Source organism: Caulobacter sp. 17J65-9 (assembly GCF_010975005.1).
Taxonomy (GTDB): Bacteria; Pseudomonadota; Alphaproteobacteria; order Caulobacterales; family Caulobacteraceae; genus 17J80-11.
Map to the genome: position 1 here is coordinate 1 of NZ_JAAIVC010000010.1, position 52,555 is coordinate 52,555.

At 70.4% G+C, this 52,555-nt stretch carries 42 protein-coding genes and 1 tRNA gene; 31 read left to right on the forward strand and 12 right to left on the reverse strand.

Going from position 1 to position 52,555, the window contains the following annotated elements; all coding sequences use genetic code 11:
* Positions 1-1,342: glycosyltransferase (locus tag G3573_RS03260; RefSeq protein WP_163259418.1), on the forward strand; the 1,342-nt coding region annotated here is incomplete at its 5' end.
* A 67-nt stretch (positions 1,343-1,409) separates the two neighbouring features.
* Positions 1,410-3,446, forward strand: a complete 2,037-nt coding sequence (locus G3573_RS03265) for an elongation factor G (RefSeq protein WP_163259419.1) — start codon at positions 1,410-1,412, stop codon at positions 3,444-3,446.
* 56 nt (positions 3,447-3,502) lie between these two features.
* Here the strand turns inward: G3573_RS03265 and G3573_RS03270 are convergent, their stop codons facing one another.
* The 4 genes from G3573_RS03270 to G3573_RS03285 form a co-directional block, all read right to left on the reverse strand.
* Entirely contained in the window at positions 3,503-3,790 is a 288-nt protein-coding gene (locus G3573_RS03270) for a hypothetical protein (RefSeq protein ID WP_163259420.1), read from the reverse strand.
* Positions 3,791-3,859: 69 nt separating this feature from the next.
* Positions 3,860-4,141 carry a DUF5985 family protein gene (locus G3573_RS03275; RefSeq protein ID WP_163259421.1) on the reverse strand — a complete coding sequence of 94 codons (282 nt, stop codon included), beginning with the start codon at positions 4,139-4,141 and terminating at the stop codon, positions 3,860-3,862.
* On the reverse strand, positions 4,141-4,410 hold the full coding sequence (locus tag G3573_RS03280) for a DUF5985 family protein (protein WP_163259422.1): 270 nt from the start codon (positions 4,408-4,410) through the stop codon (positions 4,141-4,143). The genes G3573_RS03275 and G3573_RS03280 overlap by 1 nt, the downstream gene beginning before the upstream one ends.
* On the reverse strand, positions 4,407-4,622 hold the full coding sequence (locus G3573_RS03285) for a hypothetical protein (protein ID WP_163259423.1): 216 nt from the start codon (positions 4,620-4,622) through the stop codon (positions 4,407-4,409). Before G3573_RS03285 ends, G3573_RS03280 begins: the two co-directional genes overlap by 4 nt.
* A gap of 476 nt (positions 4,623-5,098) precedes the next feature.
* Here G3573_RS03285 and G3573_RS03290 point away from each other — a divergent pair, with 476 nt between their 5' ends.
* The 8 genes from G3573_RS03290 to G3573_RS03325 all read left to right on the forward strand — a co-directional run bounded on the left by G3573_RS03290 (position 5,099) and on the right by G3573_RS03325 (position 19,478).
* On the forward strand, positions 5,099-10,906 hold the full coding sequence (locus G3573_RS03290; protein ID WP_163259424.1) for a HAMP domain-containing protein: 5,808 nt from the start codon (positions 5,099-5,101) through the stop codon (positions 10,904-10,906).
* Position 10,907: 1 nt separating this feature from the next.
* Positions 10,908-13,028: a response regulator gene (locus tag G3573_RS03295; RefSeq protein ID WP_346427336.1), complete on the forward strand. Its 2,121-nt coding sequence runs from the start codon at positions 10,908-10,910 to the stop codon at positions 13,026-13,028.
* Positions 13,025-13,411 carry a response regulator gene (locus tag G3573_RS03300; RefSeq protein ID WP_163259425.1) on the forward strand — a complete coding sequence of 129 codons (387 nt, stop codon included), beginning with the start codon at positions 13,025-13,027 and terminating at the stop codon, positions 13,409-13,411. Before G3573_RS03295 ends, G3573_RS03300 begins: the two co-directional genes overlap by 4 nt.
* Before the next feature lie 182 nt (positions 13,412-13,593).
* On the forward strand, positions 13,594-14,823 hold the full coding sequence (locus G3573_RS03305; RefSeq protein ID WP_163259426.1) for a thiamine pyrophosphate-dependent enzyme: 1,230 nt from the start codon (positions 13,594-13,596) through the stop codon (positions 14,821-14,823).
* Positions 14,824-14,834: 11 nt separating this feature from the next.
* Complete coding sequence (locus G3573_RS03310; protein WP_205598045.1) at positions 14,835-15,839, forward strand: alpha-ketoacid dehydrogenase subunit beta; 1,005 nt, start codon at positions 14,835-14,837, stop codon at positions 15,837-15,839.
* A gap of 3 nt (positions 15,840-15,842) precedes the next feature.
* Entirely contained in the window at positions 15,843-17,516 is a 1,674-nt protein-coding gene (locus G3573_RS03315) for a 2-oxo acid dehydrogenase subunit E2 (protein ID WP_163259428.1), read from the forward strand.
* 121 nt (positions 17,517-17,637) lie between these two features.
* Complete coding sequence (gene lpdA, locus G3573_RS03320; protein ID WP_163259429.1) at positions 17,638-19,041, forward strand: dihydrolipoyl dehydrogenase; 1,404 nt, start codon at positions 17,638-17,640, stop codon at positions 19,039-19,041.
* A 278-nt stretch (positions 19,042-19,319) separates the two neighbouring features.
* Positions 19,320-19,478, forward strand: coding sequence for a DUF3309 family protein (locus G3573_RS03325; RefSeq protein WP_163259430.1), 159 nt, complete (start codon positions 19,320-19,322; stop codon positions 19,476-19,478).
* A gap of 4 nt (positions 19,479-19,482) precedes the next feature.
* Here G3573_RS03325 and G3573_RS03330 read toward each other — a convergent pair whose 3' ends face one another.
* Entirely contained in the window at positions 19,483-20,214 is a 732-nt protein-coding gene (locus G3573_RS03330) for a metallophosphoesterase (protein ID WP_163259431.1), read from the reverse strand.
* Positions 20,198-20,983 carry a nucleotidyltransferase family protein gene (locus G3573_RS03335; RefSeq protein WP_163259432.1) on the reverse strand — a complete coding sequence of 262 codons (786 nt, stop codon included), beginning with the start codon at positions 20,981-20,983 and terminating at the stop codon, positions 20,198-20,200. Before G3573_RS03335 ends, G3573_RS03330 begins: the two co-directional genes overlap by 17 nt.
* Positions 20,984-21,095: 112 nt before the next feature.
* Between G3573_RS03335 and G3573_RS03340 the strand changes: the two genes are divergently transcribed.
* A complete protein-coding gene (locus G3573_RS03340) occupies positions 21,096-22,850 on the forward strand; it encodes a DUF4153 domain-containing protein (protein WP_163259433.1) in 1,755 nt (584 codons plus the stop codon).
* A 22-nt stretch (positions 22,851-22,872) separates the two neighbouring features.
* Here the strand turns inward: G3573_RS03340 and G3573_RS03345 are convergent, their stop codons facing one another.
* Positions 22,873-23,241 (reverse strand): VOC family protein, encoded by a 369-nt coding sequence (locus G3573_RS03345; RefSeq protein ID WP_163259434.1) that lies wholly within the window; start codon positions 23,239-23,241, stop codon positions 22,873-22,875.
* 119 nt (positions 23,242-23,360) lie between these two features.
* Here G3573_RS03345 and G3573_RS03350 point away from each other — a divergent pair, with 119 nt between their 5' ends.
* Positions 23,361-23,816 carry an Lrp/AsnC family transcriptional regulator gene (locus tag G3573_RS03350; protein ID WP_163259435.1) on the forward strand — a complete coding sequence of 152 codons (456 nt, stop codon included), beginning with the start codon at positions 23,361-23,363 and terminating at the stop codon, positions 23,814-23,816.
* Between the two features lie 6 nt (positions 23,817-23,822).
* Here G3573_RS03350 and G3573_RS03355 read toward each other — a convergent pair whose 3' ends face one another.
* Positions 23,823-24,629 carry an RNA methyltransferase gene (locus tag G3573_RS03355; protein WP_163259436.1) on the reverse strand — a complete coding sequence of 269 codons (807 nt, stop codon included), beginning with the start codon at positions 24,627-24,629 and terminating at the stop codon, positions 23,823-23,825.
* Positions 24,630-24,738: 109 nt separating this feature from the next.
* Between G3573_RS03355 and G3573_RS03360 the strand changes: the two genes are divergently transcribed.
* Positions 24,739-28,329: a hydantoinase B/oxoprolinase family protein gene (locus G3573_RS03360; RefSeq protein ID WP_163259437.1), complete on the forward strand. Its 3,591-nt coding sequence runs from the start codon at positions 24,739-24,741 to the stop codon at positions 28,327-28,329.
* Between the two features lie 117 nt (positions 28,330-28,446).
* Here the strand turns inward: G3573_RS03360 and G3573_RS03365 are convergent, their stop codons facing one another.
* Complete coding sequence (locus G3573_RS03365; protein WP_163259438.1) at positions 28,447-29,199, reverse strand: SDR family oxidoreductase; 753 nt, start codon at positions 29,197-29,199, stop codon at positions 28,447-28,449.
* An 89-nt stretch (positions 29,200-29,288) separates the two neighbouring features.
* Between G3573_RS03365 and G3573_RS03370 the strand changes: the two genes are divergently transcribed.
* The 6 genes from G3573_RS03370 (at position 29,289) to G3573_RS03395 (ending at position 34,155) form a co-directional block, all read left to right on the forward strand.
* Positions 29,289-30,032 (forward strand): DUF969 domain-containing protein, encoded by a 744-nt coding sequence (locus G3573_RS03370; protein ID WP_163259439.1) that lies wholly within the window; start codon positions 29,289-29,291, stop codon positions 30,030-30,032.
* A complete protein-coding gene (locus G3573_RS03375; RefSeq protein ID WP_163259440.1) occupies positions 30,029-30,994 on the forward strand; it encodes a DUF979 domain-containing protein in 966 nt (321 codons plus the stop codon). The genes G3573_RS03370 and G3573_RS03375 overlap by 4 nt, the downstream gene beginning before the upstream one ends.
* On the forward strand, positions 30,991-31,995 hold the full coding sequence (locus G3573_RS03380; RefSeq protein ID WP_163259441.1) for a DUF2891 domain-containing protein: 1,005 nt from the start codon (positions 30,991-30,993) through the stop codon (positions 31,993-31,995). Before G3573_RS03375 ends, G3573_RS03380 begins: the two co-directional genes overlap by 4 nt.
* A gap of 73 nt (positions 31,996-32,068) precedes the next feature.
* On the forward strand, positions 32,069-32,644 hold the full coding sequence (locus tag G3573_RS03385; RefSeq protein WP_163259442.1) for a LemA family protein: 576 nt from the start codon (positions 32,069-32,071) through the stop codon (positions 32,642-32,644).
* A gap of 4 nt (positions 32,645-32,648) precedes the next feature.
* Positions 32,649-33,677, forward strand: coding sequence for a M48 family metallopeptidase (locus tag G3573_RS03390; RefSeq protein WP_163259443.1), 1,029 nt, complete (start codon positions 32,649-32,651; stop codon positions 33,675-33,677).
* A 19-nt stretch (positions 33,678-33,696) separates the two neighbouring features.
* The gene (locus G3573_RS03395) at positions 33,697-34,155 is read left to right on the forward strand and encodes a hypothetical protein (protein WP_163259444.1); all 459 of its coding nucleotides are present in this window, start codon (positions 33,697-33,699) and stop codon (positions 34,153-34,155) included.
* Positions 34,156-34,194: 39 nt separating this feature from the next.
* On the opposite strand, the gene G3573_RS03400 is transcribed toward G3573_RS03395, so the two are convergent.
* Positions 34,195-35,745: an alpha/beta fold hydrolase gene (locus G3573_RS03400; protein ID WP_163259445.1), complete on the reverse strand. Its 1,551-nt coding sequence runs from the start codon at positions 35,743-35,745 to the stop codon at positions 34,195-34,197.
* Positions 35,746-35,889: 144 nt separating this feature from the next.
* Between G3573_RS03400 and G3573_RS03405 the strand changes: the two genes are divergently transcribed.
* The 7 genes from G3573_RS03405 to G3573_RS03435 all read left to right on the forward strand — a co-directional run bounded on the left by G3573_RS03405 (position 35,890) and on the right by G3573_RS03435 (position 45,275).
* Positions 35,890-36,495, forward strand: a complete 606-nt coding sequence (locus tag G3573_RS03405) for a hypothetical protein (RefSeq protein WP_163259446.1) — start codon at positions 35,890-35,892, stop codon at positions 36,493-36,495.
* A 195-nt stretch (positions 36,496-36,690) separates the two neighbouring features.
* Positions 36,691-38,976, forward strand: a complete 2,286-nt coding sequence (locus tag G3573_RS03410; protein ID WP_163259447.1) for a TonB-dependent receptor — start codon at positions 36,691-36,693, stop codon at positions 38,974-38,976.
* Positions 38,977-38,979: 3 nt separating this feature from the next.
* Complete coding sequence (locus G3573_RS03415) at positions 38,980-40,308, forward strand: MFS transporter (protein ID WP_163259448.1); 1,329 nt, start codon at positions 38,980-38,982, stop codon at positions 40,306-40,308.
* Positions 40,305-41,954, forward strand: coding sequence for a carboxylesterase family protein (locus tag G3573_RS03420; protein WP_163259449.1), 1,650 nt, complete (start codon positions 40,305-40,307; stop codon positions 41,952-41,954). The genes G3573_RS03415 and G3573_RS03420 overlap by 4 nt, the downstream gene beginning before the upstream one ends.
* The gene (locus G3573_RS03425) at positions 41,951-43,543 is read left to right on the forward strand and encodes an AMP-binding protein (RefSeq protein WP_163259450.1); all 1,593 of its coding nucleotides are present in this window, start codon (positions 41,951-41,953) and stop codon (positions 43,541-43,543) included. The genes G3573_RS03420 and G3573_RS03425 overlap by 4 nt, the downstream gene beginning before the upstream one ends.
* Positions 43,544-43,584: 41 nt before the next feature.
* On the forward strand, positions 43,585-44,277 hold the full coding sequence (locus G3573_RS03430) for a TetR/AcrR family transcriptional regulator (protein ID WP_346427337.1): 693 nt from the start codon (positions 43,585-43,587) through the stop codon (positions 44,275-44,277).
* 116 nt (positions 44,278-44,393) lie between these two features.
* Positions 44,394-45,275, forward strand: a complete 882-nt coding sequence (locus G3573_RS03435; protein ID WP_163259452.1) for an SDR family NAD(P)-dependent oxidoreductase — start codon at positions 44,394-44,396, stop codon at positions 45,273-45,275.
* 63 nt (positions 45,276-45,338) lie between these two features.
* Here G3573_RS03435 and G3573_RS03440 read toward each other — a convergent pair whose 3' ends face one another.
* The gene (locus tag G3573_RS03440) at positions 45,339-47,390 is read right to left on the reverse strand and encodes an alkaline phosphatase D family protein (protein WP_163259453.1); all 2,052 of its coding nucleotides are present in this window, start codon (positions 47,388-47,390) and stop codon (positions 45,339-45,341) included.
* Positions 47,391-47,595: 205 nt separating this feature from the next.
* Positions 47,596-47,685, reverse strand: a tRNA-Ser gene (locus G3573_RS03445).
* A 176-nt stretch (positions 47,686-47,861) separates the two neighbouring features.
* On the opposite strand from G3573_RS03445, the gene G3573_RS03450 reads away from it, so the two are divergent.
* From G3573_RS03450 to G3573_RS03470, 5 genes are all read left to right on the forward strand, one after another.
* Positions 47,862-48,506, forward strand: coding sequence for a TetR/AcrR family transcriptional regulator (locus tag G3573_RS03450; protein WP_346427338.1), 645 nt, complete (start codon positions 47,862-47,864; stop codon positions 48,504-48,506).
* Positions 48,503-49,486: an HlyD family efflux transporter periplasmic adaptor subunit gene (locus G3573_RS03455; protein WP_163259454.1), complete on the forward strand. Its 984-nt coding sequence runs from the start codon at positions 48,503-48,505 to the stop codon at positions 49,484-49,486. Before G3573_RS03450 ends, G3573_RS03455 begins: the two co-directional genes overlap by 4 nt.
* Positions 49,483-50,397, forward strand: coding sequence for an ABC transporter ATP-binding protein (locus tag G3573_RS03460; RefSeq protein ID WP_163259455.1), 915 nt, complete (start codon positions 49,483-49,485; stop codon positions 50,395-50,397). The genes G3573_RS03455 and G3573_RS03460 overlap by 4 nt, the downstream gene beginning before the upstream one ends.
* Complete coding sequence (locus tag G3573_RS03465) at positions 50,394-51,530, forward strand: ABC transporter permease (protein WP_163259456.1); 1,137 nt, start codon at positions 50,394-50,396, stop codon at positions 51,528-51,530. Before G3573_RS03460 ends, G3573_RS03465 begins: the two co-directional genes overlap by 4 nt.
* A 201-nt stretch (positions 51,531-51,731) precedes the next feature.
* A partial coding sequence (locus G3573_RS03470; protein WP_163259457.1) for an outer membrane protein occupies positions 51,732-52,555 on the forward strand: 824 nt, incomplete at its 3' end.

Below are 52,555 nucleotides of genomic sequence, written 5' to 3' on the forward strand. Positions count from 1 at the left end.
CCCCGCCGCCGGCGACGCCGACGACGCCCCGGCGAGCCGCGAGGCGGTGATCGTCTCGCGCCAGCGGGTCGTGGGCGAGACCAACGGCTCGAGCGCCTACCTGCTGCAGCTGGCCCGCGCCCTGACCGGCGACGGCTGGCGGGTGCGCTTCGTCGGCCCCTCGCCGGCCGCCTTCGGCCGCTGGCCGGCCATGCGCCTGAAGCCCGAGACGGACGTGTTCGCCGACTATCGCCTGCGCGGCGCCTGGCGGCTGGGCCGCTGGCTGATCGCCCGCGATCTGCGAGTCGCGCCGCGCGCCCTGCTGACCGCGATCGAGGCGGTGCTGGCCCGCGCCGGTCTGAAGCGCGCCGGCTGGGTCAAGGCCGCGCCCTACGCGGTGGCCGCGCCGAACGGACGCGAGGACGCCCTGTTCGTGGCCCGCGCGGTCCGCGGCCGGGTCGACGCCGTGCTGGCCGACTACGCCTTTCTCGCCCCGCTGATCCCCTACGCCCTGGCCCCCGACGCGCCGGGCGTCGTGGTCATGCACGACCTGTTCTCCAGCCGCGGCGGCGCCTTCGCCCGCCACGGCGCGACCGATTCCGTCGCCCGCCTCACCGCGGCCGAGGAGTTCGCCCTGCTCGGCCAGGCCGACGCGGTGGTGGCCATCCAGCCCGACGAGGCCGAGGCGGTGCGCCGCCGGGTCGGCCGCACCGAGGTGATCGTGGCGCCCATGGCGGTCGATCCGGTCCCGCAGGCCCAGCCGGGCGACGGATCCGCCCTGCTGTTCGTGGGCAGCAACACCGCGCCCAACATCATCGGCCTGCGCTGGTTCTTCGCCGAAGCCTGGCCGCTGATCCGCGCGGCGCGGCCCGAGGCGACGCTGGAGGTGGCCGGCAGCGTCGCCCGCGGCCTGCGCGAGCCGCCGCCGGCGGGCGTGCGCCTGCTGGGCCTGGTCGACGACCTGGAGCCGCTCTACGCCCGCGCCGCGGTGGTGATCTCGCCGCTGACCGTGGGGTCGGGCCTGAAGATCAAGCTGATCGAGGCGCTGGGCCGCGGCAAGGCGATGGTGGCGACACCGGTCACCGTGCAGGGCGTGGAAGCCCTGGTGGCGAGCGCCGCCGTGGTGGAGTCCGAGCCGGCCGCCTTCGCCGAGGCGGTGCTGGCTCTGCTGGCCGACCCGGGGAAGCGCCTGCGCCTGGGCGAAGCGGCGCTGGCCTGTGCGCGCCGGTCGTTCTCGCCCGAGGCCTGCTGGCGCGATCTGCTGGACTTCATGGTCCGCCCCGAGCGGGAGGACCCTGTCAGCGACGCTTGCGTCCTTGTTTCCGAGGGTGGAAGCCTGAGGGCGGGAACGCGCGTGAGCTGACCCAGGAAGGAATTGTGTCGCGGCGGACCGCGGCCCGCCGCTCAAAACAGCGACGGGAGAAACGCGAATGCCGGAGACCAAAACCCACGGCGCGAGAGTCGTCGCGCTGGCCGGACCGGTGGGGTCGGGCAAGACCACGCTGCTGGAGGCGCTCCTCCACGCGGCCGGCGCGATCGAACGGCAAGGTTCCGTGGAGGCCAAGTCCAGCGTCGGCGACGCCGCCCCCGAGGCGCGCGACCGCGGCCAGTCGGTCGAGCTGAACCTGGCCGCCTTCGAGTTCATGGGCGACCGCTACGGCGTGATCGACTGCCCGGGCTCGGTGGAGTTCGCCGCCGACGCCGACCACGCCCTGGCCTGCGCCGACCTGTGCCTGGTGGTGGCCGATCCCGAGCCCGAAAAGGCCGTCCTGCTGCAACCGATCCTGAAAGAGCTGGAGCGCCGGGGCGTGCCGCGGGCCCTGTTCGTCAACAAGATCGACCAGGCGCGCGGGCGCGTGCGCGACCTGCTGGCGGCGCTGCAGCCGGTCAGCGCCACGCCGCTGGTCGCCCGCCAGATCCCGATCTGGAAGGACGAGAAGGCGGCCGGGTTCGTCGACCTGGCGCTGGAGCGGGCCTTCGTCTACGGCGCCGGCGCGACGTCGGAGCGGGTCGACATCCCCGCCGACCTGATCGAGCGCGAGACCGAGGCCCGCTTCCACATGCTGGAGCAGCTGGCCGACTACGACGACGGACTGATGGAGCAGCTGCTCTCGGACGTCACGCCCAGCCAGGACGCGGTGTTCGCCGACCTGATCCGCGAGACCCGGGAGGGCCTGATCACCCCGGTGTTCCTGGGTTCGGCCCTGAACGGCTTCGGCGTGCGCCGGCTGCTGAAGGCGCTGCGCCACGACATGCCCGAGGCGAGCGCGGCGGCAGAGCGGCTCGGCGCCGAGGGCCCGTGCGCGTACGTGTTCAAGACCGCCCACGCCGGCCAGATCGGCAAGCTGGCCCTGGCCCGCGTGTTCGGGTCGGACCTGGCCGACGGGTCGGAAGTGACCCGGCCCGACGGCGAGAAGGCGCGCGTCGGCGGCCTGTTCTCGGTGTTCGGCGCGGCCACCAAGAAGATCGCCAAGGCCGGCCCGGGCGAGCTGGTCGCGCTGGGCAAGCTGGAGAACGCCCACGCCGGCGAGATCCTGTCGGCCGACGGCAAGGCGCGCCGGCTGAAGCTGGCGGCCGAGACCCGCCTGCCGCTGTTCGCGCTGGCGGTGTCGACCAAGGACCGCAAGGACGACGTGCGCCTGTCCGGGGCCCTGGCCAAGCTGGTCGAGGAGGATCCGGGCCTGACCTATCGCCTGGATCCGGAGACGCAGGAGACCCTGCTGCTGGGCCAGGGCGAGGTGCACCTGCGCACGGCGATCGAGCGGCTGAAGCGCCGCTTCGGCGTGGCGGTGGACGCGCACCGGCCCAAGACCGCCTACCGCGAGACCATCCGCAAGGGGCTGGCCCAGCGCGGCCGGCACAAGAAGCAGACCGGCGGTCACGGCCAGTTCGGCGACGTGATGATCGAGCTGCGGCCGATGGAGCGCGGCGAGGGCTTCAGCTTCTCCGACAAGATCAGCGGCGGGGTCGTGCCCAAGCAGTGGATCCCGGCGGTCGAGGACGGCGTGCGCGACGCCATGGAGCGGGGCCCGCTGGGCTTCCCGGTGGTGGACGTGGGCGTGGTGCTGACCGACGGCTCCTACCATGCGGTCGACTCCTCGGAGATCGCCTTCCGCACCGCCGGGCGCATCGCCATGAGCGAGGGCCTGGCCGGCGGCGCGTCCTACCTGCTGGAGCCGGTGGAGAAGATCACCATCTACGCGCCGTCCACCGCCACCTCGCGGATCAACTCGATCGTGTCGGGCCGGCGCGGCCAGATCCTCGGCTTCGACAATCGCGAGGGCTGGCCCGGTTGGGACCGGATCGAGGTCTACCTCCCGGAGTCCGAGCGCCAGGACCTGATCGTCGAGCTGCGCTCGGCGACCCAGGGGGTCGGGGCCTTCGAGGCGGAGTTCGACCACATGGCCGAGCTCACCGGACGGCTGGCCGACGAGGTTGTGAAACAGGCGCGCAGCGCGGCTGCGTGAGCAGGATCAGGCGCGGTCCGGGTTCGCCCCCGGGCCGCGCCGGTCATTCAGGCCTGTCAGCGGACGGCGGTGACGGCGAACAGCGCCCCGATCGCGCCGGCCAGGCCCAGCAGGCCGAACAGCAGCAGGGTCACGGTCAGGAACGGATCGGCCGCGCGCTTGCGGCTGAGCAGGGCCATGGCGCCCAGGCAGGCCAGCGAGCCGCCGCCCAGCAGGCTGAAGAACACCATGCGCGTGGTCGGCGCGACGGTCTGGGTCTGGTCGGCCGACATGAAGATCAGCAGGGCCGGTCCGACGAGGGCGGCCAGGGCCAGCATGTTGAAACCGAACAGGCCCATCTTCATGGCGAAGCGCTCCCGAGGCGGTGCAGCTTCGCATACCAGCGTTCGGCGATGGCGGCCAAGCCGAAGTTGTTACGGGGCGCGTTTCCCGCCGAGGTTTTTCCCGAGCACGGCGCCGATGATCAGCACGAAGGCGGCCAGCCGGAGCAGGTAGATCCAGCTCTGCTCTTCCCGGGGCACGTGCAGGGTGATGATCAGCCCGCTGGTCAGCGCCATCAGCCAGAAGGCGAGGGCGAAGATCAGGAAGAAGCGGTCACGGGTGCGCGTCCAGAAGCGCAGAAAGAACACCCCCGCGGCGGTGTAGCCCATGGTCACCAGGCCGGCGAAGAAACCGATCGTTTCGGCGGGCTGCATCACTCGCTCTCCCAGATGAGGCCGTAGAGCAGCACGCAGACCGCGGCCAGCGCGCTGAACTGACGGGCGGGGGTCAGGTTGACCTCGGGCAGCAGGATCATGTCGGCGACCACGAACAGGTTGTTGAGGGCCAGCAGCACGAAACAGAGCGCGCTCCACAGCAGCAGCCGCGTTCGGGTGCGCAGGTAGGAGCGGACCAGCAGCGCCGCGCAGACCACGCTGGTGGCCAGGCAGAGCAGGTAGACGACGGCGGGGCCGACCTCGGTCACTTGGGTTCACCCTTGAGGCGGAACGCGTCCGCGAAGTTCTGCAGCTTGTCGCTGGGCGAGGAGACGATGGCGTTGACCACCCGCACCGGCCGCTCGCGGTAGAGCGCCTCCAGGCGGTCGCAGAGGGCGGCGATGGCGGGCGACGCCGGCGCGTAGGCGTGGCGTCCGTCGGCGTCCGTGCGGATCAGGCCGGCGGTGGACAGAACCGTCACGGTCTCACCCACCAGCGGCGCGCTGGCCCTCAGTTCCGAAATCAGGTCTTCGGAAGACCATGAGCGGTCGGGTCGCGCACGCAGGAGCAGCAGAAGTTCCAGCGCCCAGACGGACCGAATAGATGCTCTAATGAACGCAAGTATGTCGTGGTCCAGGGTGGTCAAAATCTGTGCTTCCCCGTGGGAAGTCCCCCGTTGTCCCTTTTGATCTCGAATTGATCCCCGATCGGGCGCAACGCTACGGTCGAGGACTGGGTGGTCAAGGCCGAAAGAAATATTTTTGACCTGAGGGAACCTGAGCCGAAACGGTGCGTTTTCGGCTGTTGGTCGGGCACATTTGGGCGTCGCATGTCAGCATGACGGCAGCAGCAGCGGACGGACGTTCCCATCGGGAGCGCGCCCGGCCGTTGTGCGTCCCGACTGCCAGCTGCACCGCCCCGAGCGCGCCCGGCCGCACGTGTTCCCGAGGGGAAATCATGTCCGCCGCCGCCGTCAAAAGCCCCGAATCCCGTCTGAGCGGCCGTCAGCTGCTCGCCGCCCTGCGCGCCTTCCGCCGGGGGGACTTCTCCGTCCGCCTGCCGCGCGACCTCGACGGCGTCGACGACGACATCGCCGAAGCCTTCAACGAGGTGGTCGAGCTCAACGACCGGATGACCAAGGAGTTCGAGCGGCTCGGCGACGTGGTCGGCAAGCAGGGCAAGATCAACCAGCGGGCCAAGCTGCCCGGCGCGGCCGGCTCGTGGGCCGCCAGCGTCGAGGCGGTCAACACCCTGATCACCGACATGGTGCACCCGACCGCCGAAATGGCCCGGGTGATCGGCGCGGTGGCCAAGGGCGACCTGTCCCAGACCATGGACCTGGAGAACGAGGAGCGCCCGCTGCGCGGCGAGTTCCTGCGCACCGGCAAGGTGGTGAACACCATGGTGGGCCAGCTGGGCTCCTTCGCCTCGGAAGTGACCCGCGTGGCCCGCGAAGTGGGCACCGAAGGCAAGCTGGGCGGCCAGGCCCAGGTGAAGGGCGTCGGCGGCACCTGGAAGGACCTCACCGACAACGTGAACCTGATGGCCGCCAACCTGACCGGCCAGGTGCGTAACATCGCCGAGGTGACCACCGCCGTGGCCAACGGCGACCTGTCGCGCAAGATCACCGTGGACGTGAAGGGCGAGGTGCTGGAGCTGAAGAACACCATCAACACGATGGTGGACCAGCTGAACGCCTTTTCTTCCGAAGTGACCCGCGTGGCGCGTGAAGTGGGCACCGAGGGCAAGCTGGGCGGCCAGGCCCAGGTGAAGGGCGTCGCCGGCACCTGGAAGGACCTGACCGACAACGTGAACTTCATGGCCGCGAACCTGACGGGCCAGGTGCGCAACATCGCCGAAGTGACCACCGCGGTGGCCAAGGGCGACCTGTCCAAGAAGATCACCGTGGACGTGAAGGGCGAGATCCTCGAGCTGAAGAACACCATCAACGTCATGGTGGACCAGCTCAACGCCTTCTCCTCGGAAGTGACCCGCGTGGCGCGCGAAGTGGGCACCGAGGGCAAGCTGGGCGGTCAGGCCCGAGTGGAGGGCGTCACCGGCGCCTGGAAGGACCTGACCGACAACGTGAACTTCATGGCGGCGAACCTGACGGGTCAGGTGCGCAACATCGCCGAGGTGACCACCGCGGTGGCCATGGGCGACTTGTCCAAGAAGATCACCGTGGACGTGAAGGGCGAGATCCTCGAGCTGAAGAACACCATCAACGTCATGGTGGACCAGCTGAACGCCTTCTCCTCGGAAGTGACCCGTGTGGCCCGTGAAGTGGGCACCGAGGGCAAGCTGGGCGGCCAGGCCCAGGTGAAGGGCGTCGGCGGCACCTGGAAGGACCTGACCGACAACGTGAACCTGATGGCCGCCAACCTGACCGGTCAGGTGCGCAACATCGCCGAGGTGACCACCGCGGTGGCCATGGGCGACTTGTCCAAGAAGATCACCGTGGACGTGCGCGGCGAGATCCTGGAGCTGAAGGACACCATCAACACCATGGTGGACCAGCTCAACTCGTTCTCCTCGGAAGTGACGCGCGTGGCCCGCGAGGTGGGCACGGAAGGCAAGCTGGGGGGCCAGGCCCAGGTGAAGGGCGTGGCCGGCACCTGGAAGGACCTGACCGACAACGTGAACTTCATGGCCGCGAACCTGACCGGCCAGGTGCGAAACATCGCCGAGGTGACCACCGCCGTGGCCAACGGCGACCTGTCCAAGAAGATCACCGTGGACGTGAAGGGCGAGATCCTGGAGCTGAAGAACACCATCAACGTCATGGTGGACCAGCTGAACGGCTTCGCCTCGGAAGTGACGCGCGTGGCCCGCGAGGTGGGCACCGAGGGCAAGCTGGGCGGTCAGGCCCAGGTGAAGGGCGTCGGCGGCACCTGGAAGGACCTGACCGACAACGTGAACTTCATGGCGGCGAACCTGACGGGTCAGGTGCGTAACATCGCCGAGGTGACCACCGCGGTGGCCATGGGCGACCTGTCCAAGAAGATCACCGTGGACGTGCGCGGCGAGATCCTGGAGCTGAAGAACACCATCAACACCATGGTGGACCAGCTGAACGGCTTCTCCTCGGAAGTGACGCGTGTGGCCCGCGAGGTGGGCACCGAGGGCAAGCTGGGCGGCCAGGCCCAGGTGAAGGGCGTGGCCGGCACCTGGAAGGACCTGACCGACAACGTGAACTTCATGGCCGCGAACCTGACGGGTCAGGTGCGAAACATCGCCGACGTCACCACCGCGGTGGCCAAGGGCGACCTGTCCAAGAAGATCACCGTGGACGTGAAGGGCGAGATCCTCGAGCTGAAGTCGACCATCAACACCATGGTGGACCAGCTGAACGCCTTCTCCTCGGAAGTGACCCGCGTGGCCCGCGAGGTGGGCACCGAGGGCAAGCTGGGCGGCCAGGCCCAGGTGCCCGGCGTGGCCGGCACCTGGAAGGACCTCACCGACAACGTGAACATGATGGCCGCCAACCTGACCGGTCAGGTGCGCGGCATCGCCGACGTCGTGACCGCGGTGGCCGTGGGCGACCTGAAGCGCAAGCTGACCCTGGACGCCAAGGGCGAGATCGCCTCGCTGGCCGACACCATCAACGGCATGATCGAGACCCTGGCCACCTTCGCCGACCAGGTGACCAACGTGGCCCGCGAGGTGGGCATCGAGGGCAAGCTGGGCGGCCAGGCCCGCGTGCCCGGCGCCGCCGGCCTGTGGCGCGACCTGACCGACAACGTGAACGCCATGGCCGCCAACCTGACCACCCAGGTGCGCGCCATCGCCGAGGTGTCCACCGCAGTGACCAAGGGCGACCTGACCCGCTCCATCACCGTGGAGGCGTCGGGCGAGGTGGACGCCCTGAAGGACAACATCAACGAGATGATCCGCAATCTGAAGGATCAGACGTTGAAGAACACCGAGCAGGACTGGCTGAAGACCAACCTGGCCCGGTTCACCCGCATGCTGCAGGGCGAGCGCGACCTGACCACGGTGTCGAACCTGGTGCTGTCCGAGCTGGCCCCGCTGATCAACGCCCAGCACGGCGTGTTCTACGTCAGCGACCGCGACGAGGACGGCCAGGTGGTGCTGAACCTGGCGGCCGCCTACGCCTTCAACAACCGCAAGCACCTGGCCGCCCAGTTCAAGCTGCGCGAGGGCCTGATCGGCCAGTGCGCCTACGAGAAGTCGCGCATCCTTCTGACCAACGTGCCCAAGGAGTACGTGCAGATCTCCTCGGGCCTCGGCGAGGCCGCGCCGCTGAACATCATCGTGCTGCCGGCCCTGTTCGAGGGCGAGGTGCAGGCGGTGATCGAGCTGGCCACCTTCGGCCAGTTCAACGAGACCCAGCAGGCCTTCCTCGACCAGCTGATGGAATCCATCGGCATCGTGCTCAACACCATCGCCGCCAACATGCGCACCGAAGGCCTGCTGAAGCAGTCGCAGCTGCTGACCGCCGAGCTGCAGGCCCAGCAGAGCGAGCTGACCAAGACCAACGACCGGCTGGAGCAGCAGGCCGCGTCGCTGCGTCAGTCGGAGGAGCTGCTGCGCGCCAAGCAGGACGAGCTGCAGCAGACCAACGCCGAGCTGGAGGACAAGGCGCAGCTCTTGTCCGCCCAGAACCAGCAGGTGGAGGCCAAGAACCGCGAGGTCGGCCAGGCCAAGCTGGCGCTGGAGGAGAAGGCCGAGCAGCTGGCCCTGACCTCGAAGTACAAGTCGGAGTTCCTGGCCAATATGAGCCACGAGCTGCGCACGCCGCTCAACTCGCTGCTGATCCTGTCCAAGCTGCTGGGCGACAACACCCAGGGCAATTTGAGCGAAAAGCAGGTCGAGTTCGCCCGCAACATCTACGCCGCCGGTTCCGACCTGCTGGGCCTGATCAACGACATCCTGGACCTGTCGAAGATCGAGTCCGGCACGGTCACGCTGGACATCGGCGAGATGTCCTTCGCCGACCTGCGCGACCAGATGGACCGCACCTTCGCCCAGCTGGCCAACGACAAGAAGCTGACCTTCGCGGTCGAGCTGGCGCCGGACCTGCCGCGCTCCATGCTGACCGACGACAAGCGCCTGCAGCAGATCATCAAGAACCTGCTGTCCAACGCCTTCAAGTTCACCGAGAGCGGCCACGTGCGGCTCAAGGTCGAACGGGCGCCGGCCGGCTGGAGCGTCGCCAACGACCACCTGAACCGCGCCGGCCAGGTGCTGGCCTTCTCGGTCGAGGACACCGGCATCGGCATTCCCGAGGAGAAGCAGCGGATCATCTTCGAGGCCTTCCAGCAGGCCGACGGCACCACCAGCCGCAAGTACGGCGGCACCGGCCTGGGCCTGTCGATCAGCCGCGAGATCACCCGCCTGCTGGGCGGCGAGCTGAAGGTGTCCTCGACCCCGGGGGCGGGGTCGACCTTCACCCTGTTCCTGCCGCTGAACTTCAGCCCCGCGGTCCAGACCACGCCGTCGCTGCGGGCGACGCAGCGGCCCATCGCCCTGCCCGCGCCCGAGCCGACCGGCGACGAGCCGGCCCAGGCGACCATGGACGACCGCGACGCGATCGCGCCGGCCGATCCGGTCATCCTGATCGTCGAGGACGACCCGCGCTTCTCCGCGATCATGCTGTCCCTGGTGCGTGACTGCGGCTTCAAGGGCGTGGTCACCGCCGAGGGCGCGGCGGTGCCGGCCCTGGCGCGGCGGTTCTCGCCCGATGCGGTGATCCTCGACGTCGGCCTGCCGGACATGGACGGCCTGGCCCTGCTGGACATGCTCAAGCGCACCCCCGAGACCCGGCACATCCCGGTGCACGTGATCTCGGCCGAGGACCAGCGCGGCCTGGGCCTGGCGCTGGGCGCCTGCGGCTTCACCAGCAAGCCGGTCGCGCCCGAGGCGGTGGTCTCCACCCTGCAGGGGGTCCGCGACCTGGCGGCCAGGACCGAGCGCCGCGTGCACCTGGTCGGGCCTGACGCCGAGGCGGCCGAGATTCTGCGCGAGGCCTTCTCCGAGGTCGTGGTCGTCGACGATCTGGAGGCGCTGCTCGCCGCCCCGGCCGAGGCGCGCCCCGATTGCGTGGTGGTCGACGCCGGCGCCGCGTCGATCGCCGAGGTGATCGACCAGCTGCGCCGCAGCGACGCCGGTCCGGTGGTCGTCTACACGCCCGACGAGCCGACGCCCGAGGACGAGCGGCGGCTGCGCCTGGCGGTGTTCGCCGGCCAGGTGCGGGTGGCGCGCACCCCCGAGCAGCTGATCGAGCAGGCCAGCCTGTCCCTGCACGCGCCGCTGGAGCGCCTGCCTGAGGCGGCGCGCGCCAGCCTCGCCCAGACCCGCCAGGACGACGACGTGCTGGCGGGCCGCAAGATCATCGTCATCGACGACGACATTCGCAACATCTTCTCCCTCGCCAGCGCGTTGGAAGAGTACGGGGTGGAGTTGTCCTACGCCGAAAGCGGCCGCGCCGGCCTCGAACTGCTGGGCGATCGGCCGCAGGTCGACGTGGTCCTGGTCGACATCATGATGCCTGACATGGACGGCTACGAAACCATTCGCGAGATCCGGGCCCGACCCGGCTTCGCGAGCCTGCCCATCGTCGCGGTCACGGCCAAGGCGATGAAGGGCGACCGGCAGAAGTGCATCCAGGCCGGAGCTTCCGACTACGTCTCCAAGCCTGTCGACATCGACCAGCTGATCTCGGTCCTGCGCGTCGCCATCCGCCGCGCCGACGCCCAGAAGCTGGCCGGCGCCGATATGCCGGCCGCGGTCCCTGCGAGGTGACGTGAGTCCAGAAGTCCTTCCCGCCAAGCGCGGTCGCCGCCGCGCCGCGCCGACGCCCCCGCCGGCCATGGACGCCCCGCTGCGCGGGCGCATCCTGATCGTCGACGACGACGAGCGGAACGCCTTCGCCGCCGTCCAGGCGCTGGAGAGCCTGGGCCACGAGCTGGTCGTGGCCCGGTCCGGCGAGGAGGCGCTGCGCCGCCTGCTCCACGAGGACTTCGCGGTCATCCTGCTGGACCTGCACATGCCCGGCATGGACGGCTACGAGACCGCCGCCCTGATCCGCTCGCGCCGGAGCTCCAGCGCCATCCCGATCGTGTTCCTGACCGCGATCTTCCGCGACGAGGCCCACGTGTTCCAGGCCTACTCCGCCGGGGCGGTGGACGTGGTGTTCAAGCCGGTCGACCCGTTTATCCTGCGCTCCAAGGTGCAGGTGCTGGTCGACCTGCACCTGAAGACCATGGAGGTGAAGCGCCAGTCCGACTACCGCCAGTGGTTGCTGGACGAGCACGACCGGGTGAAGAGCGAGAAGGCTTCGGCCGAGCGGGCCCTGCGCCGCGCCCGCGAGCGGCAGGAGACCATCCTGAGCTCGCTGCCGATCATCTTCCATTCGCGCCTGCCCGAGCCGCCGTTCGCGCCGGTGTTCGTCAGCGACGGCGTGCGCGCCGTCACCGGCTTCGACGCGCATCGCTTCGTCGACGAACCGGAATTCGGCCTGTCGCGCGTGCATGCGGACGACCGGCAGAAGGTGATCGACGCGCTGGCCTCGGCCGTGAGCGCGGGCGCCTACGAATGCGAGTACCGCTGGCAGTGCGCCGACGGCAGCTATCGCGTCCTGCAGGACCAGGGCGTGCTGGCCCCCGGCGTGGAAGGCGGCCACGAGATCTTCGGCGTCATGCTGGACGTCACCGATCGCCGCTCGCTCGAGGAGCAGCTGACCCAGGCGCGCAAGATGGAGACCGTCGGCCAGCTGACCGGCGGGGTGGCGCACGACTTCAACAACCTGCTGACCGTGGTGCTGGGCAATGTCGACCTGCTGGGCCGCCGCGAGGAGCCGGACCCCAAGCGCCAGCGCCAGCTGGGGGCGATCCGCCACGCCGCCGAGCGGGGCCGCAGCCTGACCCGCCAGCTGTTGGCCTTCTCGCGCCGCCAGCACCTCAATCCGGTCAACCTGGACGTCAATGAGCTGATCCGCGGTTTCGCGCCCCTGATGCGCCAGGCCATGGGCGAGGCGGTCGATCTCACGCTGGACCTGGAGGAGGGCGCGCACTGCGCCCACGTCGACGCCGCCCAGCTGGAGACCGCCCTGCTGAACCTGGCGGTCAACGCCCGCGACGCCATGGACGGGGCCGGCACGCTGGCCATCGCCACGGAGACGCTGGACGCCGGCGAGGCGCGCCGGCTGCGCCGCGAGGGGGCCGAAGGCGCCTGGATCCGGATCCGGGTCAGCGACACCGGCGCGGGCATGCCGCCCGAGATCCTGGAGCGGGTGTTCGAGCCGTTCTTCACCACCAAGGACGTGGGCAAGGGCTCGGGCCTGGGCCTGTCGCAGCTGTACGGCTTCGTCAGCCAGTCCGGCGGCTTCGTCGAGCTGGAGAGCGCGCCGGGCCGCGGCACCACCTTCGAGCTGCTGCTGCCGGCCACCGACGCGCCCGTGGCCGAGCGCGCCCCGGCCGCGGAGGCCGAGGAGGCGCCCACAGGAACCGAGCGCGTGCTGGCGGTCGAGGACGACGCGCACGTGCTGGCCCTGGCCGTCGACCTGTTGCAGGGACTCGGCTACCAGGTGGCCACAGCCGTGAATGCGCCGGCGGCCCTGGAACTGATGCGGGGCGGCGAGCGCTTCGACCTGGTGTTTTCTGACGTCGTCATGCCCGGCGGCGCCAGCGGGGTGCAGTTGGCCTACGCCGCCCGGGAGATCGACCCGGAGATGAAGGTGCTGCTGACCTCCGGCTATGTGGGCCAGATCGAGTTGCTGTCGGATATGGAGTTCGCCCTGATCGACAAGCCCTATGAGCGCGCCGACCTCGCCCGCAAGCTGCGCGAGGTGCTGGAAGCGCCGGCCCGGGCCGAGGGCGCGCCGCGCAAGGCCGCGCCCCGGCGCCGCGCCAAGGGGGGCCGATGACCGAACGCCCCCTGGTCCTCGTCGTCGACGACGAGGTGATGATCCGCATCCTGGCCGTCGACCTGCTCGACGAGCTGGACGCCGAGGCCCTGGAGGCCGGGACGGCCGGCGAGGCGCTGGAGGTGGCCCAGGACCGTGTCGGCGAGCTGGCCTGCGCCCTGGTCGACCTCGGCCTGCCCGACCGGCCCGGCGAGGAGCTGGTCGCCGACCTGCGCCGCCTGGCCCCTGACCTGCCCATCGTGGTCACCAGCGGCCAGTCCGTCGGCCACGTGAGGGCCGCCTTCGGCGACGGCGTGCACGTGCTGGAAAAGCCCTACCAGCTGGCCGACCTGGAGCGCGTGTTCGGCGAGCTCGGCCTGGACGCGGGGGCGACGGCCGCCTGAGCCGTCACGCCAAACGGACGTTTCATCGATCGCGGAATTTGGGGCACGTCGTGCCTGTAATTGCTGCGGTGCGGCAAACTCATGCCTCAACGCCGCAGTTGAAACGCGACGCGTCCCTCCGTATGGGAGGTCGCTGTCGCGACCTGCGGGTTTCGGCGTGCCTGTCCTAGGTCGGGAACCCCATGAAGAACACCCGTTCGCTCAGCCTCCACGTCCCTGAGCCGCAGTGCCGGCCGGGCGACGCGCCGGACTTCAGCGGTCTGATGCTGGCCGACGCCGGCGCAGCCCCGCGCCCGGACGTCTCGACCTCGCCGCACGAAATGCGCGACCTCGCCTACAGCCTGGTCCGCGTGCTGGACGACGAGGGCCGCGCGGTCGGTCCGTGGGATCCGAAGCTGGACGCCGACACCCTGCGCCGCGGCCTGGCGGCCATGGTGCTGACCCGCACCTTCGACGAGCGCATGTACCGCGCCCAGCGGCAGGGCAAGACCAGCTTTTACATGAAGTGCACGGGCGAGGAGGCGATCGCCTGCGCCCAGGCCCTGGTGCTGGACCGGGAGGACATGTGCTTCCCGACCTATCGCCAGCAGGGCCTGCTGATCACGCGCGGCTACCCGCTCGTGGACATGATGAACCAGATCTATTCGAACGCTAAGGACCCGATCAAAGGTCGTCAGCTGCCGATCATGTACTCCACCAAGGAGTTCGGGTTCTTCACCATCTCCGGCAACCTGGGCACCCAGTACCCGCAGGCCGTGGGCTGGGCCATGGCCTCGGCCTACAAGGGCGACGACAAGATCGCCGCCGCCTGGATCGGCGACGGCGCCACGGCGGAAGGCGACTTCCACCAGGCCATGGTGTTCGCCGGCGTCTACCGCGCCCCGGTGATCCTCAACATCGTCAACAACCAGTGGGCCATCTCGAGCTTCCAGGGCTTCGCCGGCGGCGAGCTGACCACCTTCGCGGCGCGCGCCGTGGGCTACGGCCTGCCGGCGCTCCGCGTCGACGGCAACGACTTCCTGGCCGTGCACGCCGCCACCCAGTGGGCGGCCGAGCGGGCGCGCTCGAACCTGGGCGCGACCATCATCGAGTTCTACACCTACCGCGCCGCCCAGCACTCGACCTCGGACGACCCGGCCCGCTACCGCCCCGGCGACGAGTTCGACCACTGGCCGCTGGGTGATCCGATCACCCGCCTGAAGCAGCACCTGATCGCGCTCGGCGAGTGGGACGACGCCCGCCACGAGCAGCTGGAGAAGGACTGCGTCGAGCAGGTCAAGGCCGCCGGCAAGGAGTCGGAGGCGATCGGCACGCTGGGCCAGTCGCGCCCGAGCGTGAAGGAGATGTTCGAGGACGTGTTCGAGACGCCGGACTGGCGCCTGCGTCGTCAGCGTCAGGAAGTGGGGGTCTGACCGTGGCGCAGATGAACATGATCCAGGCGCTGAACAGCGCCCTCGACGTCAAGCTGTCCGACGACCCGAACGTGCTCACCTTCGGCGAGGACGCCGGCTATTTCGGCGGCGTGTTCCGCGTCAACGAAGGCCTGCAGAAGAAGCACGGCCTGACCCGCTGCTTCGACGCCCCGATCGCCGAGGGCGGCATCGTCGCCGCGGCCATCGGCATGGGCGTCTACGGCGTCCGTCCGGTCGTCGAGATCCAGTTCGCCGACTACATCTACCCGGCCTACGACCAGCTGGTCTCGGAAGCGGCCAAGATCCGCTACCGCTCGGGCGGCGAGTTCACCGTGCCGATCACCGTGCGCAGCCCCTACGGCGGCGGCATCTTCGGCGGTCAGACGCACAGCCAGTCGCCGGAAAGCCTGTTCACCCACATCGCCGGCCTGAAGACGGTGATCCCGTCGAACCCGTACGACGCCAAGGGCCTGTTGATCTCGTGCATCGAGGACAACGACCCGGTGCTCTTCTTCGAGCCCAAGCGGATCTACAACGGCCCGTTCGACGGCTGGCACGAGAACCCGGTGCAGCCCTGGACCGGCCACCCGCTGGCCGAGGTGCCGGAGGGCCACTACACCGTGCCGCTGGGCAAGGCCCGCGTCATGAAGGAAGGCGCCGACGTCACCGTGCTGGCCTACGGCACCATGGTCTGGGTGTCGCTGGCGGCGGCCGAGTGGGCCGGCGTCGACGCCGAGGTGATCGACCTGCGCACCCTGGTGCCGCTGGACATCGACACCATCGTCGAGAGCGTGAAGAAGACCGGCCGCTGCGTCATCGCCCACGAGGCGCCGCGCACCTCGGGCTTCGGCGCCGAGCTGTCGGCCCTGGTGCAGGAGCACTGCTTCCATCACCTCGAGGCGCCGATCGAGCGGGTCACCGGTTGGGACACCCCGTATCCGCACGCGTTCGAGTGGGACTATTTCCCCGGCCCCAAGCGGGTGGGCGAGGCGCTGAAACGCGCCATGGAGGGCTGATCGATGGGCCGCTACGTCTTCAAGCTGCCCGACGTGGGCGAAGGCACCGCCGAGGCCGAGATCGTCGGCTGGCACGTCAAGGTCGGCGACAAGGTCTCGGAAGACCAGCCGCTGGTCGACGTCATGACCGACAAGGCGACGGTGGAGATCACCTCGCCGGTCGACGGCGTGGTCACGTCCATCACGGGTAACCCCGGCGACATGGCCGCCGTGGGCTCGACCCTGGTGATCATCGAGGTCGAGGGCGCGGGCAACGCCGCCGCCGTCGCCGAGGCCGCTCCGGCCCCGAAGGTCGCCGCTGCGCCGGCTCCGGTCGCGCACGAAGAACTGCCGCACGTCGAGGCCGCCTCGGAAGCCGTCACGCCCCAGCCCGACATGCAGGGCGAGGGCAACTACGTCTTCAAGCTGCCGGACGTGGGCGAAGGCACCGCCGAGGCCGAGATCGTCGCCTGGCACGTGAAGCCCGGCGACCACGTCGAGGAAGACCAGCCGCTGGCCGACGTGATGACCGACAAGGCGACCGTCGAGCTGACCTCGCCGGTGGCCGGCCGTGTCGTCGCCACCCACGGCAATGTCGGCGAGATGGCCGCCGTCGGCTCCGGCATCGTGGTGCTGGAAGTGGAAGGCGCCGGCAACGTCGCCCGGACCGCCGCGCCGAAGCCGGCCGCCGCCGCTCCGGCCGCGCCCAAGGCTGAAGCGAAGCCCGCTCCCAAGGCGGAAGCCAAGCCGGCCGCCGCGCCGGCCCCGAAGGCCGCCGCCGCCGAAGCCTTCTCGACCCGCGTGGCGGGCGAGCGTCCGCTGGCTTCGCCCGCGGTGCGCAAGCGCGCCCGTGATCTCGGGATCGAGCTGCAGTTCGTGCCGGGCTCCGGCCCGGCCGGCCGCATCGAGCACGCCGACCTGGACGCCTACGTCGCCTCGGGCGGCCGCAAGGCTGGCGCGATCGGCTCCGGCCACGGCGCGCCGCGTTACGCCGAGCGCACCGGCGTCGAGGACATCAAGGTCATCGGCCTGCGCCGCAAGATCGCGGAGAAGATGCAGGAAGCGAAGCGTCGCATCCCGCACTTCATGTACGCCGAGGAGATCGACGTCACGGAACTGGAGGCGCTGCGCGTCTACATGAACGCGACCAAGCAGAAGGATCAGCCCAAGCTGAGCTTCCTGCCGTTCTTCGCCCGCGCCCTGGTCAAGGTCCTGCCGCAGCACCCGCAGATCAACGCCCGCTACGACGACGACGCCGGCGTGCTGCACCGCTTCGACGGCGTGCACCTCGGCATCGCCACCCAGACCCCGAACGGCCTGATGGTGCCGGTGGTCCGCCACGCCGAGGCGCTGGACGTCTGGGCCACGGCTGTCGAGATCGCCCGCGTCGCCAACGCGGCCAAGGAAGGCAAGGCGGCCCGCGAGGAGCTGTCCGGCTCGACCATCACCATCACCAGCCTGGGCACCCTGGGCGGCATCGTCCACACCCCGGTGATCAACCACCCGGAAGTGGCCATCGTCGGTCCCAACAAGATCGTCGAGCGCCCGGTGGTGAAGAACGGCCAAGTCGTCGTCCGCAAGATGATGAACCTGTCCTCCAGCTTCGATCACCGCATCGTCGACGGCTACGACGCCGCCGAGTTCGTCCAGAAGATCAAGGGCCTGCTGGAACACCCGGCGGCGCTGTTCGTGGACTGATCCCCCCTTCCGCTCATCCCCGCGGAAGCGGGGACCCAGGCTTTTGGCAGCCTGGGTGAGCGGGGCGGACTTCTGAAAACACCTGGGTCCCCGCGTCCGCGGGGATGAGCGGATTTTTGCAATGGCTGAGAAGCTCTCCACCAAGGTCCTCATCGTCGGCGCCGGCACCGGCGGCTATGTGGCGGCGATCCGCTGCGGCCAGCTGGGGCTGGACACGGTGATCGTCGAGGCCGACCGGCTGGGCGGCACCTGCCTGATCCGCGGCTGCATCCCCTCCAAGGCGATGATCCACGCCGCCTCCAAGTACGAGACCGTGGCCAAGGCCGCCTCGGCCGGCGGCACGCTGGGCATCACGGCCCAGGCCCCGAAGCTGGACCTGGCCCAGACCGTGGCCTGGAAGGACGGCATCGTCGACAAGCTGAACGGCGGCGTCGGCGGCCTGCTGAAGCGCGCCAAGTCCAAGGTGCTGACCGGCTGGGCGACCTTCACCGACGCCAAGACCTGCGTGGTGAAGACCGCCGAGGGCGATGTCACGGTCACCGCCGAGCACGTCATCCTGGCCACCGGCTCCGAGCCGGTCGAGCTGCCGTTCCTGAAGTTCGGCGGCGACGTCATCTCCTCGACCGAGGCCCTGTCGCTGGCCTCCGTGCCGCAGAATCTGGTCGTGGTCGGCGCCGGCTACATCGGCCTGGAGCTGGGCATCGCCTTCGCCAAGATGGGCGCCAAGGTCACGGTGGTGGAGGCGCAGGAGCGCATCCTGCCGCTCTACGACAAGGCCCTGACCGACCCGGTCCGCAAGTGGCTGGAGAAGCACGGCGTGATCCTGCACCTCGGCGCCAAGGCCAAGGGCCTGGGCGAAGGCGGCAAGGGCCTGGCGATCGAGACCAAGGACGGACAGGCCATGACCCTGCCGGCCGACAAGATCCTGGTCACCGTCGGCCGCCGCCCGCGCACCAAGGGCTGGGGCCTGGAGGCCATGGGCGTCGACATGAACGGGCCGTTCGTGAAGATCGACGACCAGTGCAAGACCTCGATGAAGAACGTCTGGGCGATCGGCGACCTGGTCGGCGAGCCCATGCTGGCCCACAAGGGCTCCGCCCAGGGCGAGATGGTCGCCGAGATCATCGCCGGCAAGCGCCGCAGCTTCGATCCGGTGGCCATCGCGGCGGTCTGCTTCACCGAGCCTGAGATCGTCTCGGCGGGCCTCGGCCCGAACGACGTCGAGGGCCGTGACGACGTGATCACCGCCGTCTTCCCGTTCTCGGCCATCGGCCGGGCGCTGGCCATCGAGGCGGCCGAGGACGGCGGCTTCGTGCGCGTGCTGGCCCGCAAGGACGACCACCGCATCCTCGGCGTCCAGGCCGTCGGCCAGCACGTCTCGGAGCTGTCGAACGCCTTCGCCGGCTGGCTGGAGATGGGCGCGGTGCTGGAGGACGTCGCCGGCACCATCCACGTCCACCCGACGCTCGGCGAAGCCTTCCACGAGGCGGTCCTGCGCGCGCTCGGCCACGCGATCCACATCTGACGATCTTCTCCTCCCCTGCGAAGCGGGGGAGGGGGACCACCCGTAGGGTGGTGGTGGGGGCGAGCCGACGTACGTCGGCGGCCCCGTCCTGTCGATTCGCGTTGATCCGACCGGAGCGCGCGCCGCTCGCCCCCTCCACCATGCTTCGCATGGTCCCCCTCCCCCGTTTCGCTGCGCTTCACAGGGGAGGAGAGCTCGGAACCCGAGTTCCAACCGACCGTTCCGCTTACTGAGCCCGCCCCGGCTTGTCCGCCGGAGAGCGGAGCCGGAGGAAGCGTATGTCGCTCGGTTTCATTCTGCTCATCGTATTGATCATCGTGTTGATCGGCGCCCTGCCGCGCTGGGGCTACAGCCGCGAGTGGGGCTACATGCCCAGCGGCGGCATCGGCCTGGTGCTGCTGATCGTGCTGATCCTGATCCTGCTCGGCCGGCTCTGACGCCTCACAGCTCCAGCAGCGCGTACGGCCGGCCGCACTCGGCCTGCACCACGAACCTGGCGACGTTGTAGACCGGCACGCCCTTGGGCGTGCGGCCGAAGTAGGTCCCGCGGTGGGCGTGGCCGTGGACGGCGCAGCGGATCTCGTCGAACCGGTCGATCGGCTCGGCCAGGCGCGAGCAGCCCAGGAACGGGAAGATCTCCACCGGCTCGCCGACCAGGGTCTCGGGGATGGGCGAATAGTGCATCACCGCCATGGCCCGCTCGACGCGCAGGGTGCGGATGGCGGTCTCCAGCTTGAGCGCCTCGTTGACGCTCTCCTGCACGAAGGCGCTCATCGCCGGCTCGCCGAAGGCCGAGAGCATGAAACGGCCGTAGCCGCCGACAAAGCCCTTCACCCCGGCGAAGCCGACGCCGTGGATCTCCACCGCCTCGCCGTCCAGCACGTGCACGCCGACCGAGTGCAGGATGCGGCGCACCTCGTCGGGCTGGCGGGCCTCGTAGTCGTGGTTGCCGAGCACGGCGACCACCGGAATGGTGCAGGCCTTCAGGTCGTCGGCCAGGATCTCGACCTCGACCGTGCGGCCGAAGTTGGTCAGGTCGCCGCACAGCACCAGCACGTGGGCGCGCTGATTGATCTCGGTGAACAGGTCCCGGTAGGGCTGCTGGTGGTCCTCCCCCACGTGCAGGTCGCCGATGGCGGCGACCACGACGGTCCCGTCAGGCGATGGGTTCATGACGCTCCTCCAGGCCCTTGCCGACCACGTCGGCGAAGCCGAACTCGGTGATGTCGATGACGTAGTCGCGGGGCGAGAACAGGCGGCCGCGGCAGACCTTCACGTTGGCCGGCGGCAGGTGCAGCTGGGCCTGGAGCCGCCCGATCAGCTCCTCCATCAGCCATTTGGGCACTGACGACCGCTCGGTCGGATAGGCGAAGCGGAAGTTCAGGAGGTGGACCAGCAGCACCTCCCAGTAGGGTTCCAGGTAGGCCAGCAGCCGCTCCCAGTCGATCTCGTCGTGCTTCTTGAGGATCACGTGGGCGATGTCGGCGCCGTCGTAGCGATAGCGGTCCTGGATGAAGACCTTCGACCAGATCAGCTCGGTCGGCGGGGTGATCCTCACGTCCGTACCGTAGACGCAGATGGTGTGGGTGCCCCGAAACCAGTCGTCGTTCACCGGCACCGTCGCGTTCGACATGTTGTAGATCACGTCGAAGAAGTGGTCGTCCTGCCAGACCTTGGCGATCCAGCGCTCGTCCTCGACCTCGGTGCGGTAGCCGCGCTCCTGGAAGTACGAGAGGATCTTCGGGTAGTCGCCGGCCTTGCAGAACACGTCCAGGTCCTTGGTCGGCCGCACGATCCCGGTGTAGGCGCTGACCGCATAGGTGCCCGACAGCAGGAACGGGATGCCGGATTCGACCAGCAGCCTCAGGCTCTCGGTGTAGAAGGCCTCGACCTCGGGATGGGGTTCGAGCTCGTTGGGCGTGTGGGCCGCGGTGTCTGGCATCAGCCGGAAACAGCGTCGCGCGGACCCGGTTCCGCTCGGAGAACGGCGCTTCCCAAAAGCGTCGCCTTGAGTCCCTATGCGAGCGAACGATCCGGCCCGGGGGAACGGCGCGATGGACACGGGGACTGACAAGGCGGGCTGGTCGGGCGCCGGATGGGCGCGCCTGGCGATCGGCCTGATCCAGGGCGTGGTGCTTTACGGCCTGCACCAGGCCATGCAGGCCAAGGCCTGGCCGGCGACCGAGCCGGCCCTGTTCGAGGCGCTGGTCTGCGCCTGGGCCTTCACGCCGATCGTGCTGCTGGGCGGACTGGGCGACATGCGCCGGGTGACGCTGGCGGTCTGGGCGGTGGTCGCGACCGCGCTGTCAGTGGTCATGGCCATGCACTACGTGCTGCGCGAGGGGACCGGGACGGGCGTCCAGTACCCGCACGGCGGGGCTGGCCTGTTCGCCGCCGCGGTGATCTTCATCGGCCACCATCTGGTCCAGGGCGCGGACACCGCGCGCCGGCCGATCGCGCCCTATCCGGTCTATTTCGACGCCGCCTGGAAGCACGGGGTGCAGCTGGCCCTGGCGGGGGCCTTCACCGGCGTGTTCTGGCTGGTGCTGCTGCTGGGCGCGGCCCTGTTCAAGCTGATCGGCCTCGACTTCCTTGAAAAGCTGATCCGCGAGGAGTGGTTCGCCGTGCCGGGCACGACGGTGGCTTTCGCCGCGGCCGTGCATCTGACCGACGTGAAGGCCGGGGTGATCCGCGGGGTGCGCACCGTGGCGCTGACCCTGCTCTCCTGGCTGATGCCTTTGATGGGGCTGATCGCGGTCGGCTTCTTGGCCGCCCTGCCGTTCACCGGCCTGAAGCTGCTGTGGGCCACCGGCCACGCCGCCGCCTTGGTGCTGGCCGCCGCAGCGGTGCTGATCATCCTGCTCAACGCCGCCTACCAGGACGGCGAGGACGCGAAGACGCCGACGGTGCTGAAGTGGGCCGGGCGGGTCACCGCGCTCGCCGTCGCCCCGCTGGTAGCCATCGCCGCCTACGGCGTGTGGCTGCGCGTCGGCCAGTACGGCCTGACCCCCGAACGGGTGATCGCCTCCGCCTGCGCTCTGGTCGGGGCCTGCTACGCCGTGGGCTACGCCATCGCCGCGCTGAAGCCGGGCGCCTGGCTGAAGCCGCTGGAGGCCACCAACGTCGCCACCGCCTTCGTGGCGATCGGCGTGCTGATCGCCCTGTTCACCCCGCTGGCCGATCCGGCGCGCATCGCGGTGGCCGACCAGGTGCGCCGCCTGGAGGCCGGGAAGATCGCGCCCGACAAGTTCGACTTCGGCTTCCTGCGCTTCGACGGCGCCAAGTGGGGTCGCGCCGAGCTGGAGCGTCTGAAGGCCCACGCCACCGGGCCGAATGCCAAGGTCATCTCCGAAAAGGCGGCCGAGGCGCTGAAGCTGGAATACCGCTACCAGCGCGACGAGCAGCGTCCGCGGTTCGACGCCGCCCGGATCACCGTCTGGCCGAAGGGCCGGACCCTGCCGGAGAGCTTCGTGAAGCAGGCCTGGGACGCCGGCGACGGCTGGTCGCCCTGCATCCAGGGCGGCGACCGGAGCTGCGACGCCTTCTTCGCCGACCTCGACGCCGACGGGACCGAGGAGGTCCTGCTCAGCCCCGGCTACCAGCTGAACGTCTATCGCCTGACCGACGGCCGCTGGAAAAAGGCCGGCGACCTGAACGCCGGCGGCTGCTCGGGCGTGCTCGAGGCCCTGAAGGCCGGCCAGTTCAAGGCGACCGAGCCGAAATGGAAGGACCTGGAGGTCAACGGCCAGCACCTGCGCCTGCAGGCCGACGGCTGCGAGCCGATGCCGGAGGTGAAGACGGCGAAGTGAGAGCGGGCCGCCGCCCTGGCCGTCACTCCGGGGCGTGGCAGACGAACTCCACCAGCCGCCCGTCGGGGTCGCGCAGGAAGCTGGCGTAATAGTGGGCGTGCACCTGGGGCATCAGGGCGGCGGGGCGGTCGAGCTTCCCGCCGGGCGCGTCACGCCCCGCCTCGAAGCAGGCGCCCACCAGGGCCCGGGTCGGAGCGGCGAAGGCGTAATGCGCCTTCTCGGCCGTGGCCGCGCCGTGGACCAGGAAGAAGTCGAGGCCGTGGTCGTCGCCGAACCCCTTCTTGATCTCCTCGTCCACCTTCAGGCTGTAGCCCAGCGGCGCGAGCACCCGGGCGTAAAAGGCGGTCGCGAGATCGAGCTGTTGGGTGCGCAATTCAAGATGGTCGAGCATGACCGCGTTCCACGCTGGCTGTCGGGAGGAAGCGGCACCATATCGGCGCCGTCGTGCGGAAGGGGCGCAAACTCAGGCCCGTGCTTGCGCGAAATCGTCATGGAGGCGAGGGGGAGCCGATGATCGACAGCTTCGACGCGCGCCTGCTGGCTGCGCTGCAGGCGGACAACCAGCAGACCGGGGCCGAGCTGGCGGACCAGGTGGGGCTCTCGTCGGCCGCCTGCCTGCGCCGCGCCCAGCGGTTGCGGGAGCAGGGGGTGATCACCGCCGACGTGGCGTTGGTCGCGCCGGAGAAGGTCGGACGCGGCCTGACCATGATCGTGCTGGTGGAGCTGGAGCGCGAGCAGGCGGAGCGGGTCGAGGCCTTCAAGGCCGCGATGGCCGCCGCGCCCGAGGTCATGCAGTGCTGGTACGTGACCGGGCGGGCCGACTTCGTCCTGACCCTGACCGTGCGCGACATGGCCGACTATCAGGCGTTCACGGCGAGGTTCTTCGACGATCCCAACATCCGGGGTTTTGAGACCCTGGTCGCCATGGACCGCGTCAAGTTCGGCGGCGCCGTGCCGGTCGGCTAGCCCCGCTCAGCCTTCCGCCGCGAACGCCAGGTGGTGCAGCACTACCGCGCTGGTCGCCGCCACGTTCAGCGAGTCGAACCCGCCGGCCATGGGAATGCGCACCGAGCGCGTGCGGGCCAGCACCTCGGCCGGCAGGCCGGGGCCTTCCGTGCCGAACAGGGCCGCGACCTTGGCCGGCCGGCGCAACTGCGACAGCACGGTCTCGCCCGACGGGCTGAGCGCGATGGTCTCGAAGCCGTGGGCGGCGAGCAGGGCGACTGGATCGACGCCGGGCGCAAGCCGGGTCCACGGGACCAGCAGGGTGGCGCCGACCGAAACCCGGATCGCCTTGCGGTACAGCGGATCGCAGCTGGTCGCGTCCAGCAGCACCGCATCGGCGCCGAAGGCGGCGGCGTTGCGGAACACGCCCCCGACATTGTCGTGGTTGGCCAGGCCGCACAGCACCACCACCGTCGCCCGCGCGGGCAGACCGGCCAGCAGGTCGTCCGGCGAGGGCGGGGGCGCCCGTTCGCCCACCGCCAGGATGCCGCGGTGCAGGTGGAAGCCGGCGACGGCGTCCAGCACCGGCTGGGCGGCGACATAGACCGGGACCTCGTCGGGCAGCTCGGCCAGCAAGGGCTCCAGCCTGGCGCGGCGCTTCTCGGCGATCAGCACCGAGGCCGGCCGGTGCGTAGACAGCCGGATCAGCTTTTCCAGCACCACCTCGCCTTCGGCCATGAAGCCGTCGCGGCCCGCCAGGTCGCGCTCGCGCACCTCGCGGTACGGAACTGCGCGCGCATCGTCGGGGTCGGTGAGGGGGACGTAGGTGGGCAAGCGGGCCTCGCGGATCGGCGACCGCTACGTTTCCGGCCGCTTCGGCGCAAGCCCGGTTGTCCTGCGGCCCGTCGCAGGGTTTGATCCGCGCCCTTCGTCGCAGCCGGGAGTGAAGTCGGTGGCCTGGGAGTTCTGGATCGACCGTGGCGGCACCTTCACCGACGTGGTGGCGCGCGCCCCCGACGGCTCGCTGACCACCCGCAAGTTCCTGTCCGAGAACCCCGGCCGATACCGCGACGCGGCGGTGGCCGCCATTCGCGATGTGCTGGGCGACAGCGGCGACGCCATCGCCGCGGTGAAGATGGGCACGACCGTCGCCACCAACGCCTTGCTGGAGCGCAAGGGCGAGCCGACCGTGCTGGTCACCACCCGGGGCTTCGCCGATGCGTTGAGGATCGGCTGGCAGAGCCGCCCGGAGCTGTTCGCTCGCAACATCGTCCTGCCCGACCTGCTCTATTCCGAGGTGGTCGAGGTCGACGAGCGGGTCACCGCCGACGGCGAGGTTCTGGCCCCGCTGGACGAAGCCGCCGCCCGCGCCGCCCTGACCGCGACCCACGCCAAGGGCTTCCGCGCCGCGGCTGTCGTGCTGATGCACGGCTGGCGCTTCCACGACCACGAGGCCCGCCTGGCCGAGATCGCCCGCGAGGTCGGCTTCGAGCAGGTCTCGGTCAGTCACGAGGTGGCCGCCCTGATCAAGCTGGTCGGCCGCGGCGACACCACGGTGGCCGACGCCTACCTGTCGCCGGAGCTGCGCCGCTATGTCGACCAGGTGGGCGACGAGCTGGGCCGCGAGGTGCGCCTGCTGTTCATGCAGTCCAACGGCGGCCTGGCCGAGGCGCGCAGCTTCCGCGGCAAGGACGCGGTGCTGTCGGGCCCCGCCGGCGGCATCGTCGGCATGGCCGCCACCGCCGAGCAGGCCGGGTTCGAACGGGTGATCGGCTTCGACATGGGCGGCACCTCCACCGACGTGTCGCACTACGCCGGCGAGTACGAGCGCGCCTACGAGACCACGGTGGCCGGGGTGCGCCTGCGCGCGCCCATGCTGCACATCCACACGGTGGCGGCCGGCGGCGGCTCGATCTGCAGTTTCGACGGCGCGCGCTTCCGGGTCGGGCCGGAGTCGGCCGGGGCCGTGCCGGGGCCGGCCTCCTACCGCCGCGGCGGGCCGCTGACCGTCACCGACTGCAACGTCATGCTGGGCAAGGTTCAGCCGGCCTTCTTCCCGCACGTGTTCGGCGAGGGCGGCGACCAGCCTCTTGACCGCGATGTCGTGGAGCGGAAGTTCGCCGAGCTGGCGGCCGACGTTTCGAAGGCGACCGGGCGCGAGGTCACGGGCGCCGAGGTCGCCGACGGCTTCCTCACCGTCGCCGTCCACAACATGGCCGAGGCCATCAAGAAGATCTCGGTCCAGCGCGGCTACGACGTCAGCCGCTACGTGCTGGCCTGCTTCGGCGGCGCCGGCGGCCAGCACGCCTGCCTGGTCGCCGACGCGCTGGGCATGACCAAGGTGATGATCCATCCGCTGGCCGGGGTGCTGTCGGCCTACGGCATGGGCCTGGCGGCGCTGCGGGTCCTGCGCGAGGCCACGGTCGAGGCGCCGCTGGAGACGGCCGGCGAACTCGCCGCCCAGGTCGAAGCCCTGGGCGAGGCCGCCCGCGCCGCCCTGGTCGGCCAGGGCGTGCCGCTGCGCTCCACCGAGGTGCTGACCCGCGCCCAGGTGAAGTACGCCGGCACCGACTCGGCCCTGACCGTGCCGTTCGGCTCGGCCGACGAGCTGAAGGCCGCCTTCGAGGACGCCCACCGCCGCCGCTTCGGCTTCGTCGCGCCGGAAAAGGCGCTCATCGTCGAGCAGGTCTCGGCCGAAGCGGTCGGCCAGCCCCAGGGCGGCGGCGTGCCGGCGGCCGAGGTTTCCGGGACCGGCCACGACCCGATCGCGCGGGTGGACGTGCGTATGGCGGGCGTCCACCACGACACCCCCGTCTACGACCGCGAGACCCTGGCCGTGGGCGTCGAGATCAACGGCCCCGCCATCGTGCGCGAACCGACCGCCACCACCGTGGTCGAGCCCGGCTGGCGCGCCACGGTCGATGCGCACGCCAACCTGATCCTGGAACGGACCGTGCCGCTGGCCGGGACCAAGGCGGTCGGCACCGACGTTGATCCGGTCATGCTGGAGGTGTTCAACAGCCGCTTCATGGCGGTGGCCGAGCAGATGGGCTTCGCCCTTCAGAACACCGCCTACTCGGTCAACATCAAGGAGCGCCTGGACTTCTCCTGCGCTCTGTTCGACGCGACCGGGGCCCTGATCGCCAACGCCCCGCACATCCCGGTGCACCTGGGCTCGATGGGCGAGAGCGTGCGCACCATCCTGCGTTCGCGGGGCGAGGCGCGCGACGGCCGCGGCCTGAAGCCCGGCGACGTCTACATGCTGAACGCCCCCTACAACGGCGGCACCCACCTGCCGGACGTCACCGTGATCACCCCGGTGTTCATGCAAGGCGACGCGGAGCCTGCCTTCTTCGTCGCCGCCCGCGGCCACCACGCTGACATCGGCGGCGTCACGCCGGGCTCCATGCCGCCCATGAGCCGCACGGTGGAGGAGGAGGGCGTGCTGATCGACGACTTCCTGCTGATCGACCAGGGACGGCTGTGCGAAGTCGAGACCCGCGCGCTGTTGGGCTCCGGCCGCTGGCCGTCGCGCAATCCGGACCAGAACCTCGCCGATCTGAAGGCCCAGGTCGCCGCCTGCGCCAAGGGGGCGGAGGAGCTCAAGGCCATGGTCGCCCAGTTCGGCCGGCCGGTGGTCGACGCCTACATGGGCCATGTCCAGGCCAACGCCGAGGAGTCCGTGCGCCGGGTGCTGGACGTGCTGCACGACGGCGCGTTCGCGGTCGAGATGGACGACGGCGCGACGATCCGGGTGCGGATCACCGTGGACAAGGCCGCGCGCCACGCCACGGTGGATTTCAACGGCACCAGCGCCCAGCTGGACGGCAACTTCAACGCGCCCCTGTCGATCACCCGCGCGGCGGTGCTCTACGTCTTCCGCACCCTGATTGACGACGCCATCCCGCTGAACGAGGGCTGCCTGAAGCCGATCGACCTGATCGTGCCGGAGGGCTGCATGCTGAATCCGCGCTATCCGGCGGCGGTGGTGGCCGGCAACGTCGAGACCAGCCAGGCGGTGTGCGACGTGCTCTACGGCGCGCTGGGCGTGCTGGCCGCCGCCCAGGGCACGATGAACAACTTCACCTTCGGCGACGACCGGCGGCAGTACTACGAGACCATCTGCGGCGGCTCGGGCGCGGGCCCGGACTTCGACGGCGCCTCGGCCGTGCAGACCCACATGACCAACTCGCGCCTGACCGACCCGGAGGTGCTGGAGACCCGCTTCCCCGTGCTGGTCGACGCCTTCTCGATCCGCCGGGGCTCCGGCGGCGCGGGCGCCCACCGCGGCGGCGACGGGGTGGTGCGCAAGATCCGCTTCCTGGAGCCGATGACGGCGGGGATCCTCTCCAACCGCCGCCGCGTGCCGCCGTTCGGCCTGAAGGGCGGCGAACCGGCGGCGGTCGGCGTGAACCGGGTGGAGCGCGCGGACGGGACGGTCGAGAAGCTGGCCGGCACCGCGGCGGTCGAGATGGCCCCCGGCGACGTGTTCGTGATCGAGACGCCCGGCGGCGGCGGGTATGGGAAGTCCTGAACCCTCTCCCCCGCGCTTGCGGGGGGGAGGGCAGGGTGAGGGGGACCTTTCCGCCGCACGACGGCTGACGTCGAGTTTCCTGCCCTCTCCCGCCCAGGCGGGAGAGGGTTCATCTCGTCACCTCACATACGACGCCGCGTTGATGTCGATGGTCGTGCCGGTCGCGTGGTCGGCCAGGCCGCTGGCCAGGAACACCACGGTGGGCGCGACGTCCTCCGGCTCGGTCAGGCGGGCCAGCGCGATGTCGTTGACCGCGTAGTCCTCGCCGTACTGGTCGATGAAGTCCTGGGCCATCTCGGTGCGGGTGAAGCCCGGCGCGACCACGAAGGCGGTCACCCCGGCCTTGCCGAAGCCGCGCGCGATCGAGCGGGTCAGGGCCACCATCCCGCCCTTCGAGGCTGCATAGGCCAGGTAGTCGGGGGTGTCGCCGCGGAAGGCCGCGCGCGAGGCGATGTTGACGATGCGGCCGCCGCCGTGGGCCTGGAAGTGCGCCACCGCCGAGCGGCAGAGCAGGCCCGCGGCGGTCAGGTTCACGGCCATTGTCCGCTCCCAGTCCGCCAGCCAGGTCTCGCTGTCCACCGGCGAGCCGATCGCCACGCCGGCGTTGTTGACCAGCACGTCCACCCGCCCGAACCGGTCGGTCACCTCTTTCCATAGCCGCGTGCAGGCGGCCGGATCGGCCAGGTCCGCGCCGAACGGCTCGGCGCCGCCGCCGAGCTCGGCCGCCAGCGCTTCCGCCTCGGCCCGCTTCCTCGCGTAGTGCACCGCCACGCGCGCGCCCGAGGCGGCCATGGCCCGGGCGATCGCAGCCCCGATGCCGCGGCTGGCGCCGGTGACCAGCACCGTCTTCGTCGCAAGATTGATCTGCATTGATGGCGTCCCCGCAACCGCGTCGCTTCGAGCCGTAGCGCATTCGCCGAAAGCGCGCGATGGTGCCGCCGTGCACTCAGGGGAGGGCCATGCTGGTTCTGTTGGGAATTGCGGTGGTGGTGGTCGGCTTCGTCGCCCGCCTCAATCCGCTGCTGGTCATCCTGGCCGCCGCCCTGGTGACGGGCGTGGCCGCCGCCTGGGCCCCGGGCGTGAGCGTCCAGGACCTGCTCTTGGCCGCGCAGCACACGGTCGAGGCCTTCGGCAAGGCGTTCAAGGAGAACCGCTTCGTCAGCGTGGTCTGGCTGGTGCTCCCCGTCATCGGCCTCCTGGAGCGCGCCGGCCTGCAGGAGCGCGCCCGCACCCTGGTCTCCAAGGTCGCCGCCGCCACGACGGGCCGCCTGCTGCTGATCTACCTTGTCATCCGCCAGATCGGCGCGGCCGTCGGCCTGAAGGACCTGGGCGGCCACGCCCAGATGGTCCGCCCGCTGGTCGCCCCCATGGCCGAAGGCGCGGCCGAGAACCGCTACGGCGCCCTGCCGGACAAGACGCGCTTCCGCATCCGCAGCTTCGCGGCGGCGACCGACAACATCGGCCTGTTCTTCGGCGAGGACATCTTCATCGCCATCGCCTCGATCCTGCTGATCAAGGGCTTCCTCGAGCAGAACGGCATCTTGGTCGAGCCGCTGCACCTGTCGGTCTGGGCCATCCCGACCGCCATCGCCGCCCTGCTGATCCACGGCTTCCGCCTGGCCATGTTCGACAAGCGCCTTGAGCGTGAGCTGGCCGCCGCGCCGGCCCCGTCGGGCGCGCCGCAGCCGGAGGCCGCGGAATGATTACGCTCGATCACGTCTACGTCCTGGCCGGCGTCATGTTCGCCGCGGTGGCGCTGCTCAGCGTCCGCGACAAGGCCAACCCCAAGCGCATCCGCACCGGTCTGTTCTGGGGCCTGCTGGCGCTGAGCTTCCTGATCGGCGGCCAGCTCTCCGACCTCGGTAACGGCGTGCTGGTCATCGGCCTGGCCCTGCTGGCCGGCTTCGGCGGCCTCGGCAAGGGCGCGCCCGTCACCACCACCCCGGAGGAGCGCCGGGCCAGCGCCGAGAAGCGCGGCGACGGCCTGTTCCTGCCGGCCCTGATCATTCCGGTCACGGCGCTGGCCGGCACCTTCGTGTTCAAGACGTTGGTGGTCGACGGCCACCCGGTGGTCGATCCCAAGCAGGCGACCCTGATCTCGCTGGCGCTGGGCGTGATGCTGGCCCTGTCGGCAGCCATGCTGTGGCTGCGGCCGAAGCCGTCCGCGCCGCTGCAGGAGGGCCGCCGGCTGCTCGACACCATCGGTTGGGCCGCGATCCTGCCGCAGATGCTGGCCTCGCTGGGCGCGGTGTTCGCGCTCAACGGCGTCGGCGACGCGGTCGGCCAGCTGGTCGGGACCTACCTGCCGCTGGACACGCCCATAGCGGCGGTGGCGGCCTATTGCCTGGGCATGGCCCTGTTCACCGTGGTGATGGGCAACGCCTTCGCCGCCTTCCCGGTGATGACCGCCGCGGTGGGCCTGCCGCTGATCGTCGGCAAGTTCGGCGGCGATCCGGCCGTCGTCGGCGCCATCGGCATGCTGTCGGGCTTCTGCGGCACCCTGCTGACGCCCATGGCCGCCAACTTCAACGTGGTGCCGGCCAACCTGCTGGAGCTGCCGGACCGCAACGCCGTGCTGAACGGGGTGATCCGCGCCCAGATCCCGACCGCCCTGCCGCTGCTCGCGGTCAACGTCCTGCTGATGTACCTGCTCGCCTTCCGATGACCCTCGATCTCTCGACCGCCTCGCGGTTCGCCTCCATCGCGCTCGGCCACGTCGTTCGCGAGTACCCGCACAAGCTCGACCACGTCATGGCCGGGCCGCACGACGTGCGCGAGCCGCACGACCTGCACCCGGTGTTCTACGGCAGCTTCGACTGGCACAGCTGCGTGCACGGCTTCTGGCTGCTGATGCGGCTCTACCGCCGCTTCCCGGACCTGCCCGAGGCCAAGCGCATCCGCGACCTCGCCAACGCCCAGTTCACCGCGGAGAAGGTCGCCGTCGAGGTCGCCTACCTGGCCCGGCCCGAGAGCCGCGGCTTCGAGCGCCCGTACGGCTGGGCCTGGCTGCTGATGCTGGCCGCCGAGCTGGAGCGGCACGAGAGCGTCGAAGGCCGCCGCTGGGCGCGGACGCTGAAGCCGCTGGCCCTGGCCTTCGCCGACCGCTTCGTCCAGTTCCTGCCCAAGGCCACCTATCCGGTGCGGGCCGGCACCCATTTCAACACCGCCTTCGCCCTGGCGCTCGCGATCGAATACGCCGACCTGGTCGGCGACGACGGCCTGGGCGCCCTGTGCCGCGAGCGGGCGCTGGTCTGGTACGGCCGCGACGCCGGCTGCCAGGCCTGGGAACCGTCGCAGGACGACTTCCTCTCGCCGGCCCTGGTCGAGGCCGAGTGCATGCGCCGGGTGCTGGACGGGGCCGACTTCCGCGCCTGGTTCGGCCGCTTCCTGCCGCAACTGACCGAGGGCGAGCCCGCGACCCTGTTCCGCCCGGCCGTGGTCAGCGACCGCACCGACGGCAAGATCGCCCACCTGGACGGCCTGAACCTGTCGCGCGCCTGGTGCTGGCGCGGCATCGCCTCGGCCCTGGAGGCCGGCGATCCCGTCCGCGAGATCGCCGCCCGCGCCGCCGAGCTGCACCTGGACGCCAGCCTGCCGCACGTGGCCGGCGACTACATGGGCGAGCACTGGCTGGCGACCTTCGCCCTGCTGGCGCTGGAGGGGTGAGGGCCTAAGGGACGGCGGCTGGCGCTACGGTTGCGCCTCCGATAGCTTGGCTGAATACCAACGGGATTCAGTCATGATTGCGGTCGTCGTCGTTCTCGTCCTCATCGCCCTGGCCGGCTTTATGGTCATGGGCGGCTACAACCGGCTGGTGGCGCTCGACCAGGCCGCCAACCAGGCCTTCGCCGACATCGACGTGCAGCTGAAGCAGCGCCAGGACCTGATCCCCAACCTGGTCGAAACGGTGAAGGGCTACGCCGCGCACGAGAAGGGCACGTTCGAGGCGGTCACCGCCGCCCGCACCGCCGCCGCCTCGGCGACCAGCGTCGACCAGAAGGTCCAGGCCGAAGGTCTGCTGGGCGCCGCGCTCGGCCGGCTGGTCGCGGTGGCGGAGGCCTATCCGGAGCTCAAGGCGGACCGCAGCTTCGTGCAGCTGCAGGGCGAACTCTCCGACATCGAGAACAAGCTCGCCGCCGCGCGCCGGTTCTTCAACAACGCCGTGTCGGAGTTCAACGCGGTGCGCCGGCAGTTCCCGACCGTGCTGTTCGCGGGGGCGTTCGGCTTCGCCGCCGACCGGGCCTTCTTCGGCGTGGGCGAGACCGAGCGCGCGGCGATGACCGCCGCGGCCCCGCAGGTCAAGTTCGGGACCTGACCGCGTGCAGGCCGTCGGCCTCAAGACCCATATCTGGAACAACAATCTGAAGTCGGTCCTGCTGCTGGCCGGCTTCCCGGTGCTGCTCGTCGCCCTGGTCTGGGCGGTCGAGCTGGGCCTGATCGGGCCGGGCGTGCTGCCCTCGAGCGGCACGATGGAGGGCGACCTCGGGAGCGCGACCGTCCTGCTGCTGGTCACCGCCCCCCTGGCCCTGATCGCCGCGGGCCTCTGGTACGCGATCGCCTTCTACGCCCACCAGGGCATCATCGACGCCGCCACCGGGGCCCGGCGGGTGAGCCGCGCGGAGCAGCCCGAGCTCTACAACCTGCTCGAAAACCTGTGCATTTCGCGCGGGCAGCCCACGCCCGAGCTGCGGCTGGTCAATTCCGACGTGCTGAACGCCTGGGCCAGCGGCCTGTCGGACCGACGCATGGTGATCACCGTCACGCGGGGCCTGGTCGAAACCCTGGACCGCGACGAGCTGGAGTGCGTGCTGGCGCACGAGCTGACCCATGTGATCAACCGCGACGCCCGGCTCTTGGTGGTGGCGGCGATCTTCGCGGGCGTGATCACCCTGCTGGCCCAGTTCATCTATCGCGTGCTGGGCAGCTCTGACGGCCGCACCTTCCGCCGTTCGCGCAGCCGCGACAGCAACGGGAACGGCACGGCCCTGGTGCTGATCGCGCTGGCCGTGGCGGCGGTCGGCTATCTGCTGGCTATCGTGATCCGCTTCGCCATCTCGCGTGGGCGCGAGTACGTCGCCGACGCCGGGGCGGTGGAGCTGACCAAGAACCCCGACGCCATGATCGGCGCTCTGCAGAAGATTTCGGGCCGCTCTCAACTCGACGCGCCCGACGACATCCAGGCCATGTTCATCGACAACCACGAGCAAGGCTTCGCCGGCCTGTTCGACACCCATCCGCCGATCGCCGCCCGGATCGAGGCGCTGGTGCGCTACGCCGGCGGGCGGCCGCCGGAGCTCGACGAGGTCGGAACCGCCGTGCCGGTGTTCGGCCGGCGCGGCGCGGGCTGAGACCCGGAGGACGTACGCCATGCTGAGAACGTTCGTGCGCGGACTTGTCGTCGCCGGCCTGGTCGCGGTGCTGGCGGTCGGCGGCGCGGCCCTGGCGGGCTCGGCGCATCGCTACGACGTCTACATCTTCAGCGCGCCCGGAGGCGGCGACACCTACGCGATCAGCGGGCGTGGCCGGGCCACGGCGGTGGAGGTGCGAGGCTGCACCGCGCGCCCGGTCGCCGATCCGAAGGCCGCCGTGTCGAGATACCGGGCGATGCGTCGCCAAAAGGACGCGCACGTCGTCACCGTGGTCGGCCCGGGCTCTCGCGTGGAGCTGAGCCCCTGCGCGACGCGGGCCGAGGAGCAGGGCCGCGAGGAACCCGCCCTGGTCGTCATCCGGCGCGCCAGCGAAACGCAGGCGCGCAAGATCCTCGACGACATCGACGCGCTCTCGCCCGCCATGCGCGCGGAGATGCGCCAGGCGGTCGAGCTCTGACGGCGGGCTGGCCGGCGGCCAGCCCGCGGAACGGTCAGCCTACTTCTTCGCCGCTTCCTCGACGTGCGGCGCGGTCGAGACCAGCTCCACCTGGAACACCAGAGTGCTGTCGGCCGGGATGTAGGCCTTGCCGGTCGAGCCGTAGGCCAGGTGGGCCGGAATGTAGAGCTCCCACACGTCGCCCGGGCGCATGCGCTGCAGGCTGGCGATCCAGCCGGGGATCAGCTTCTGCAGCGGGAAGGTGGTGGTCTCTTTCCCCTCGCCCGGCGAGGTGTTGAACACCTGGCCGTTCAGGAACCGGCCCAAATAGCGCACGGTGACGTCGTCGCCGCGCTGCGCGCGCGCGCCGTCGGCCGGGCCCGACCTCAGCACCTTGTACTGCAGGCCGGGCAGGCTCACGACGCCGGGCAGGCCGGCGTTGGCGGTCAGGAATTCGCGCTCGCCGGCGGCCTGGTCCCAGACCGGGGCCGGGTCCGCGCCGGGCTCCGAGCGGGCCAGCAGGGCGGCCAGCTCGTCCTTCCAGAACACCGCCCAGGTGTGGGTGCCGTGGCCCTTGCCCTCCGGGCCGGCCGGGATCAGCACGTAGCGGCCGTTCTTGATCCGCCCGGCCTCGCGCTCGGCGATGCCCAGCTCCGGCGGATTGATGAAGTCGTCGGCCGAGTTCACCCAGGTCACCGGCGCGGTGATGGTCTCCAGCTTGGCCGACGGGTCGTAATTGCGCGACGCGTTCAGCTGGTAGAGCAGGTCGTTGGCGTCGAGCCCGCCGATGGCGGCGTTGAAGCGCTCGTCCAGATAGGCGTCGGCCGCGTCGCGGGTCGGCGCGGCGGCCTGCAGCGGGATGGTCGCCGAGCCGGCCAGGATCAGCAGGTCCTGGGCGGTGCGCAGGCCGGCCGTCGGCTGCTGGGTGTAGTCGCCGCCCTTCCAGGCCGGATCCTGGCGGATGGCGTCCATGGCCATCTTCCGCCACAGGCGGTTGCGCCCGGCGATCTGGGTCGGCTGGCAGGCCAGCGGCATCAGGGCGTCGGAGAAGGTCGGATAGGTCTCGGCCCAGACGAAGGCGTGCATGCAGCCCATCGAGGTGCCGGCCAGAAGGCGCAGCTTGTCCACGCCCAGGCCCTTGGTCAGCAGGGCGTGCTGGGCGGCGACCATGTCGTCGTAGTCGTAGGACGGGAAGCGCGCGTGCAGGCCGTCGCTGGGCTTGGACGACTTCCCGTGGCCGATGCCGTCGGGGAGGATGATGTAGTACTTGGCCGGGTCCAGCAGGCCGCCCGGCGTGAACAGCACGTCCCTGAACTGGGGCCGCAGGAACTGCTGGCCGGTGCCGCCGGTGCCGTGCAGCACCATCACCGCGTTGACGATCCGGCCGCTCTTGTCCCGCTTGGGCTGGCCCAGGGTGGTGTAGTGCAGCTTGAGCTCCGGCAGGGTCTCGCCCGAGGCGAAGCGGAAGTCGCGCACGACGAAGTCGTGCTCCTCCGGTTGCGGCGTCTGCGTCGGGGCCTTCGCCTGGGTCGGGGCCTTGGTTTGGGCGGCCGCCGCGCCGGCGCCGCAGATCATGGCCAGCGCGATCGCCGCCCCGGTGAGAATGCGCATTAGTTGGGTTCCCCGCTATCGCCCCCATCTTATCCACGGCTGCGCCCGCTCCGGAAGCGGGCGGCGCGCAGGATTCCTCCGTATGCGGCCGGACGGCCTTAAACACGCCCCGATCATGCGTACGGGTGCTTCGGGGGAGGCGACGTGGGCCAGATCGATCGAGCAGGAAAGCTTAGCGGCGTCGCCGTTCTGACCGCGGTCGCCCTGGCCGCGGCCGGGTCGGCGTGCGCGGACAGCGTCAAGGTCGCCACGCCCTCGGCCAGCGTCTCGGCCCGCGACGGCGCGCTCGAATCCTACGCCCTCGGATTATCCGGCGACTGGTGGATGGCCGGCCGGTCAGGCGGCTTCGCCTCCGGGGTGGAAGGCCAGGACCTGCGCGATCCGGCGGTCTGGACCCGGTTGCGCAGCGGTACGGCCGAGGGCGGCGTCCGCTGGTCGGGCGACCAGCCGCAGGTCGACCTGGGGTTCAGCTGGCGCGCGCCGGTCGGCATGCTGCCCAGGCGCGACTTCGTCAGTCTGTCGCCGACGGTGGACTGGACGCCGCAGGGCGAGGCGCTGGCCCTGCGCTCGGAACTCGGCGTCGCGCATCTGCCGAGGACGGACTTCAGCCTGCAGCAGGGCCGCGACGGCGGCCGACGCGCCGCCATGGGCGTGACGGCGCGTGTCGCCCGCGACTTCGGCGTGCGGGTGGAAGCGGCCGCCGATCAGGACGGCCGCGCCTCCGAAGTCCGGCTCCGCTTCGTGCGCTGAACCGCGTCTGCGGGGCGGGCGTCGGCCCGTGACGGTCCATTTTCCCTTGTCTGCTCTCGATTTGCGGCGGCGGCGCCCTGTGGATCAAAACATTCACACGCGCGATAGTGAGTGTTGACAGGTCCAGCTTTGCAGTTGCATCGTGAGCGTGACAGCCCGGCGTAAAAAAAGATCGGCGCTGCAAGGGGGGACAATATGAAGAGCGTTCTACTCGCGACCGCGTGCGCCGCCGCCTTGGCCTTCGCCTCGCCCGCGTTTTCCCAGAGCACGCCGGCGGCGGACGCTCCGACCACGGACAAGGCCACTGACAAGGCCGACGGCGCCAGCGACGTCGGCGAGGTGATCGTCACCGCCACCCGTCGCAACGAGCGCCTGCAGGACGTGCCGCTCAGCGTCACGGCCTTCTCGCAGAAGGAGCTGACCGCCAAGGGCATCGTCGGCTACGAGGGCCTGGCGCGGGAAACCCCGGGCGTGGTGCTGAACCGCGCCAGCGCCAACTTCAACAATTTCACCGCGCGCGGCATCGCCACCAACGGCTACGGCGCGAACCTGCAGAGCACGGTCGCCGTCTACATCGACGAGCTGCCGATCTCGACCATCGGCAACACCACCGTCCTCGATCCCAACCTGTACGACGTCGAGCGGGTGGAATTCCTGCGCGGTCCGCAGGGCACGCTGTTCGGCTCGGGCTCGCTGTCGGGCGCCCTGCGCATCCTGACCAAGAAGCCCGACCTCGACGAGTTCGACGCGAGCATGCTGGTCGACCTCGGCCTGGTCGGCGAGGATTCGTCGCTGCGCCAGCGCTACAACGCCATGGTCAACGTGCCGATCGTCGACGACAAGCTGGCCCTGCGGGTGGTCGGCTTCTACCGCGACGAGGAAGGCTACATCGACAACCTCGGCACCGGCATCAAGAACTCGAACACGCTGAAGGACTGGGGCTACCGGGCGAACCTGCTGTGGCAACCGACTGATCGCCTGTCGATCAAGTTCCTGGCCTCCTATGAGAACAGCAATCCGGAGGACGCGTCGCTGGTCAACCCGGCCCTCGGGCTCGACAAGCGGATCTCGGACCGGCCCGACCTCTATGTCGGCGAGCTGACCAGCTACAACGCCACCGTCGACTACCAGTTCAACGGCGCGCACTTCACCAGCTCGACGACCCAGTCGCAGTTCGACCAGAAGTTCTACGTCGACCTGGCCGGCACCTTCGGGGGCGCCATCGCCTTCGGCCTGGACGCCGACGGCTACCAGAACACCTTCGTCGAAGAGATGCGCCTGGCCTCCGACCCGGGCGGCAAGTGGGACTGGGTGCTCGGCGGCTTCTACCTGAAGCGCCGCCACGACGTGGACTACTTCTACCGCTCTACGCCGGAGTATCTGGCGGCGCACGGCATCACCGGCCTGCCGGACGAGTACTACCAGCGCCAGTACATGCACTTTAACTCGCACGAGAAGGCGGTGTTCGGCGAGCTGGCCTATCACTTCAACGACCAGTGGTGGCTGACCGGCGGCCTGCGCTACGGCTCGACCGACGCCCAGGGCTTCACCGAGGGCGGCTACAACAGCTACTACCTGTACTACGCCATCAACCACTTCTCCGGCCCTCTGGCGATCCTGCCGATCGCGCCCGCCGCAGGCGTCGTGGCGAAGGAGAAGGGGCCGTCCTGGAAGCTCAGCCTGTCGTACAAGCCGAGCGCGAACCTGACGACCTACGCGACTGTTTCGACCGGCTTCCGCACTCCGGTGGTCAACGGCCTACGCGGGTCGGTAAGCCTGGTTAATCCGGCCGACATCGTCATTCCCGACGGCGCGTCGTCGGACGACCTGACCAACTACGAGATCGGCGCCAAGGGGCGCTGGTTCGACGGCAAGCTTAGCGGCAGCGTCGCGGCTTACTGGATCGACTGGTCGAACATCCAGGTCCAGGCCAACCGCGTATCCGACTCGGTGCAGTTCGCCACCAACATCGGCGGCGCGGTCAGCAAGGGGCTGGAAGCGGAATTGGTGGCCCGCCCGACGGAGGGCCTGACCCTCGGCCTCAACGGCTCGCTCATCGACGCCAAGGTGACCGATCTGTCGCCGGCCGAGGCGGCCATCTCCGGCGCCGAACTCGGCGTGCGCCTGTCCGCCCCGCGCGTGCAGGGATCGATCTACGCCAACTACAACTGGTTCATCACCCCTCAAGCCGAGGCGAACGCGTCGATCGTGATGTCGCACATCGGCTCGTACCCGGGCAGCTTCCCCAACGTCCCCGGTAACCCCGGGGCGATCAGCCCGACCTACGACTTCACCGACAGCTACAACGTCGTGAACGCGACCTTCGCGGTGGCCTTCGACAAGGCGACGGTGGCCGCCTACGTCGAGAACCTCTTCGACGACCGCTCCATCAGCTACGTCCACCCGGAAGGCTTCGTGTCCAACCTCTACGCCAACGTGCGCCCGCGCACGGTCGGCGTGCGCCTGGGCTACGACTTCTAAGTCATGGACCAGAGCGCGATCACTCCGGCCGCGGCGGGCGCTGAAGCGCCCGTCGCCGGCACGGCCGCCGGACGGGGGCGGGCCGGGTTCGTCCTGGCCATCCTCGGCTTCGTCTACGTCCTGAACTTCCTGGACCGGCAGCTGCTGTCGATCCTGGCCAAGCCGATCCAGGACGAGCTGGGTGTCACCGACGGCCAGCTGGGGCTGATCAGCGGTCTGTATTTCGCTCTGTTCTACTGCCTGATCTCGATCCCGGTCGGCTGGCTGGCCGACCGGACCAATCGCGTGCGGGTGGTCGCTTTCGCCTGCGCCCTGTGGAGCGCGGCCACCATCGCCTGCGGCCTGGCCCGCACCTATCCGCAGCTGGTCGGCGCGCGCATGGCGGTGGGGGTGGGCGAGGCCGGCGGCGTGCCGCCGTCCTACGCCATCATCTCCGACTACTTCCCGTCCGGTAAGCGCGGCACGGCGCTGGGCCTGTTCAACCTCGGCCCGCCCATCGGCCAGGCCCTGGGCGTGGCCTTCGGCGCTTCGATCGCGGCGGCCTTCGACTGGCGCAGCGCCTTCATCGCCATCGGCGTGGTCGGCGTCTTCACCGCCCTGGTCGTGCTGCTGACCGTGCGCGAGCCGCGCCGCGGCGGGCTGGACGCGCCCTCCGAGGCCAAGGCTCCGGCCGAAGGCTTCTGGAAGACCTGCCGGATGTTCTTCACCCGGCCGGTGCTGGTGCTGGTCTCGCTGGCCTGCGGCGCCAACCAGTTCGTCACCTACGCCCTGCTGAACTTCGCCACCCTCTTCCTGATGCGCGAGAAGGGCATGACCCTGCAGGAAGTGGCGGTCTGGTACGCCCTGGTGGTCGGCCTGGGCGCCGGCGGCGGCATCTTCCTCGGCGGCCGGCTGGTCGACTGGCTGGCGAAGAAGTCCAAGCGCGCCTACGCCCTGCTGCCAGCCATCGCGCTGGCGCTGGCGGTGCCGTTCTTCATCGGCTTCGTCTGGGCCCCGGACTGGCAGACCGCGCTCAAGTTCCTGATCGTGCCGATGTTCCTGAACTACTTCTACCTGTCGCCGTCGGTGGCGCTGGTGCAGGAAGAGGTGCGCCCGAACCAGCGCGTCCTCTCCGGCGCCCTGCTGCTCTTGGTGATGAACCTGATCGGCCTGGGCCTCGGCCCGACCTGGCTGGGCGCGGCCAGCGACTTCCTCCGGGCGTCCTACCCGGACCACTCGCTGCAGATGGCCCTCTACACCCTCGTCCCGTTCTACGTGGTCGCGATCGCGCTGTTCCTGGCGCTGTCGGGCGCGCTGAAGCGGGAGCAAACCCGAACCGCTGGTGCTTCATGAAGCTGCGCGCCGCCCTGCTGGCGAGCCTGACCCTGACTCTGGGCCTCGCCTTCACCGTTCCCGCCGCGGCCGCTGAGCCCGGGCCCGTCGTCCACGCCCCCGCCGGGGCCGTGAAGGGCCAGGCGGCCGACGGCGTGAACGTGTTCCGCGGCCTGCCCTACGCCGAGGCGCCGATCGGCCAGCGCCGCTGGAAGCCGCCGGTTCCGGCCGCGACCTGGAAGGGCGTGCGCGACGCCGGCAAGTTCGGTCCGGTCTGCTACCAGCCGCCGTCGCGGCCGGGCAGCATCTACACCGAGCAGACCGGCCCGATGAGCGAGGACTGCCTGTCGCTGAACGTCTGGGCCCCGGCCGACGCGAAGGGCGCGCCGGTCATGGTCTGGATCCACGGCGGCGCCCTGGTCGGCGGCGCCAGCAGCCAGTCGATGTACGACGGCGCCGCCCTGGCCAAGCGCGGCGTCGTGGTGGTGTCGATCAACTACCGCCTGGGCGTGCTGGGCTATCTGGCCCACCCGGACCTCAGCGCCGAGTCGCCCGACCACGTCTCCGGCAACTACGGCCTGCTGGACCAGATCGAGGCCCTGCGCTGGGTGAAGCGCAACATCGCCGCCTTCGGGGGCGATCCAGAGAAGGTCACCGTCGCCGGCGAGTCCGCGGGCGCGCTCAGCGTCATGTACCTGATGGCCTCGCCCCAGGCGCGCGGCCTGTTCCACCAGGCGATCGCCGAGAGCGCCTACATGATCTCCACGCCGGAGCTGCGCGAGGCGAAGTTCGGCGCCCCGTCGGCCGAGCAGGCCGGCCTGGCCCTGGCCGACAAGCTGGAGGTCCGCGGCATCGCCCGGCTGCGGGCCATGGATCCCGCCGCCCTGACCATCCAGGCGCCGATCGCCGGCTACGCCCCCTGGGGCACGATCGACGGCAAGGTTCTGCCGGCCCAGTTGGTCGACGTGTTCGACCGCGGCCAGCAGGCGCCCGTGCCGCTGATGGCCGGCTTCAACAGCGGCGAGATCCGCTCGCTGCGCTTCCTGCTGCCGCCGGCCCCGGCCGACGCCGAGACGTACGTCGCCGCCATCCGCCGCGGCTACGGCCCGCTGGCCGACACCTTCCTCGGCCTCTATCCGGCGACGGGAAGCCTGGACGAGAGCATGCTGGCGACCACCCGGGACGCCATGTACGGCTGGACCGCCGAGCGGCTCGCCGCCAAGCAGGCGGCCATCGGCCAGCCGTCGTTCCTGTACTTCTTCGATCACGGCTACCCGGCCGCGGACAAGGCAGGCCTGCACGGCTTCCACGCCTCGGAGATCCCGTACGCCTTCGGCACCATGTCGCGGGCCACGCCCGTCTGGCCGACGCCGGAAGCCACGGCCGAGGAGGCCCGCTTCGGCGACGCGGTGAACGCGTACTGGGCCAGCTTCGTGCGTGACGGCGCGCCCCGCGCCGCCGGCCATCCGGACTGGCGCCCCTACGCGGAACAGCGGGCCTACATGTCCTTCGAGGACATGCCCAAGGCCAAGACCCACGTCCTGCCGGGCATGTACGAGCTGCACGAGGAGGTGGTCGCCCGCCGCCGCGCCAAGGGCGACACGCCGTGGGGCTGGAACGTGGGCGTGATCGCCCCGCCGCTGCCGGACGAGACGTCGCCCAAATGACCGACGGAGCCATGCAGCCGTTCGCGCTGACGCTCGACAAGTTCCTTGTGCACGCGTCCAAGTGGCATCCCCGGGCCGAGATCGTCACCGCCCGCGAGGGCGGGGTCGAGCGCGCCGGCTACGCCGAGGTCGAAGACCGCAGCCGGCGGATTTCGGCCCTGCTGCGCGGCCTGGGCGTCGCCGCCGGCGAGCGCGTCGCGACCCTGGCCTGGAACACCCAGGCCCACGTCGAGGCGTGGTACGCGGTCATGGGCATGGGGGCGGTTTGCCACACCCTCAATCCGCGCCTGACCGGCGCCCAGCTCGGCTGGATGGCCGAGCAGTCCGGCGCGCGCATCCTGATCGCCAGCGCCGACCTGCTGCCGCTGGCCCGCCAGATCGCCGAGCGTGCGGCGGGCGTCGAGCGCCTGCTGGTGATCGACGGCGAGGCCAAGGCGTCCCCCGCCGGCCGTCCGCTGGTCGCGGAGCTCGGCTCCCTGCTCGACCTGGTCGACGAGCGCCTGGCCTGGGGCGAATTCGACGAGACCGCGCCGTCGGGCCTGTGCTTCACCTCGGGCACGACCGGGGCGCCCAAGGGCGTCACCTACACCCACCGCTCCAGCTATCTGCACACCCTGCGGCTGCTGCAGGCCGACGTGATGGCCATTTCCGGCGCGGACACCGTGCTGCCGGTGGTGCCGATGTTCCACGCCAACGCTTGGGGCCTGCCGTTCGCCGCGCCGGCGGTCGGGGCCAAGCTGGTCCTGCCCGGGCGGCACACGGACGGGGCCAGCCTGGCGCGGCTGATCCGCTCCGAGCGCGTCACCGTCGGCGTCGGCGTGCCCACCGTCTGGCTGGGGCTGGTCGAGCATCTGGACGCGGTCGGCGACGACCTGCCCAGCCTGAAGCGCATCGTGGTCGGCGGCACGCCGCTGCCCTCCGCCCTGATGGAGCGGATCGAGCGGCGCCTGGGCGTCACCATCCAGACCAGCTGGGGCATGACCGAGCTGTCGCCGTCCGGCACAGTGGCGCCGGCCTGGGCCCGGCGCGCCGCCGCCGTGTCGGGCCGCCCGGCCATCGGCGTCGACTTGCTGATCACCGACAGCGAGGGCCGGCCGCTGCCGGAGCAGCGCGAGGTGGAGGGCAATCTGCGCGTCCGCGGCGCGGCGGTGATCGAGCGCTACTTCGGCCACGAGCAATCCGCCGTCGACGCCGACGGCTGGTTCCCGACCGGCGACCTGGCCAAGATCGACGAGGACGGCAACCTGATCATCACCGGCCGGGCCAAGGACCTGATCAAGTCCGGCGGCGAGTGGATCAACCCGGTCGAGATCGAGGCGGTCGTCGGCGCCCTGCCGGAGGTCTCGCTGGCGGCGGTGATCGGACGCTCGGACCCCAAGTGGGGCGAACGGCCCATCCTGCTGGTCGAGCTGCACGATCCGGAGGGGCTGAGCGACGAGGCCCTGCTGGAGCCGCTCAAGGGGCGGGTGGCGCCCTGGTGGGTGCCCGACGAAGTGGTCCGCATCGCCAGCATGCCGCTGGCCGCGACGGGCAAGATCGACAAAATCCGCCTGCGCACCGAATACGGCGCCGCACGCGTGGGAGACTGACCGACTTGACGCTAGCCGCTGCAAGACGGAAAGAGTTCCACGTGCCCGAAGCTGCAAAACCCAGGCGCTCCAAAAAGGCGGAGCAACGCGCCGAGACGATGGAGCAAATCCTCGACGCGGCGGAACACCTGTTTTCCAAACACGGGTTCTACGGCGTCACCCTGAAGGACGTGGCCGCTCGGGTCGGCGTGCACCACACGCTGCTGAACTACTATTTCGAAGACAAGAAGACCCTGTTCGACGCCGTCTTCGCCCGCCGCGCCGTGGTGACCAGCGAGCTGCGGATGAAGGCGCTGGACGAGTACGACGCTTCGACCGGCGGCAAGCCGACCGTCGAGGGCGCGCTGCACGCCTTCCTGGACACCGACCTGGACCTCTACATCCAGGGCGGCGAGAGCTGGAAGAACTACGGCGCGCTCGGCGCCCAGGTCGCCAGCACGCCCGAGTGGGGCGCGGCGATGATGGACGAGCACTTCGACCCGGTGGTCCTGCGCCTGATCGGCCTGCTGAAGAAGGCTCTGCCGGACTGCGCCGACGAGGACATCTTCTGGGGCTACCACTTCGTCACCGGGGCGCTGCTGCTGACCCTGGCGCGCACCGGGCGTATCGACAAGCTGTCGGGCGGGCTCTGCAAGTCCGAGGATTTCGTCGCCGTGAAGGCGCGCATGGCCTCGTTCATGGCCGCCGGCCTGCTGGCGATCTGCAAGCCGCAGGCGCCGGCCGCCGCCACCTGAACCCCTGAACATCCCGGGCGGGCCGCACGGCGCCCCTTGTCCGGACTTTACATTCACTAGCTTGTTAGTGAATTTCCAAATCGAACAGAACAGGTCTGAGTAGGGGAGGCGTTCTCATGTCGCTTAAGGATCGGGTCGCGATCGTCACGGGCGCCGGCGGCGGTCTGGGCCGCGCGCACGCGCTGTATCTCGCCAGCCAGGGCGCGCGGGTGGTGGTCAACGACCTCGCCCAGGAGGCGGCCGACCGCGTGGCCGAGGAGATCCGCGCCGCCGGCGGCGAGGCGCTGGCGCTCGCCGCTTCGGTGACGGACGAGGCCGCGGTGGCCGGCATGGTCGACCGCACCGTCGTCGCCTGGGGCCGGGTCGACATCCTGGTCAACAACGCCGGCATCCTGCGCGACAAGAGCTTCGCCAAGATGACCATGGACGACTTCCGCCTGGTGGTGGACGTGCACCTGATGGGGGCGGCGATCTGCTGCAAGGCGGTGTGGGAGCTGATGCGCGAGCAGCGCTACGGCCGCATCGTCATGACCACCTCGTCGTCGGGCCTCTACGGCAACTTCGGCCAGGCCAACTACGGCGCCGCCAAGATGGCCCTGGTCGGCCTGATGCAGACCCTGGCCATCGAGGGCGAGAAGTACGGCGTGCGGGTCAACTGCCTGGCCCCCACCGCCGCCACCCAGATGACCGAGGGCGTACTGTCCCAGTCCAGCCTCGAGTTGCTCAACCCCGCCCTGGTCAGCCCCGGCCTGCTGGCCCTGGTGGGCGAGGACGCCCCGACCCGCGCCGTGCTGTGCGCCGGCGCCGGCCACTTCGCGCGCGCCAGCGTCACCCTGTCGGAAGGCGTCTACGTCGGGGCCGCCGCCGACGCCGGCCAGCAGGTGGTGGCCAATTGGGACGGGATCTCGGACCGCTCGGGCGAGATCGTGCCGGACTACGGCTTCACCCAGGCCGAACGCGAGGTCGCCAGCGCCGGCCTCAGCGCCAAGGTGGCGTAAAGCCAACGCTGGCTCGGATCACGCCGCCGCGGCTCGGCCGCGGCGGCGTTTCAGCGCCGGTGATCAGACGGCGAGGCCCGGATCGCCTTCGAGAACTTCCTGCCGGAGCAGGGGACGTTCCCCCGCCTTCCACAGCGAGACGCGATGCGCCACGCGATAGCGCAGGGAGCCGCCGTCGTCGGTTTCGCTGCGTTCGAGCGGGATAGGGATGCAGACGAACTCGGTCTCGAGCTCATCTGGCGACGCGCGCACCGTCGTGTAGCCGTGACCGGCGTGGTCCACGAATTTGAGGTGCGGGGCGAGCTCCGGGTTGCGCGCCGCGCGCGCCTGGGCGGCGTCCCCGGTTTCCTTGAGCACGAGCGAGGACTTCACGCCGTGCATCAGGGTCATGCCCAGGCTGCACTCCATCGAGCCGTCCGGCTTGTCGTGGATGTAGAGGGCCCGCAGCGGCCGGTCCTTGGGCATGGTGAGCGCCTGCACCTCGGCCGCGCCCTGGGCCGAGATCGAGCCGGTGATGAACTCGACACCGACGGGATCGAAGGCGCGGGGCGGCAGGGTCTTGCTGGGGTAGCCGGCCCAGAAGGAATGCTTGTCGCCGGCCACGATCGCGAAGCCGGTGATCCCTTCGTCGCGGATCATATCGAAGATCTCGGCGTGCTCGACGCCGTAGGCCCCGCTCAGCACGCCGTAGCCCGCGCCCTTCGGCCACTGGTCCGAGTACGCGGCGGGCAGGTTCTGGGGATCGGTGCGCCGGGTCAGCGTGCCGAACGAATGGCCCCAGATCTTCCAGGGCGCCTTCGCGGCGCGCAGGCGCTCCTTGAACCAGGCCATCTGATCGAGGCCGAGATAGGCTTCGGGCGGCGCCTTCACATGCGGATTGGGAAACTCGAGCTCGCCGACGCGGATGGTGGCGGGGGGAGAGCCGCCCGCGTAGGCGCTGGCCTGATCCAGGATCTCCAGCATCGCCTCGGGCATGGCCCCGAACTTGATCTGCGGCAGCCCGCTGTAGTCGCCGCCGGGCGACATGAATGAGCGGTTGTCGGTCAGGATCATGTCGACGTTCCGGCCGTACCGGAACGCCCGCTTGATCTGCAGCGCGTTGACGGCGGCCAGGTTGTCCGGGTCCTGCCCGAGGCCGCGCGCGTCCAGCGTCCCGAGCGGCTTGTCGGCCACGGTCGGTGCTTCGAACACGTCCCCGCGACCGGGCTTGCGGACCCGGGCCGGCTGATACTCGTACCAGGCCTGGCTGGCCGCCACCTTGAGCTTCTGGGCCGAGCGGACCTCGCTGCCCACAGGTTGCTGGCTCTGGAAGGCGCGCCAGCTGAATTCGTGGTTGTCCCAGACGGGAACGAACGGCCACTGGGCCCGGGCGTCCTGCAGGTCCGGGTCGGACAGATAGCCGCGATAGGCCGTGCGGTAGTCGTCCAGATCGGTCGGGATGTGGAAGGCGCCGACCTTCTCGCCGTGCGGATAGCGCACGATGTCGCGCAGGCGCCGGCCCCGCTCCATGCCGCCCGGCCGTTCCTCGGGATACCAGACCAGTTCGTAGAAGAAGTCGCCCAGGTGCAGGACGAAGCCGAGCTGTTCGTCGCGCGGCTGGCGGGCGTCCTCATACTGCATGCGCCGGTAGGCGTTCATGGCGCCCTGGGTGACGTCCTGGCAGCTGACGAAGGCGAACTTGACGGGCCGGTCGTCGCCGTCGGCCGGCGCCGTCAGGGTGCGGCCGACCCGGCTGGTGTTCCCGGCCTCGTCGACGAAGCGATACCAGTACTCCCGCGCGGGCTTCAGCCCGGCCGCGAGGAAGCGACAGGTCCAGTCCGTCGCCGCGGTGACCGCGACGGCGCCGCGGGCGACCCGATTTCGAAACTGGGGATCGCTGGCGACCTCGACCGTCAACCGGTGCGAGGCGGCGCCGGCGTCCGGGGCCCGCCTAGTCCACAGGATCACGCTGTCCGGACGGGGGTCGCCCGAGGCGACGCCCTGCGGATAGAGGTCGCGACGTTCGCCGCGCGCGACGACCTTGGCCTGGGCGGAGCTCCCCCCGAACGCCAGCGCCGCGCCCAGCGCGGCGGCCTGGGCGGCGAAAGCTCGCCGCGACAGCCCAGTCTTGTCCATGGTCGCCCCGCCCGAAACGCCGCTTCCTGCCGAGCGGTCGCGCCATCGTTCCCGATTTTCGTCCCCGGGCCGCAAGTTAACTTTCGTACAGGCGGGGGCGGTCTGAAAGGCGCGGGTTTACGCGCGCGACAGGGGGCGCGGTCGCATCCGGCTTCGAAGGTGAGCGGGGCGTCTGATGCTGCGAAGCGCTATGCGCGAAGCAGTATGGCGGAGAGGGTGGGATTCGAACCCACGGTGCGCTTGCACGCACGCCGCATTTCGAGTGCGGTGCTTTCGACCACTCAGCCACCTCTCCGCGGGCGTCAGCCTCTTGGGGCGAGCGAGGGCGGATACCTACTCATACGGACTCGGTTGCGCAAGAGCGTCTGAGCATGTGCGGCGCGCAATCTTACCTTCGCGTACCGGCGGTCTTTACCGGCGCTGCTCGGAGGCGTAATAACTCACGGGTCATTTATAGCCGGAGCAACGGCGGTGAGCGTGGCGGACGGGCCGAAATGGCGTCGGCGCAAGGAGGCGCGGCCGGGCGAGATCGTGGCCGCCGCCTTCGCCGTCTTCGCTGAGAAAGGCTTCGCCGCCGCCCGGCTGGACGAGATCGCCGCCCGGGCCGGGGTCAGCAAGGGCGCGCTCTACCTCTACTTCGAAACCAAGGAAGAGCTGTTCCACGCCGTCGTGCGCGACGCGGTGGCGCCCAACGTCGCCCAGGTGCGCGCCGCGGCCGAGGCCTTCGAGGGCCCGTTCGCCCAGTTGGTCCGCGCCCTGCTGCCGATGATGGCCGCCCGGATCGTCGAATCGGGCGCGGGCAAGGTGGTGAAGATGGTGATCGGCGAGAGCCGCAACTTCCCGGCCCTGGCCCAGCACTGGCATGACGAGGTGGTCGCGCCGACGCTCGGCGTGCTGAGCGGCCTGATCGAACGGGCCCAGGCGCGCGGCGAGGTGCGCCCGGGCGACCCGCGGGTGCACGCCTTCTCCCTGGTCGGGCCGCTGATGCTGGGCGTGCTGTGGCGCGAGGTCCTGGAGCCGGTCGGCGGCGCGCCGGTCGACCTGCAGGCCCTGGCGGCCCAGCACGTGGAGACGGTGCTGGGCGGACTGCTCGCGCGCGAGGGGGGGGCGGCATGAAGAAGATGAAGCGCGTGATCGCCGTCCTGGTCCTGCTGGGCGCGATCGGGTTCGGCGCCTGGGTCTGGTGGCCGCGCGAGGGCGGGCGCTACCTGTCGGGCTGGGTGGAGGGCGACACCCTGTTCCTGTCGGCGGCGACGTCGGGGGCGGTGGCGCGGCTGGACGTGCGCCGCGGCCAGCGGGTGGAGGCCGGCGCGCCGGTGTTCCTGGTCGACCCGCAGCCCCTGGCCGCCGAACGCGCCAGCGCCGAGGCGGCGCTCAAGGCCGCGGCCTCGGAGGCCGAGGACGCCCTGAAGGGCCAGCGGCCGCAGGAGCTGGCGGTGATCGAGGCCCAGCGGGCCGCCGCCCGCGCCACCTTCCGCCAGGCCGAGGCCGACTATCAGCGCGCTGTCGCCCTGGCCAAGACCGGGTTCCTGGCCAAGGCCGGGCTGGACCAGGCCACGGCGACCTACCAGACCGCCCAGGCCCAGCTGCGCGAAACCGAAAAGCGGCTCGACGTCGCCGAGCTGGGCGCGCGCGAGGACCTGATCAAGGCCGCCCAGGCCCGCACGGCCCAGGCCGCGGGCACGCTGGACGAGACCGAAGCTCGCCTGCGCCAGCTGGCCCCGGTCGCGCCGGCGACGGGTCGGATCGAGGACACCTTCTTCCAGCCGGGAGAGTGGGTGCCCGCCAACCAGCCGGTGGTGTCGCTGATCCCCGACGATCAGGTGAAGCTGCGCTTCTTCGTGCCGGAGGGCGAGATCGCCGCCTACCGGTACGGCCGCGAGGTGGCCTTCTCCTGCGACGGCTGCGCCAAGGGGCTGAAGGCGACCATCAACTATGTCAGCCCGCGGCCTGAGTTCACGCCGCCGGTGATCTACAGCCGCGAGACCCGCGACCGGCTGGTGTTCCTGGTCGAGGCGCGGCCGACCAACCCGCGCGCGCTGACCGTCGGCCAGCCGGTCGACGTCACGCCCCTTCCGAAGGCGCCGGGCAGGTGACCTGGGCGGTCGAGGTCGAGGGGCTGAACAAGAGCTTCGGCGACAAGCACGTGGTCAAGGACGTGTCGATCCGGGTGGAGGAGGGGCGGATCACCGGCTTCCTCGGCCCCAACGGCTCGGGCAAGACCACGACCCTGCGCATGCTCTGCGGCCTGCTCACGCCCGACAGCGGGCGGGGCTGCGCGCTGGGCCTCGACATCGTCAAGGACGCCCGCGAGATCAAGCGGCGCACCGGCTACATGACCCAGCGGTTCTCGCTCTACGAGGACCTGACCGTGCAGGAGAACCTGGACTTCATGGCCCAGGTGCACGAGCTGGACCACCGCCGCGAGCGGGTGGACGCGGCGCTGGAGCGGCTGGGCCTGACCGACCGGCGCCGCCAGCTGGCAGGCACCCTGTCCGGCGGCTGGAAGCAGCGCCTGGCCCTGTCGGCCGCCACCCTGCACGAACCCAAGCTGCTGCTGCTGGACGAGCCCACCGCCGGGGTCGATCCCAAGGCCCGGCGCGCCTTCTGGGACGAGATCCACGCCCTGGCCGCCAAGGGCCTGACCGTCATGGTCTCGACCCACTACATGGACGAGGCCGAGCGCTGCCACGACATCGCCTACATCGCCTACGGCCGGCTGATCGCGCGCGGCACGGCCGAAGAGGTGATCGCCGGTTCCGGCCTGGTCACCTTCCGGGCCGAGGGGCCGGACGCCGACCGGCTGGCGGCTGAGCTGCGGGCCCGGCCGGGCGTCGAATCCGCCGCCGCCTTCGGCCTGGCGCTCCACGTCAGCGGCACCGACCGCGCCGCCCTGGAGGCGGCGATCGCGCCCTGGCGGCATGAGCCGTGGCGCTGGGAACAGGTCGAGCCGACGCTGGAGGACGTCTTCATCCACCTGATGGGCAAGGCGGAGGCGGAGGAATGAGCTTCGACTTCTCCTTCCAGCGGGTCGCCGCGGTGCTGCGCAAGGAGTTCCTGCAGCTGACCCGCGACCGGCTGACCTACGCCATGATGCTGGTCATGCCGATCGTGCAGCTCCTGCTGTTCGGCTACGCCATCAACAGCGATCCGCGGAACCTGCCCACCGCCGTGCTGGTGCAGGACCAGGGGACCTACGCCCGCTCCGTCCTGGCCGCCCTGGAGAACAGCGACTACTTCCGCATCGTCGAGACCGCGCGCACCACAGGCGAGCTGGACCAAGCGATCGAGCGTGGCCGCGTGCTGTTCGCCGTCACCATTCCCCCGGACTTCACCCGCCGCGTGGTGCGCGGGGACCAGGCCCAGATCCTGATCGAGGCCGACGCCTCGGACCCGACCGCCACCGGCGGCGCGGTCGCGGCGGCCGCGGGCCTGCCGGCCGAGGCCCTGCGCCACGACCTGAAGGGCGCGACCGCCTTCCGCGCCGGCGGGCCCGCCCCGTTCGAGGTGGTGGTCCAGCGCCGCTACAATCCGGAGATCATCACCGCCTTCAACATCGTGCCGGGCCTCCTGGGCGTGATCCTGTCCATGACCCTGGTGATGATGACGGCGCTGGGCGTCACCCGCGAACAAGAGCGGGGCACCATGGAGGCCCTGCTGGCCACCCCGGTCGAGCCGCTGGAGGTGATGATCGGCAAGCTGGCGCCCTACGTGCTGATCGGCCTGACCCAGACGGTGGTGTTCCTGACCCTGGCGCGGGCCCTGTTCGACGTGCCGATGGCCGGCGGCTGGGCGGCGCTGGGGCTGGGCGTGCTGCTGTTCATCGTCGGCAGCCTGGCGCTGGGCTTCCTGATCTCCACCGTCGCGCGCACCCAGCTGCAGGCCATGCAGATGTCGGTGTTCTACATCCTGCCCTCGATCCTGCTGTCGGGCTTCATGTTCCCGTTCTACGGCATGCCCAAATGGGCCCAGGCGCTGGGCACGGTGATCCCGGTCACGCACTTCCTGCGGGTGGTGCGCGGGGCCCTGCTGAAGGGCCTCGGCCTAGCCGAACTCTGGCCCAGCCTGACGGCGCTGGTGGTGTTCGTGGTGGTCGTCTCCGCCCTCGCCATGGCCCGCTACCGGACCACCCTCGACTGACGCGCGACACGGCGCCGCTTTTCCCCGCGCATGTTGCACGCGCGCCGCAGCCGCCGGTTTCTGTCGCGAGGGAAGGAACCCTAGCAATACGAGGCATGTTTCCGCTCCCGACCTGACCAAGGTGTGTTCGTCGGGTTGGCGTCGCGTCGCGGGAGAGCCTGCGGGCGTGACAGCAGAGGGCAAAGAGAGAGGGCTCTGAATATGAAACTCAAATTGCTGGCGGGAGCCGCTCTCGCCGCCTTCGGCGTGGCGACGGCCGCCTCGGCCGAACCCGACGGTTGGTATGGCGCGCTCGACGTCGGCTACCATCAGCCCGACGGCATCGACGCCGACTCCTCGGGCCTCACGCAGGACGACCTGCCGTACCGCTGGAGCTTCGGCGCGGACTCCGATTGGACCGCGTTCGGCCGCCTCGGCTACCGCTTCAATCCCGCCTGGCGGACCGAGTTCGAAATCGGCTACCGCCCGGGCGACGTCGACTCCGTCACCGGCGGTCCGGGCATTCCGGAAGCGCTGTGCTCGGACGCTCACGTCGCGGACCCGAGCATCTGTCCGTCGCCGAGTGGGGACCTGAACTCTTGGACGTTCATGGCCAACCTCATCTACGACTTCATGCCGGATTCGCGCTTCCGCCCGTTCATCGGCGCGGGTATCGGCGTGAACCAGGTCTCGGTGAAGACCCGCGGCGTGATGTCGACCTCGCCGGACGGCATCGTTCCTGATCCGGGCCCGGCCGTCGTCAACATCGACGACGACGACACCACCTTCGCCTGGCAGGGCCTGATCGGCTTCGCCTACGCGTGGACCGACCGGCTGAACCTGGACGTGACCTATCGCTGGCTGGGCGGCAACGACGTCGACTTCGACAGCGCCGTGTCGCCGGACGAGTTCCTGCCGTTCGCGCCGGGCACCTTCTCGGGCAACTACGAGGACCAGTCGATCACGATCGGTCTGCGTTACGCCTTCGCCCCGCCGCCGCCGCCGCCGCCGCCTCCGCCGCCGCCGCCGCCTCCGCCCCCGACGTC

What these genes read in the sequence shown, in the direction of transcription:
- G3573_RS03395 (WP_163259444.1), top strand. Translation starts at nt 33,697, where the DNA reads ATGCTGAGAACGTTCGTGCGCGGACTTGTCGTCGCCGGCCTGGTCGCG.
- G3573_RS03440 (WP_163259453.1), bottom strand. Translation starts at nt 47,390, where the DNA reads ATGGACAAGACTGGGCTGTCGCGGCGAGCTTTCGCCGCCCAGGCCGCC.
- G3573_RS03370 (WP_163259439.1), top strand. Translation starts at nt 29,289, where the DNA reads ATGCTGGTTCTGTTGGGAATTGCGGTGGTGGTGGTCGGCTTCGTCGCC.
- lpdA (WP_163259429.1), top strand. Translation starts at nt 17,638, where the DNA reads ATGGCTGAGAAGCTCTCCACCAAGGTCCTCATCGTCGGCGCCGGCACC.
- G3573_RS03335 (WP_163259432.1), bottom strand. Translation starts at nt 20,983, where the DNA reads ATGCCAGACACCGCGGCCCACACGCCCAACGAGCTCGAACCCCATCCC.
- G3573_RS03325 (WP_163259430.1), top strand. Translation starts at nt 19,320, where the DNA reads ATGTCGCTCGGTTTCATTCTGCTCATCGTATTGATCATCGTGTTGATC.
- G3573_RS03435 (WP_163259452.1), top strand. Translation starts at nt 44,394, where the DNA reads ATGTCGCTTAAGGATCGGGTCGCGATCGTCACGGGCGCCGGCGGCGGT.
- G3573_RS03415 (WP_163259448.1), top strand. Translation starts at nt 38,980, where the DNA reads ATGGACCAGAGCGCGATCACTCCGGCCGCGGCGGGCGCTGAAGCGCCC.
- G3573_RS03455 (WP_163259454.1), top strand. Translation starts at nt 48,503, where the DNA reads ATGAAGAAGATGAAGCGCGTGATCGCCGTCCTGGTCCTGCTGGGCGCG.
- G3573_RS03380 (WP_163259441.1), top strand. Translation starts at nt 30,991, where the DNA reads ATGACCCTCGATCTCTCGACCGCCTCGCGGTTCGCCTCCATCGCGCTC.
- G3573_RS03265 (WP_163259419.1), top strand. Translation starts at nt 1,410, where the DNA reads ATGCCGGAGACCAAAACCCACGGCGCGAGAGTCGTCGCGCTGGCCGGA.
- G3573_RS03270 (WP_163259420.1), bottom strand. Translation starts at nt 3,790, where the DNA reads ATGAAGATGGGCCTGTTCGGTTTCAACATGCTGGCCCTGGCCGCCCTC.
- G3573_RS03410 (WP_163259447.1), top strand. Translation starts at nt 36,691, where the DNA reads ATGAAGAGCGTTCTACTCGCGACCGCGTGCGCCGCCGCCTTGGCCTTC.
- G3573_RS03425 (WP_163259450.1), top strand. Translation starts at nt 41,951, where the DNA reads ATGACCGACGGAGCCATGCAGCCGTTCGCGCTGACGCTCGACAAGTTC.
- G3573_RS03310 (WP_205598045.1), top strand. Translation starts at nt 14,835, where the DNA reads ATGAACATGATCCAGGCGCTGAACAGCGCCCTCGACGTCAAGCTGTCC.
- G3573_RS03375 (WP_163259440.1), top strand. Translation starts at nt 30,029, where the DNA reads ATGATTACGCTCGATCACGTCTACGTCCTGGCCGGCGTCATGTTCGCC.
- G3573_RS03345 (WP_163259434.1), bottom strand. Translation starts at nt 23,241, where the DNA reads ATGCTCGACCATCTTGAATTGCGCACCCAACAGCTCGATCTCGCGACC.
- G3573_RS03385 (WP_163259442.1), top strand. Translation starts at nt 32,069, where the DNA reads ATGATTGCGGTCGTCGTCGTTCTCGTCCTCATCGCCCTGGCCGGCTTT.
- G3573_RS03365 (WP_163259438.1), bottom strand. Translation starts at nt 29,199, where the DNA reads ATGCAGATCAATCTTGCGACGAAGACGGTGCTGGTCACCGGCGCCAGC.
- G3573_RS03400 (WP_163259445.1), bottom strand. Translation starts at nt 35,745, where the DNA reads ATGCGCATTCTCACCGGGGCGGCGATCGCGCTGGCCATGATCTGCGGC.
- G3573_RS03465 (WP_163259456.1), top strand. Translation starts at nt 50,394, where the DNA reads ATGAGCTTCGACTTCTCCTTCCAGCGGGTCGCCGCGGTGCTGCGCAAG.
- G3573_RS03330 (WP_163259431.1), bottom strand. Translation starts at nt 20,214, where the DNA reads ATGAACCCATCGCCTGACGGGACCGTCGTGGTCGCCGCCATCGGCGAC.
- G3573_RS03350 (WP_163259435.1), top strand. Translation starts at nt 23,361, where the DNA reads ATGATCGACAGCTTCGACGCGCGCCTGCTGGCTGCGCTGCAGGCGGAC.
- G3573_RS03315 (WP_163259428.1), top strand. Translation starts at nt 15,843, where the DNA reads ATGGGCCGCTACGTCTTCAAGCTGCCCGACGTGGGCGAAGGCACCGCC.
- G3573_RS03290 (WP_163259424.1), top strand. Translation starts at nt 5,099, where the DNA reads ATGTCCGCCGCCGCCGTCAAAAGCCCCGAATCCCGTCTGAGCGGCCGT.
- G3573_RS03420 (WP_163259449.1), top strand. Translation starts at nt 40,305, where the DNA reads ATGAAGCTGCGCGCCGCCCTGCTGGCGAGCCTGACCCTGACTCTGGGC.
- G3573_RS03305 (WP_163259426.1), top strand. Translation starts at nt 13,594, where the DNA reads ATGAAGAACACCCGTTCGCTCAGCCTCCACGTCCCTGAGCCGCAGTGC.
- G3573_RS03275 (WP_163259421.1), bottom strand. Translation starts at nt 4,141, where the DNA reads ATGCAGCCCGCCGAAACGATCGGTTTCTTCGCCGGCCTGGTGACCATG.
- G3573_RS03300 (WP_163259425.1), top strand. Translation starts at nt 13,025, where the DNA reads ATGACCGAACGCCCCCTGGTCCTCGTCGTCGACGACGAGGTGATGATC.
- G3573_RS03340 (WP_163259433.1), top strand. Translation starts at nt 21,096, where the DNA reads ATGGACACGGGGACTGACAAGGCGGGCTGGTCGGGCGCCGGATGGGCG.